This is a genomic window from Actinoallomurus oryzae (assembly GCF_039541955.1).
GTDB lineage: Bacteria > Actinomycetota > Actinomycetes > Streptosporangiales > Streptosporangiaceae > Actinoallomurus > Actinoallomurus oryzae.
Genome location: NZ_BAABHF010000057.1, coordinates 53,522 through 107,862 on the forward strand (window position 1 = coordinate 53,522; position 54,341 = coordinate 107,862).

The window sequence follows — 54,341 nt, forward strand, 5'->3', positions numbered from 1 at the left end:
CGGTCAAGCGTTGGCACCCGGTGGCGGGCGTCAGCGGGACGCGGTGCCGAGGGCGCGGCTGAGTGTCCATCGGGAGACGCGCAGCTTGGCGGCGACGGCGGTTCGGGCTTGTCCGGCGCCGCTCTCGTTTGCGGCCTGTGACACGGGCGTTAACGGCACCGGAACGCCGCGGCGGTCTCGGCCGGGGTCCGCTCGGCCGGCAGCCCGTACAGCCGGGCGTTCTCAGCCCGACGCACCTCGCTGACCAATCGGGTCAGCGTCTTGATCCCGGCCGAGCTACCGCCAAAACCCCTCGACCGGCCATCACTCCGAGGACGGCAGCCCCTGCCGCCGGGTGGATCGGCTCGTGAACCGGCACCACGGCGCTTCACCAACAGCAGGCCTCTGAGTTCGACGCAGTACGGCAGGGCGAACCCGCCGTACTGCGCGCTCGGCGACTAGCTCAGATGCCGGGTGAAGAACTGGGCCGCGGGGTCCCCCTCGAACTGCGGGACGCCGGTGTGCCCGCCCAGATTGGCGTGCAGCGTCTTCTCCTTGGTGCCGAAGGCGTCGAACAGGTCCAGGGCCGCCTGCCGGTCGTTCCCTTCGTCGTCCCACTGCAGCAGGACATGCAGCGGAATGGTGACCTGCCGGGCCTCCTCGAACGTGGCGCGGGGCACGAAACTCCCGGCGAACAGAACGGCGGCCGAGATGCGCGGCTCGACCACCGCCAGCCGGACGCCGATGGCGATCACTCCGCCCGAGTACCCGACCGGGCCGCCGATCTCGGGCAGCGAAAGGAGGGCGTCCAGAGCGGCCTGCCATTCCGGCACCGCCTTTTCGACCAGGGGGAGGATGAGCCGGTCGACGATCTCCTCGTCGACCGGCTCACCGGCCTCTACCGCCCGGCGCACGTCGGCGCGGGCCTGCTCGGCGACGGCAGAGCGAGGCCGGTCACCGCTCCCGGGGAGTTCGATGGTGGCCGAGGCGAAGCCGTGCTCCGCCGAGTGCCGGGCCCGGGCCACCAGCCGGGGGCGTATCTTGTGCAGTCCGCCGGGATGGCCGAGCAAGATCAGCGGCGCCGGTGCGGATGCGGATGCGGGTGTCCACAGGATGCCGGGGATCTCGCCGAGGGTGAATTCGCGTTCGAGAACGCCGCCGTCGAGGCGTTGCTCGGAGGTGAATCGCATGGTCGTGCCTTTCGGGAGTGCTCTGAACGGCGCTCCCGGACGACCTAACGCCCGACCGTGACCCCAGAGGGGAGCACCCATGTCGATACTGCGTTCACGGGTACCACCTCCTCGTTCTCCGGCACGGCCTCCGGAAAGGTAGCAGTGGTCACCATGGTCCGCCAACGGCTTTTGCGGAGGCTCCGTGGCCGGACGCCACGGAGCCACTCTGCCTGAAAGGCCGCACTGGGCGCCCCGCGGAGCCGTCAGCGCACGCGGCGTAGTGCCTCGCCTATGACCGCCACGGCTTCGCCGATGGCGGTCGGAGTGCTCGCGGCGTAGCCCAGCACGAGCCCGGGGCGGCCGGGGCACTGCCGGTGCCACGAGAGCGGCTGTACCTTCACCCCGCGTGCGAGCGACGCGGCGGCGAGGTCGATGTCGCAGAAGTCGGCGTTGAAGGTGATCGTCAGGTGCAGGCCCGCCGCGGCGCCGTGCACCGTCGCGTCCGGTAGTTGGGCTCCGATCGCATCGATCATGGCGTCTCGGCGACGGCGGTGGCGTCTGCGCAGCTGTCGCAGATGGCGTTCCATCTCTCCCGATTCCATCAGGCGGGCCAGTACCAGTTGCGGCAGCGCTGCGTTCCCGAGGTCGGCGAATCGCTTGGCGGCCACGACGGCGTCGCGGTACCGCGGCGGCGGGAGAAACCATCCGATCCTCAGCGCCGGAGCTAGTAGCTTGGACACGCTCCCGGCGTAGCAGACGCGCTCGCCGAGTGTCGACCGTAGCGCCGGAACCGGAGGCCGGTCGTAACGGTGCTCGGCGTCGTAGTCATCCTCGATGATCAGGCCGCCCTCATCGACCCACCGCATCAGCTCGCGGCGCCGGTCGCCGCCGAGCACCACGCCGGTCGGGAACTGATGTGCGGGGGTGAGCATGACAGCCGGTGCGCCTGTCGCGCGCAGCGCGTCGACATCGATCCCGTCGGCGTCGACCGGCACCGGCGGGGTGGCCAGCCCCCGGTTGTGCAGATGCTGGCGGGCACCCAGTGATCCGGGATCCTCTACCGCCACCTCGCGGATCCCGGTCTCGACGAGCACCTCCGCGAACAGTCCCAGCGTCTGAGCGGTGCCGGCGGTGATGATCACATCTGCCGGGTCGACGAGGATCCCGCGGTTGCGGGCCAGCCAGTTCCCCACGGCGGCGCGCAACGCCAGGGATCCTCGCGGATCCCCGTATCCGAGGGCGGAAGATGCCAGGCCGGCGAGCAGTGAGCGTTCGGCGCGCAGCCATGCGGCCCGCGGGAAGGCGGCCAGGTCGGGCACGCCAGGTGACAGGTCGATCCTTGCCGCGGCCGCCCGCAGCGAGTCGAAGGCCTCGACGCCGGGCGGCGCCGTGAACACCGCGTCCGTCGCCGTCGCACCCGCTGGAACGGGCCGCGGCCGCGCCGGGGGCGTTCGTCCCGGAGCGCCGACAACGATCGTTCCGCTCCGGCCGCGCCCCGCGACGTAGCCTTCCTCGTTCAGACGCTGGTACGCCTCGGTGACGACGCCGCGAGACACGCTCAGGTCCCGTGCGAGCACCCTGCTCGCAGGCAACCTGCTTCCCACGGTCAGGCGGCCGTCGTAGATCGCCGACCGGAATCGGTCGGCGAGCCATTCGGACAGCCCACCGGCGGGTGCGTCCTCGACGTTCAGCTGGAGGAAATCCGAGCCCGCTGTTATGGACCCCTCGAAGAGGTCTTCATTGGACCTGTCCATCGGGCCATTGTGGCGGCAGAGTTCCGGTCACGAGAACGGCCATCACCGCAACAGTCAGGAGAGCCGCCTTGAGCATCGCGTTCCTGGCCACCACGCTCGTCGTGGTCGCCACGCCCGGCACCGGGGCGATCTACACGCTGTCGGCGGGCTTGTCGCACGGCCGCCGTGCGAGCGTCGTCGCCGCGATCGGATGCACGCTGGGCACGGTTCCCCACATGGTGGCGGCGATCACCGGCATGGCGGCGCTGCTGCACACCAGCGCAACGGCGTTCCAGCTCGTCAGATACCTGGGGGTGGCCTACCTGCTGTACATGGCGTGGGCCACGCTGAAGGACACGGATCCGATCGTCGCCGAGAAGGAAACCGCGCCGCGCCCGGCCGGACGCGTGATCGCCTCCGGCGTCCTGATCAACCTGCTCAACCCGAAGCTGACGATCTTCTTCTTCGCCTTCCTGCCGCAGTTCGTCGACACCGGCGAACCGGGCCACGTGCTACGGATGCTGGAACTCAGCGCCGTCTTCATGCTGGTCACACTGGCGATCTTTGCCGCTTATGGCGTCTTCGCCGCCTCGGTGCGGGACCACGTGACCGCGCGGCCGCGGCTGATGGCCTGGCTGCGCAGGGGCTTCGCCGGGTCCTTCGTCGCCCTCGGCGCCAAGCTCGCGCTGGCCGCCCGATGACCGCGCGCGCCACGACGGACCCGAACATGTACTTCCAGCATTCGGACGAGATCTGGTCCGACCACCCCGAGCTCGTCGGCGGCGTGCTCGTCGCCACGGGGATCACCGCCGACGCGGTCGTCGAACCCCGGATCGAGGCGTTCACCACGCTCGCCAAGGCGCGGCTCGCAGCGGGCACGGAGGCCGACCTGCCCGAGATCCAGGCCTGGCGGCGCACCTTCTCAAAGATGGGGCTCAAGCCCACGCGGTACCGATGCGCTTCGGAGTCACTGCTGCGACGCTTCCGCAAAGAAGGCGCCCTGCCACGGATTCATCCGTTGGTCGACCTCTGCAACGCCATCTCGCTCGCCTTCGCGATCCCGGTGGCCGCGCTGGACGTCGACAGGATCTCCGGGCATCTCGAAGTCCGGCACGCGGCCGGCGACGAGAACTACCTGACACTGTCGGGCGAGCCGGAGAACCCGGAACCGGGAGAGGTCACCTTCGTCGACGCCGCCGGGCACGCGCACGCCCGGCGATGGACGAACCGGCAGAGCGGGCACTCTGCCGTCCGCGACACGACCGGCACAGTCCTGATCATCGCCGAGGGAGTGCATGCCTCGGCGGCCACCGACGTCCCACGTCTCATCGCCACGCTGTCGGAGGCGCTGAGCAGCGTCTGGCCGACCACGGTACGGACCGCGGCGTTGAGCCGTCCCGCGCCGCGCTTCGGCTTCGCCGTCCAGCCGAGCGGAGCCAGAGACGAAACGCACCGCTGAACTCCTCGTGCATCTCGAAGACGAGTTGCACGCCCGCATCCTCACCCGCATCTGCGCTGACGGCGTCCCATGGCGCGCGGCTCCCGCGCTACAGGTCGACCTTGTCGAGGGCGTGGTTGTTCCATGCGGTTCCGCCGCGCCAGTAGTGCATGACCATGAGCAGGCCCTTCCACCGGCCGTGGTCGGCGATGGCGCTGGGGGCGGCGCCGCCTTCGGCCGCGGCGGTGGCGAATCCGGCGCGCAGGCCGTGCCAGGAGTAGTCCTCAGGGTCGGCCAGTTCGGGGTCGGCGGTACGGGCCCGGCGTACGGCGGTGCGCAGCAGGTCGTTCAGGGCGGTGTTGGTCAACGGTGCCGGGCGGCCGTCGGGAGGCGTCCGGCCGGCGTAGTGGGGGGTCCCGGCCAGACGGCCGCGGGCGTCGACGCCGCGTAGCAGCGGTCCGCTGCTGATGCCGTGCGCGGCGAGGGTGTCGATCCACGCCTGGGTGAGCCGGACCGGGCAGGTCTCCAGGCGGCGGCCGTACTTGATGCGCACGGTGGCGCCGGCCGCGTCCTGATCGGTCTTGGAGGAGCGGACGGTGATGGTCAGGCCGCGGTCGGAGAACGCCAGGTCGGCGATGTTCAGGGCGGCGACCTCGGCGGAGCGGGCGGCCATCGCGAACCCCAGCACGAGAGCGAGCTGGTCGCGCTGGCCTTTGACCGGGTGGACCGTGCCCTGGGCGACCGCGGTGAGGATCGCGTGCACCAGTGAGCGAAGCTGCGCCACGGCGATCGGTGCCGACCGGCGCCGGCCACGCCGCCGGGGTGCGATGTCACCGTCGGAGGCGTTGGCGTCGCGGCGGTAGGCGCGTAGCGCGAGCCGGGCGAGCCGTACGTCGCAGACCTGCCCGGCGTGCTTGTGGGCGGCCTGCAGGCAGCCGAGCACGTGGTTGATGGTGGAGGCGCTGGGCGGCCCGCCGTACTGGGTGGTGGTGCGGGTCAGGTGGTGCACGTACTCGGCGAGGGTCGCGGCGGTCGCGGGCAGTGGCGTACGCCCGCGCAGGTGACACCAGCGCTCGAACGGTGCCCAGTGCCGTTCGTAGGCGGCCCGGGTGTTGGCCGCCAGGCCTCGTGCCACCAGCGCCGCCGCGTCCTCCGACAGCTGGTGGTCCGGGTCGGCGGGCACCAGTGCCGGCGCCGCGGAGCGGATCGGCGCCCGCTCACCGGCCGGCGCAGGCAGGACGGCCGGCACGGCCGAGGTCGCATCCTGCGGGTTCACGCCGTCACATCCAGGGCCCTGGGGGAGCGGGGGAGGTGTTCGCTGCCCGTCGGCGTGCCAAGGCATCGGCAGGGTTCACCCGGGACCGGTCCGCATCGACCGTCGCGGTCGCTCATACCCACCTTCGCTCCCGCCCTCGCCACATCGAACCGCCCCTCGCCCGGCCTCCCACGCGCGCTCGCAGCCGTGTGATGCCATCCGCATCGTAGCGTCGCAGAGGAGGCAGGCTTGGCTTAATTCCTCATTAAGCCAAGCTTCATGGACGAAGCAGTATCGCTTTCGCGGGTCGTGATACCAATAACGCGACACGCGAAAGCAAGTGTGAGACACTCTCGATCATGGACGAGGACGTGGTGACCGGCGCGGAACAGGACGAGGCCGCCGACGCGTGGCGGTGCGCGCTGAACGAATGGGAGACCTGCGACAACCCGGCACCGGCGCCGGCGGTGGACGCGCTGGGGCGGCGTAAGGGCGGTCAGCCGCCCAAGTTCTGCAGCAAGGCCCATGCCGACCGGGCCTCCCAGCTGCGCCGTCGTGCCGCCGTCACCCGTACGGACGGGGCGCTGCGCCGCTTCGAGGAGACCTACGAGCGCATCGCGCCCGGGATCGCCGAACTGCTGCGGCTGGCCGACGAGATCCGTGGCGACCTCACCGGCCGGGTCGAGGCGGCCGAACGCGAGCAGGCCGAGGCTCACACCGAGGCCGTCGCCGCGCAGGCCGCCGCCGCCGAGGCCGGACGCCGCGAGAACCAGGCCCGCGCGGCCGCGCGGGAGGCCGTCCAGGCACGGCAGGCCGCCGAGCTCGCCGCCCGCCGCGCGGCCGAGGACGCCGAACGCCGCGTGGCCGCGATCGCCGAACGCGCCACCGAGTCGATCGCCGAGCACGAGGCCGCCCGCGGCGCCGCCGAAACCGAACGCGACCACGCCCTGGCCGGGCAGAAGGAGGCCCGCGAGGAACGTGACGCCGCCCGGCGCGACCGCGACGAACTCGCCGTCAGGCTCCGCGACGCGGACCAGAGGATCGAGGCGCTACGCGCCGAACTCGACGAGCGCGATCGGCGGCTGCAGGCGGCCACCGCCGACCTGACGGCCGCCCACCGGCAGCACGCTCACGACACCGCCGCCATCGAGAATCTCTCCAGCCGCCTCGCGGGTGCCGAGCGGGAGATCGAGAGGACCGGACGCGACGTCCAAGCCGCGCAGCAGGCCGCCGAGCGCCTGACCGCCGAACGCGACCAGGCCCGCACCGACCTGGCCGCCGCCCAAGGCGGTCACCGGACTCAACTTCGGTTCCTCCAAGAGGAGCTCACCGCCGCCCGGGCCGATGCCGCCGCGCAGCGTGAACGCGCCGCCGTGGCCGAACAACGCGCCCGCACCGCCGAGACCGCCGCCCGCCAGGCCCGTGAGTTGCCGCCGCTGGAGGACATCGGCGGCCGGCCCGGCGTTCGCGTCGAAGACGGCACGGTCGTGACCGACGGTGAACACATCCTGCTCCGCGGCGTCGAGGATCGTCACACCCGAGAGCAGGCGCGCGCACTCGGCCGCGCACTGCTGGCCATCAGCGCCCGGCACTCCGGCACTCCTGCGCCCGGGGGAGAAGCGGTATGACGGTGACGAACCTGCCATGAGGCCACGAACACCGGCAGGAACGCCGGATCCGATGCCGGGTCAGCGGCGCCGCTTCGTACGCGGTGAAGGTCGCCGGCGCGTTTTCGCCCCCGCGTCCGGGCCATCGCACCGCGGCCCCTGCGCCGTCGCGCTCCGCGACTGAGACGCGTGCGCGAACCGTACGGTGATGGACAGGCCGCCTTCGGGGCGTGCGCCGGCGGTGAGGGTGGCGTGGTGAGCTCGGGTGACGGCGTCGACGATGGCGAGGCCGAGACCGTGGCCATCGTGGCGGCCGTTACGGTCGGGCGCCAGTCTCTGGAAGGGCTGGAAGAGCCGCTGGACCTGGTCGTCGGGGATGACCGGCCCGCTGTTGCCGACCGTCAAGGTCACCTGCGTGCCGGAGGTCCGGGTGGTGACCTCTACGTGCCCGCCCGGGTGGTTGTGGCGGACGGCGTTGTCGATGAGGTTGGCGATGAGGCTTTCGACCAGCCGCGGATCCCCGGCCGTCACCGCGGGCGTCAGGTGTTCGACGAGGTCGATGCCTGTCTCTGCTGCCCGGTCGCGGCGGGAGGCGAGCACCTCTGCGGTGAGCCGGGCGAGGTCGAGGGTGTGCCGGCGAGAGATCCCGCGTTCGCTGGTGGCGAGGGCGAGCAGTGCCTTGACGAGCCGTTCCTGGTGCCCGCCGAGAGCGAGGGCCTCCTGGCAGGCCGCGCGCAGAGTGGCGGCGTCGGCGTCGGGGTCGGCGAGGGCGACTTCGAGGAGGGTGCGCAGCCCGGCGAGGGGAGTGCGCAGCTCGTGGGAGGCGTTGGCGACGAAGTGGCGCTGGGCGTCGAAGGAGGCTTGGAGGCGGGCGAACAGGTCATCGAGGGTGTGGCCGAGCTCGGTGAGCTCGTCCGCGGGCTCGCCGAGGCCGAGGCGCCGGTGGAGGTCGCCGGCGGAGATGACCTTGGCGGTGGCGGTGATGGCGCGCAGCGGGTGCAGGAACCGGCCGGCCACGAACCAGCCGAGAGCCAGGGCGACGGGGATCAAGGCGATCAGGGCGACGGCGGATCCCATGAGGAGCTGCGGCAGGCCGACCCCGTCCTCCGTTCCGGTGATCGTGCCCGATGAGGGATGGCCTTTGGGCGTGGTCGACTGGACGCCGGCGAGCGGGACGTCGACGAATACGAGCACGAAGACCCCGGCGGCGTAGATGCCCGCCGCGTACGCCAGCGCGAGCCGCGTCTGCAGGGACCTTCGGGTGGGCGAGGGGGTCATGACGACCCGATGCGGTAGCCGCCTTCGCGGACCGTCTCGATCACGGGCGGGTCGCCGAGCTTGGCCCGCAACCGGTGCATGGTGTGCTTGACGGCGCTGCTGAACGGGTCGGCGGCCTCGTCCCAGACACGTTCGAGCAGTTCCTCGGCGGAGATGACCAGACCGGGCGCGGCGAGCAGGCACTCGAGCAGGGCGAACTCCTTGGGGCTCAGCCGAAGGCGCCGGCCGGCCCGGAACGCGATGCGGCGGGCCGGATCGAGGGTGATGTCCTCCCAGGCCAGGGTGGGCGGTAGCGGCGGGGTGGCGCGGCGGGCCAGAGCACGGACGCGGGCGACCAGTTCGGCGAACGCGAACGGCTTGGGCAGGTAGTCGTCGGCGCCGAGGCTGAGCCCGTCGACGCGGTCCTCGATCGTGTCGGAGGCGGTGAGCATCAGGACGCGGGTCTCGCAGCGGCCGTGGGCGAGCCGCCGGCAGATCTCGTCCCCGTGGACGCCGGGCAGGTCGCGGTCGAGGATGACCACCTCGTAGCGGGTGACGGACAGGCGGTCGAGCGCGGCGGTTCCGTCGAGGACGACGTCGACGGCCATGCCCTCGCGGCGCAGCCCGGTACCGATCGAGCGGGCGAGGATCTCGAAGTCCTCGACGACGAGGATCCTCACCGCCACTCACCGCCCGTCGTCGTACGGGCCGGGCGGCCGAACCGGCCGTCGGGTCGAGGTGCCATGCCCCGACGATGCCAGATCCCCGGTCGCAACCAGGTCGCAGCCGCTGCGACCGGGCTGGAACCGGGCACCGCGTACAACCGTCGGCATGAATCCGTTTCGAACCCTGAACCCGCCGCGGTGAGCGCCCCGGGAATCGTCGTCGCCGGACTGCGCAAGCGGTACGGGGCGACCCTGGCCCTCGACGGGATGTCCTTCACCGTCCGCCCGGGACGGGTGACCGGCTTCGTGGGGCCCAACGGGGCCGGGAAGTCCACCACGATGCGCGTGATCCTCGGCCTGGACGCGGTCGAGGAGGGCACCGCGCTGATCGAGGGCCGGCCGTACCACGGCCTTCGGCACCCGCTGAACCACGTCGGTTCACTGCTGGACGCCTCGGCGCTGCACCCCGGCCGCAGTGCTCGTCACCACCTGCTCTGGCTGGCGCATTCACAGGGCCTGCCCGCACGGCGGGTCGACCAGGTGATCGAGCAGGTCGGCCTGACCTCGGCGGCCCGGCGCAAGGCCGGCGGCTACTCGCTCGGCATGCGGCAGCGGCTCGGCATCGCCGCGGCCCTGCTGGGCGACCCGCCGGTCATCATGCTCGATGAGCCGTTCAACGGCATGGACCCCGACGGCATCATCTGGATGCGTGGCTTCCTGCGGTCGCTGGCCGCTGAGGGCCGCGCCGTGCTGGTCTCCAGCCACCTGATGAGCGAGGTGCAGGACACCGCCGACCATCTCGTCGTGGTCGGACGCGGCAGGGCCATCGCCGACGCCGGCGTCGCCGACCTGATCGCGGCGGCCTCCAGGGACCGGGTGGCCCTGCGGACCACGGCCGGGAGGCACGCGACGAGGGTGCTCACGCACGCCGGCGCGACCGTGGCGCCCACCGGCCGCGACACCATCGCCGTCTCCGGCCTGCCCGCGGACCGGATCGTGACGCTGCTCAGCGAGAGCGCGGTGCCGTTCTCGGAGGTGTCGGCACACCGCGCCACCCTTGAGGAGGTCTACCTGGAGCTCACCCGCGAGGCGGTCGAGTTCCACGCGGCGACGTCCGGGGAGGTCGTGCGGTGACCGCCGCCGTCACACGGTCCCGCTCCGGCCGGAACGGCCTTGCCCAGGTCGTGCGCGCGGAGTGGACCAAGTTCCGAACCGTCCGCGGGTGGGTCATCGGCACGGTGGCCGCGGCGCTGATGCTGGTGCTGTTCGCCGCGCTCACCGGGGCCGGCAGCGTTCAGCATGGCGCACCGCGTGTCCCGGTCGGGCCGGGCGGGGAACCGGTGACCGACAGCTTCTACTTCGTGCACCGGCCGCTGGCCGGAGACGGCAGCATCACGGTCTCCGTCTCCGCGCTCCGGAGCAGCATTCCCAGGGGTCTCGCGGACCTGCGGCCTGGCGTCGTGCCGTGGTCGAAGGCCGGGCTCATCATCAAGCAGAGCACGCGCCAGGGATCACCGTACGCGGCGATCATGGTGACCGGCGGCCACGGCGTACGGATGCAGGACGACTACGTCGGCGACACGGCCGGCCTCCCCGGTCCCGTCTCCGCCGCCTCGCCCCGCTGGCTGCGGCTGGATCGCTCGGGCGACGCGATCACCGGCCGTGCCTCGGCCGACGGCACGCACTGGACCACGGTGGGCACCGTGCACGTGAGCGGGCTCGGACCGACCGCGCAGGGCGGGCTGTTCGTCGCATCCCCGCCTTCCGTGCACGGCATGGGCACGAGCGGCAGCGTGTCCACGGCCGTCTTCGACGACCTTCGCGTCCAGGGGAGCTGGGCGGGTGGCGACTGGGCCGGTGACCAGGTGGGACCCGAATCCCCGAGCTTTTCCGGCTACCCGCCGAACACGTCGGGTTCGGTCACGGGATCTGCGGGCCGCTTCACGGTGACCGGCGCCGGCGACATCGCGCCCGCCGTTCGGGTGACCCTGCCGACCGGCGGCACCCTCGGAGAGATCCTCACCGGCACGTTCGCCGCGCTGATCGCCGTGATCGTCGTGGGGGCGCTGTTCATCACCACGGAGTACCGGAAGAAGCTGATCCACGTCACGCTGGCCGCCAGCCCGAAGCGGATCCGGGTGCTGGTGGCCAAGGCGACCGTGCTGGGAGCCGTCACCTTCGTCGCCGGGCTGGCCGGTGCGGCCGTCGCGGTTCGGCTCGGCGAGCGGCTCGCCCGGGCCAACGGCGTGTACATCTTCCCGGTGACGTCCTCGACCGAGCTACGGGTGGAGCTCGGGGTCGCGGCGCTGCTCGCGACCGCCTCGATCATCGCCCTGTCCGTCGGGGCCGTTCTCCGGCACAGCGCCGGCGCGGTCACCACCGTCATCGTGGCCATCGTGCTGCCCTACATCCTGGTCGCCATCCCGTTCATGCCCGCGAGCGTGGCGAACTGGCTGACGCGCGTGACACCGGCTGCGGCCTTCGCCGTCCAGCAGACGCTCGTGCGGTATCACCAGGTCAGCGGCGTCTACACGCCGTACGAGGGCTATTACCCGCTGGGGCCGTGGGCGGGGCTCGCCGTCCTGGCCGGGTACGCGGTGGTCAGCCTCGCCGTAGCCGCCGTCCTCCTCCGCAGGAGAGACGCATGAGGTCGGCCCTGCACGCGGAATGGACGAAGGTCCGGACCGTCGCCGGCCCGCTGTGGCTGCTGCTCGGCGCGATCGCGGCGACCGTGGCCCTGAGCGCCGGGGCGACCTCGGTGGTGACATGCACGTCCGCCGGCTGCGGCGGCGACCCGACCAGGCTCAGCCTCATCGGCGTCATCCTTGGCCAGGCGCCGGTCGCCGTCCTGGCCGTGCTGATCATCAGCGGTGAGTTCGGCTCAGGCATGATCCGCACCACGCTGACGGCGGCGCCGCGTCGGATCACGGTCCTCGCGGCCAAGGCCGTCACCCTCACCGGCCTCGTGTCCGCGGCCGGGACCGTCGCGGTCCTCGGGTCGTTGCTGACCGGATGGCTCATCCTGCCCGGCCACGGTGTCACGGCCGCGCGCGGCCACTCGGCCCTGTCCCTGGCCGACGGGCCCACTCTGCGCGCGGCCGTCGGGTCGGTCCTCTACCTGATCCTGATCGCCCTGCTCAGCCTCGGCGTCGCCACCGCCGTACGCGACTCCGCGGCCGGTATCGGAATCGTCCTGGGCCTGCTCTACCTGTTCCCCATCCTCTCCCAGACGATCGGCGGTCCGCACTGGCAGCGCCTGCTCCAGCAGATCGGGCCGATGAACGCCGGGCTCACCGTCCAGGCCACCACCGATCTGCACGACCTGCCCATCGGTCCTTGGGCCGGTCTCGGCGTGACCGCCGGATGGGCCGCCGCGGCGCTGCTCGCCGGCGGCCTGCTGCTGCGCACCGGCGACGCCTGAACGGGTCCGCGTTCTCGAGCCGGCCGTTGGCCCTGGCAGGCCGTGAGGAAGAAGGCCACAGCCGGGAAAGATCAATTGCCTCCGGCCAGGCGAGGGTCCCACGCGACAGCGCCGGACGCCGCGCTCTCGGTGTTCGCCGAGGCGTACGGCGAAGACCAGGCCCAGGACTCCTGAAGCCGCGGCCGAACTCGTGCTCGATCGGGCCGCGCGCCGACAGGGCATCGGTCACGGCCACGGACACCGGTCACTCGGGTCGGCAGCGTTGGCCCGTGCGCCAGTTCGCGGTGGCCGCGGCGATGACGGTGTCCAGCCGGTCTCGGGCGCTCACCATGTCGCCGATCTGCCGGTCGATGCGGTCCCGCTCGGCGGAGAGCCGGTCGAGCAGCTCCGGCGTGGCCTGACCGTCCACGACGCACGGCAGCAGATCCGCGATCGACCTGCTCGTCACCCCGGCGGCGTACAGCTGCTGGATCAGCCGGACGCGATCGACCGCGCCGTCCGGATAGTGCCGCTGGCCGCTGGGGCTGCGTTCTGCGGCGAGCAGGTTCTGCTCCTCGTAGTAGCGCAGCGCCCGAACGCTGACGCCTGCCCTGGTGGCGAGTTCGCCGATACGCACCATGCCCTCCGACGTGACTCGGACCACATTCCTTGCCTCTGACGTCAACGTCAGGTTTTAGCGTATCTCACGTGGGCCTCACGCCCTCGGTACCCCGCGGCTCGACAACACCACGCGAGCGCGACACCACACACCCACCGCGAAACAGCTGGAGGAAACGCTCCATGACCGCATCAGACATGGCGACGACGGAGGTGGCCCTCACCGCGCCCACCCCCGTCGTCTCGGTGAAGCCGGTGACGCTGGAGGCGCCGGGCCGCGGCGAGGACCTGCAGGTGAGGGTCTCCGCGCCGACGACCGGGAGCGAACTGCCGGTCATCGTCTTCTCCCACGGTTTCGGCTCGTCGCTGCACGGCTATGGCCCCCTGGCCGACTTCTGGGCCGCTCACGGCTTCGTGGTGATCCAGCCCACCCACCTCGACTCCAGGACCGTGGGCCTTGCCCAGGACGATCGCCGCAGACCGCGGCTGTGGCGGTTCCGCGTCGAGGACCTGAAACGCATCCTCGACCGGCTTGATCTGCTGGAAGCCGCCGTACCCGGTCTCAGTGGCCGCCTCGACCGGAGCCGCATCGCCGCGGCCGGACACTCCTTCGGCGGCCAGACGGCGGGCAATCTGCTGGGCCTGCGCGTCCTGGACCCGGAGACCAAGAGGGAAGAGGACCTGTCCGACCCGCGCGTCAAGGCCGGCGTGCTGTTCGCCACGGCCGGTGAGGGCGGGGCCAACCTGACACCGTTCGCGGCCGAGCACTTCCCGTTCATGAACCCGAACTTCGCGTACATGACCACGCCGGCGCTGGTGGTCGTGGGAGATCGGGACGACACTCCGCGCAAGCACCGGCTGACCGTCCGCGGACCGGACTGGATGGCCGACCCGTACCTGCTGAGCCCGGGGGAGAAGAGCCTGTTCACTCTGTTCGGGGCGGAACACTCGCTCGGCGGGATCGCGGGCTACGAGGTCCAGGAGACGACGGACGAAGATCCCGAGCGCGTCGCCCTGATCCAGCGGGTCACGTGGGCCTACCTTCGCCATGCGCTCGGCATCGAGGACGCCGCCTGGTCGGCGGCGCGCAAGGCTCTGTCCCAGAGCGCCACGCCACGGGGGCGGATCGAATCCAGGTCAGGCGGTCCCGGGGTACAGGGGGATGGTGATCAGCAGGCGGTTGCCCTCTGACTCGCGGGTGGTCCAGATCTTCCCGCCGAGCGCCTCGACGCGGTCGCCGAGGTTGATCGGGCCCGTTTCGCAGTCGACGTCGGCGTCGGTGGCGCTGGTCGCCATGGCGCCGTCATCGTGGATGAGGACGCGAACGGTGTGCTTGCCGACGAGCAGGTCGAGGCGGATGGCGCTCACATCGGTGTGGGCGAGGGCGGCGCTCAGCGCCTCACAGGTGATGTAGTAGACCGCCACCTTGAGGGGCTCGGCCAAGGGTCTGCCGACGTGCACATGAAGCTCGACCGGTATCGGGCAGCGGCGCACCAGTGATTTGAGGGCGGCCTTCAGCCCCCCACGGGACAGAATCGCCGGGTGCAGCCCTCGCGAGATGGACCACAGATCCTGCAGTACGTTCGTCAGCGCCTGAGCCGTACGGGCCAGTTGTCCCTTGAGGGCGTCCTGTTCGGGGGTGAGGGCGTCCTGCGCGGAGCGTAGTTCCAGGCTGAGGCAGATGAGGCGCTGTTGCAGCCTGTTGTGCAGGTCGCGTTCGATGCGGCTGCGGGCCGCGTCGGCGGCGTTGAGGACGCGGGCGCGGGAGGCACGCAGTTCCGCGTCGGTCTCGGCGTTGGTGATCGCGGCGCTGGTCAGCACCATGAACTGGAGCATGCGTGCCTCGGTGTTCGCCGGTTGCGGACCACAGCCGAGCGAGACCGTCGTGCCCCACACACGTCCTTTGACCATGATGGGGCAGGCGACCAGGGACGTGACCGGGCCGTCACGGAGCCGTACGCCGACCTCGCTCTCGGTGTCGACGTGCCCGTTGATCCGTCCCGGGCGTCCGCTCCGCGCCACCGCCGCCGCCACGGAGCCGTCGGCGATCCGCCGGCTCGGTACCGCGGGCGGTACGAAGTTGGGCCTGCCGGGTCGGGTCCAGTGGCCGACCACCGTGGTGGTGTGATCGGATTCGAAGCGGTTGATGATGACGCAGTCGGTGTCGAGCAGCCGGCCGATCTGCCCGACGACGGCGGCGAAGACCTGCGGCAGCGGCCCGCCACGCGCGACCAGCACCGCTATCCGGCGGAACGCCGCCTGCTCCCGCAAAGCCCTGTCGAACTCGGCACGGACCGCGTTCGCGGAGACCACTGATGCCACCGGCGTCTGCACCGTGCCGTCCTCACGGGGCGTGCCCGCTGTGGCTTCGCCGTCTCCGTGCCCGGAGAGTCCCCAGCGTTGCAGCACCCGCTCGCCGTAACGGATGCTCAGGCCGGTGTCGGGGGTCTTTTCCACGACCGCGGTCGTCTTGAACGCCTGGACCTGTTCGCCGAGGTCGATGAGCATCTGCGGGTCGACGCACATGGTCAGCAGCGGGAACACGTCCATCTCTTCGTGCATGATCTCCCCGTCCACCTCCCACAGCAGGTCGGTGACCAGCGCGTCGAAGGCGACGTCGGCCGTGTCGGTGGCGGCGAGGGTGGCCAGCAGCCGCTCGATCCGGGTGTGGGCCCCGGTCTCCTTGGCCATGTCGATGGCCCAGTCCGGCACGCTCGCGTGGATCGCCGGGTACAGGTACATGTCCTCGGCCACGGCGTGCCTGATCAGCTCACCGGTCACCTGGTCGACCACCCGCCGGCGCCCTGCCTCACGTGCCGCGGGCAGCCGCATGAGCAGACCCATGATGCGTTCATGATCACGGCTCAGCACGCAGATCAACGATCGATCATCGGAATCCGCCAGGCCAAGGCAGGTCATGTACTAGACCTACCCGGACGAACAGGGCCTATGAGCCTTCGGCGTGCACCCGGCTCCCGGTCGTTCGGGCCTCAGCGGCTCACGGCGGTCTCCCGCTCCACACGCGACAGCTTCTCCGGATTGCGTACGTGGTAGAGGCCGGTGACGGTGCCGTTCTCGACCCGCACCGCCAGCACGCCGTCGATCTCCCCGTTGACGCGGACGAGCAGTCCCGGGCCGCCGTTGACCTGCACCGGCTCGACCGACCTTTCGGCGTCGCGTTTCCACCAGCGGATCGCCAGCAGGCGGGCCACTTTGTCCGCGCCCACGATGGGCCGCAGCAGGGCATGTTTGACTCCGCCGCCGTCGGCCAGGGCGACGACGTCCGGGGCGAGGACGTCGAGCAGGCCCTGCAGGTCACCGGTTTCGACGGCTCGCTGGAAGGCCTGGAGCACGGCTCGGGTCTCGGCCGGGGAGGCGGTGCCGCGTGGCCGGCGTGCGGCGACGTGCGCCCGTGCCCGGTGGGCGATCTGGCGAACGGCGGCCGGGCTCCTGTCGACGGCTTCGGCGATCTCGTCGTAGTCCAGGTCGAACACCTCGCGCAGCACGAACACCGCCCGTTCGACCGGCCCGAGGGTCTCCAGCACCAGCAGCATCGCCATCGAGACGCTGTCGGCCAACTCGACGTCATCGGCCACGTCGGGCGCGGTCAGCAACGGCTCGGGCAACCACGGCCCGACATAGGCCTCCTTGCGCCGGCCGAGCGCACGCAGCCGGTCCAGCGCCTGCCGGGTGACGATCCGCACCAGGAAGGCCCGCTCCTCCCGCACGGTGTCGAGATCCACACGCACCCAGCGCAGCCAGGTCTCCTGCAGGACGTCCTCGGCGTCGGCGGCCGAACCGAGCATCTCGTAGGCGACGGTGAACAGCAGGTTGCGGTGGGCGACGAACGCCTCGGTGGCGGAGTCCACCGAATCCACGCGGCCGGCACCATCGATCGGTTCGGCCCTGCCCATGGTTCGCTCGCTCATGCCCGGCTCCCGCCCGTTCGCTCTCAGCCCTGCCACGCACAAGACGCCGGGCCCGGCCGTTCTGTGACACCCACGGCCGGTGGTCCACGTCACAAAAGCGCGCTGTCACAGGGATCGGGCCGCCGGCGTCTCGTGTTCGTCAGGACGCCGCGGCGAACGATCGCGGCACCCGGCGGCTGGGAAAAGGCAGGGGACCGCGAAGTGATGCCCTGTGCCTCGATCCGTTCAATGTGACAAGGAGATGACTGTGGCAGCACGCAGCGCACTCCCGGCGACCGGGCCGGGCCCCGAGGCGGCCGGGACGGCGGCCGGGGATCCGAGACGGTGGCTGATCCTCGCCGTCATCGCCGCCGCCCAGCTCATGGTCGTCCTCGACCTGACCGTGATGAACCTCGCGCTGCCGTCGGCGCAGCGGGCGCTGAATTTCACGGCCGCCGACAGGCAGTGGGTCGTGACCGCGTACGCGCTGTCGTTCGGGAGCCTGCTGCTGTTCTGCGGGCGGCTGGCCGACCTGATCGGCCGCAAGGTCACCTTCCTCACCGGGCTCGTCGGCTTCGCGGCGGCCTCCGCCGTCGGCGGTGCCTCGGTCGACTTCTCGATGCTGGTGACGGCGCGCGTCTGCCAGGGGGTCTTCGGCGCACTGCTCGCGCCGTCCGCCCTGTCGCTGCTGGCCACGACCTTCAAAGACCCGAAGGAGCGGGCCAAGGCGTTCGGCGTCTACGGCGCGGTCGCCGCCGCCGGCGGTGGCCTGGGGCTGCTGCTCGGCGGTGCGCTGACCTCCTACCTGTCCTGGCGATGGTGCATGTACGTCAACCTGGTCTTCGCGGCGACCGCGATCACCGGAGGGGCGCTGCTGCTGGGCCGGCAGCACAGGACGCCGGGCGGCCGGCTGGACGTCCCGGGCGTGGTGGCGGTGTCCGGCGGGATGCTCTGCCTGGTCTACGGCTTCTCCAACGCCGCGACCCACAGCTGGCACACGCCTTCGACCTGGAGCTTTCTTGTCGTCGGCGTCGCTCTGCTGATCGCATTCGCCGCATGGCAGTCGCGCACCGCGCACCCGCTGCTGCCGCCCCGCGTCGTGCTCGACCGCAACCGTGCCGGGGCCTACCTCACCGTCTTGATCAGCGGGGCCGGCACGTTCGGCGTCTTCCTGTTCCTGATCTACTACATGCAGGTGACCCTGGGGTACTCGGCGGTCGTCTCGGGCCTGGCCATGCTCCCGATGGTGGCGCTCAGCGGCACCGTGGCCAATCTGGGCAACATAAGGTTGATGCCGCGGATCGGCCCCAAGCCGATGGTCATCGCCGGCATGCTGCTCAACGCGGCCGGCATGGTCTGGCTGACTAGGATCGGCGTGCACTCGGGCTATGCGTCGGCGCTGCTCGGGCCGCTCATGGTGACCGGCGCCGGCATGGGCCTCATCTTCGGCATGATGGCCGCCACCGGCACCTTCGGCGTCGCGCCGTACGACGCGGGGGTGGCCTCGGCGAGCATCAACACCGGGCAGCAGCTCGGCGGCTCGATCGGCACCGCGCTGCTCAACACCGTCGCGGCCAGCGCCGCCGCCGGTTACCTGGCCGACCATTCGTACGGACGGCCGACGCCGCGGCTGGTCCAGCTCGCGGCGATCCACAGTTACACCACGGTGTTCTGGTGGTGTGCCGGCATCTTCGCCGCCGGCGCCGTCATCTGCGGCGCGCTGCTGCGACCCGGCCCGCTGACCCGCCCCGGAGACGCCACTGTCCGGGAGCCGTCCGAGCGGGCCACGGCCGCACGGTAGCGACGCCCCGCACTCCTGACCGCCCAAGGCTTGAAGCCATTCGGCCGAGGCGCCTCTCGAACCGACGGGCGGTCAGGGAGATCGCGGGCCGTTCGCTCCGGCCGTCACACGCTCGGACTCGGCGGCCGTGGCGACATCGCGGGGATAGGTACGACGCCCGCGAAAAAGGATCGCGGCGCTCGCGATCAGCGGCGCCAGCATGACCAGGAACGCGTACTCCAGGCCGCGTGCGCCTCCCTTGCCGCCATGGCCCAGCCGGTCGGCCGTGAAACCGAACGCCACCGGGGCGATCGCCTCTGCGCCCATGCGCAGGAACGTACGGACGCTCTCGGCACGTCCCCACAGCCGGAAGTGCACGACATCGAGCCGCGCCGCGTCCAGCGGTGAGTTCGCCGCGGACAGCGAAGCGGCGGCGGCCACGAACACCGGTGCCGCGACGGCCACCCCGGTGGTGAGCAGCCCGGGGATGAACAGTCCGGCGGTCAGCAGGTAGGCCACCGCGGGCACGAGCACGCGGGCGCTGATGTGCCCGCGGCGGATGAGCCAGTCGGCCACCCGCCCGCCGGTCAGCACGCCTGCCAGCGCCCCGGCACCGATGACCAGCGCCAAACCGCTGACGACCGCATGCGTGAGGCCGTAGTGCCGCATGACGAAGACGACACCGAACGTCCGCAGGCCCGAGAAGAAGAAATAGCCGAGCGCGGAGGCCACGATCAGCACGACGTTCGTGGGAATCCGCAGCACGTAGCGCGCCGCCGCCCACATCGACAACCGCGCAGGATCACGCCGCAGGACCAGGTCGGGGTCGGGTTCGACGCCGCGCGTCTCCAACCTCGACCGTGCCGGATCGTCCCGCCGCGAGGCCGTGCCCTGCTCGCCACCGGGAGGTTCTCCGTGGGCCTGTGCGTCCGGCTCCAGCTCGGTCTCGCCGGGTCGCAGCCGGCTCTGCCCGCCGCGCGCGGGTTCGGGAAGCCTCCGCGTGATCACGTACGCCAGGGCGAGCCCCAGCAGCGCGAGGAACCCGAACGCCGCCCGCCAGCTCAGCAGGTGCGCCAGATTGCCTCCGATGAGCAGCCCGAATCCCGCGCCGAGCAGTTCACCGCTGAGGATGAAGCCGTAGATGCGGCCTCGCTCCGCGGGCGGGAAGTAGTCGCCGACCAGCGAGGCGAGCGTCGGTCCGGCGGTCGCGCTGACCGCACCCAGCGCCAGCCTGGACAGCAGCAGCCACAGGAACGAGCCGGCGAGACCACCGGCCACCATGGCGGCGCACCAGACGACGATGCTCGCCGCCAGGAGCCTGACCCGGTTGATCCGGTCGGTCAGCACGCCGACGGGCAGAGCGGCGACCGCGCCGATCCCCGAGGAGACCGCGGTCAGCGATCCCAGCTGGGTGTCGGAGATGCCCAGGCCGGTGCTGAGCTCCGGTGCGACGGCGCCGATGGTGCCCTTGTCGGCGGCGTCGAGTGCGAGCACGCAGGCGAGGATCGCGATCACCTGGAAGCGCGCCGGGCCTCCCACGATGGCCAGCAGCCGCGCCTTCGCCCAGCCGACCGCGCCGCGCAGCAGGCCGGTGTACCGATGCTCCGCCGACGCCGCCATGGACCAGACCTTTCCGCGAGGTCTTCTCCCACACCGGCACGCAGGTCAAACGATCACCGCGATCAGGTCTCCGGGTCCGGCGCGTCGTTCGCGCGCTTGACCAGATACGGCGACCGGCCCAGGATCACGATGCCGCCCACCATCATGGCCAGACCGGTGATCTCCCCGGCCAGCGCGCCGGCGCTGAGCCGCAGACGTTCGCTGAAGACCACCACGCCCAGCGCGATGCCCGTCAGCGGCTCGGCAGCGGTCGCCGCGGGCAGGGAGACCCGCAGCGGCGCCGCGTCGAAGGCCGACTGGGCCAGCAGCAGACCGCAGATCGCGACGATCACCAGAGCGTACGGCTGCCAGCTCGCGGCGATCGCGCTCAGCCCGTGCTCCAGTCTCAGCAGCAGACCCCGGGTGAGCGCGTCCTGCACACCGAACAACATCCCGGCGGCCGATGCCAGCAGCATCGCCTTGACCTGGAGCGAGGACCCCCAGCCGGCCCGTACGAGCACGACCGCGACCAGCGCGACCGCCCCGGCCGCGAGCCACCGGGCGGAGGTCGGCTCCACCGGCAGCTCCCCGTGCGGCCGGCCCAGTACGAGGAACATCGCCACGCCGCCGGAGGCCAGGACTCCTCCCAGCCATTCGTTCCACGACAGGTACTCCTTGCAGACGATACGTCCGATGACCAGCGCGAACACCAGGTTCGTCGCCAGCAGCGGCTCCACCTTGGCCACATCGGCGCCGGACAGCGCCACCGCCCCCAGGATCTGACCGCACAGCATCGCCGCCAGACCCCCCAGCCACAGCGGCCGGCGGACCAGGTCGAGCAGCAGCGACGGATGCAGCATCCGCCCCAACGGCTCCCGATACGCCGCGTGCTGCTGAGCGACGAACCCCAGCCCCAGAAAGCCCGCCGCCGCAAGCGCGATAGCGAAGATCATCCAGCCCTCCGGGGGACCCGCTTCGGTCGGTCATCGCGCCGCCGGCAAGCGCCTCGGCCCGCTGCGCGTTCTTCTTCCCCGAAGGGCGAAGCCACCGCCCCCGCCGTCCTGCCTTCACACTTCCCGCCTGCGACAACGCCCAAGCACCCGGTACCGGCGGCCCCGGCGCGTACGAGCCGTCGCCACCGGCACGGGGGAGAGGCAGGAGATCTACTTGATCGTCCGCTGCCGTACCCATGAACCACGGGCTAACCAGTCGCGGGTAGGTCCGTCTCGACGGCGTCGTCACGTCGGCCCCGGCCCGGCGACACGGACTGGTCAGGCTCAGGGGCAGGATGCGGGGAACATCGATGACCGAGCCAGAACGCAGGCCGCCGGGTGATATGACGATCGCCGAGCTGCTGGAGCGGGTGACGAGTCAGACGTCGCGGCTCGTGCGCCAGGAGGTCACCCTCGTACGCGAAGAGCTGTTGACCAAGGCCGGCCGCGCGGGCATGGGCGCGATGCTGTTCGGCGGTGCCGGGGCGCTGGCGGTCTACGGCGCCGGCGCGGTCGTCGCCGGGGTGATCGCGGCCGTGGCGACCGAACTGCCGACCTGGGCGGCGGCGCTCATCGTCGGCGGTGCGATGCTGTCGGCGAGCGGCGTCCTGGCCCTGATGGGCCGGCGAAAGCTGCGCCGGGCGTTCCCGCTGGTGTCCAAGGACACCTCCGAGCGGGTCAAAGCCGACGCCAAGGCGATCACCGAGGGCGCAGGGAAGTAGCCGTCGACGCCGCCCTGGAGACTCTGCCGCCCAGGACTGCCCGGTCCTCGACGAGGATGTCGCCCGGCTTCACGCTTCGTCCGTCCCTTCAGCGGACCCTGGAGGGCCCACGCGTTCGAGCTTGGTCCAGCCGCTCCAGCCTCGCCTCTTCAGCAGCCCGATCAGCCGGCGGGCCGGCGGCACGGTGTCGAACGCCAGTGCGTCCATCAGCCTGACCATCGTCGGCTCGACGTCGACGTCGCCGACATAGTCCTCGCCCTTCTCCTCGGCCATCTGCGTCATGTAGGCGGCCAGTACGTCGGCCAGCTCGACCAGCCGTGGATCGTCGGTGGCCTGGTCGAGAACCTGGCCCAGGGTGCGGTAGAAGGCGATGAGCCGCGGGTCGGCGATCTGCTCCCGCTTGCGCGAGATCCACTCCGGGACACGCTCGGGAGAGTGCGCGGCCAGCAGGATCCAGCCGTCGCGCTCGACCTGGACGATCCGCTCGTCGAGCCCGAGCGCCCGCAGTCGGTCGAGATACTCGACCACCTCCGCCGGCAGCGCCAGGTTGTCCCCGGAGGCGAGCCGGGCGATCTGCTCCCGGTGACGTTGCCGCTGCCGGATCTCGGCCCGCAGCCGCCGGTCGATGTCCGCGACCGCCGCGGCGAACTCCTCCTCGCCGGCCTGCAGCAGCTCCCGCACCCGCGCCAGCGGGACCCCGGCCTCGGCGAGGGTCCGGATCTTGATCAGCTCGATCACGGCGTCGGCGTCGTACCTTCGATAGCCGGAGCGGTCCCGCTGCGGCTCCGGCAGCAATCCCTTGGCGTGGTAGTGCCGCACCGCGCGCACCGTCACTCCGGCGTACGACGCCAGCTCACCGATGGTCAGCATCGCACCAGTCTCCTATGGGGCGTTCAAGGAGTCGCCCGGCCGACCGCGCCCGCCGCGCTCCGGATGATCCGGACGATCTCCGGGGCGTGGGTGAAGACCAGCCGGTGGTCGGCATCGAGCCAGAACGTGGCGATGCGCGGCTGCTCGCGGACAAGCCGTTCGACGCCGGCACGCCAGTTCCGGTTGAGCCGCGGCGCGTGTCCCTCGTCGCCGTCGCCGGCCATCGAGGTCGACATGATCATGCTGATGGGCCGGTCGATCTTCCGGTACCGCTCGAGGATCCCGGACCGCACCGCATCGATCTCGACGTTCAGGTCGAGAATCTCCTGGGCGGTGAGCAGCACCTGACGCGCGGTGCCACGCTCCGCCTCCTGCCGCGTCGCCATGTCCTCCCACATGGCGCGGAACTCCGGCAGCACGTCCTCGGTGATGAACGGTTCGGGCACCGGGTTCGCCCCGTCGATGAGGATGAGTCCGGCGACGCCGCCCGGATGTTCGGAGGCGTGGTGCACGGCGAGGTCCGCGCCCAGCGAGTAGCCGACCAGCACGGGCGCCGCGTCCAGATCCAGTTTCGGCTCCGCCAGCACGGCGGCCAGATCGCCGGCGAACGCCTCGAAGGTGTACCGGTCGGCGGCCGAGGCGAGGCCGTGGCCGCGCAGGTCGAAGGTGACCACGTCGTGGTCGCGTCGCAACAGCTCGGTCAGTTCGCGCAGGTCGGCCTGGGTCGAGTTCAGCCCCGGGCACAGGACCACCGGTCGTCCCCGGCCGCCGCGGGTCACCGGGATCTCCACGCCGTCATGGTGGACCGTGAAGTGCCGCATCGTCCTGTCGCCTCTCCCGTTCTGCTTTCCGTCGCCGTACGACGTGCGCGCTCCGGGGAAGCCCGTCGCACCGGTCTTCCTGGTCATGCCGACCATGCTGGAACGTTGACCCTGCGTCAGGGTCAACCTCCACGGCGACGTGACGTTCACGACGGCGGCACGGCCAGGAGGTTGTTTTCGCGCATGCGTGGATGGAAAGACCTCCAGTGGCCGGTCCCCCGTTCGGCGTCCGCGGGGGAGGACGGTATGGATTCAGTCGAGGAGCAGCCGAGCCGGACGCCCACGGGGGAGGTTCTCGCCCGGCACTCGCTGGGCCGGCGGATCGGGAACGTGCTGGCGACGACCGACCACAAGATGGTCGGATACCTCTACCTGACCACGTCCTTCGCCTTCTTCCTCGCCGGTGGCCTGATGGCGATGCTCATCCGGGCCCAACTGGTACGGCCGGGCCTGCATCTCGTCAGCGCGTACACCTACAACCAGCTGTTCACCATCCACGGCACGGTGATGCTGCTGCTGTTCGCCACCCCGACGTTCGCCGGGTTCGCCAACGTGCTCGTGCCCCTGCAGATCGGCGCGCCCGACGTGGCCTTCCCCCGGATGAACACCCTGAGCTACTACCTGTTCGCGTTCGGCGGCCTCATCGTGCTGGCCGGCTTCATCGCTCCGGACGGGGCGGCGGCCTTCGGCTGGTTCGCCTACCAGCCGCTGGCCGGTTCGGTCCGCTCGCCGGGCGTCGGCGGTGATCTGTGGGCGATGGGGCTCATCCTGTCCGGTGCAGGCACGATCATGACGAGCGTCAACCTCATCACCACGATCATCGGCATGCGCGCACCGGGCATGACGATGTTCCGGATGCCGATCTTCACCTGGAACAGCCTGTTCACCGCCATCCTGGTGCTGATGGCGTTCCCGGTGCTCACCGCGGCGCTCTTCGTCGTCGAGGCCGACCGCAAGCTCGGCGCGCACGTGTACGACCCCTCCAGCGGTGGCCCGATGCTGTGGCAGCACCTGTTCTGGTGGTTCGGCCATCCGGAGGTCTACATCGTCGCGTTGCCGTTCTTCGGCATCATCACCGAGGTGATCCCGGTGTTCTCCCGCAAACCGGTGTTCGGATACATCGGCATGGTCGGTGCGACCATCGCGATCACCGGGCTGTCCATGGTGGTGTGGGCTCATCACATGTTCGCGACCGGCCAGGTGCTGCTGCCGTTCTTCTCGTTCATGTCGTTCCTCATCGCCATCCCGACGGGGATCAAGTTCTTCAACTGGACGGGGACGATGTGGCGGGGGCACCTGCGGATGGACACTCCGATGCTGTTCGCCGTCGGGTTCCTGGTCACGTTCCTGCTCGGCGGTCTGACCGGGGTGATCCTGGCGTCTCCGTCACTGGACTTCCACCTCACCGACTCCTACTTCGTCGTCGCGCACATGCACTACGTGCTGTTCGGCACCGTCGTGTTCGCGACGTTCGCGGGCTTCTACTACTGGTGGCCGAAGATGACCGGAAAGATGCTCGGTGAAAAGTGGGGGAAGGTTCACTTCTGGACGTTGTTCATCGGGTTCCAGATGACCTTCCTGATCCAGCACTGGCTCGGAGCGATCGGGATGCCCCGGCGTTATTTCGACTACCCGAAAAGCTTCGCCGTGTACCATATGATCTCTTCGATCGGAGCCTTCATCCTCGGCGCCTCCACGTTCGCGTTCTTGTGGAACGTCTGGCGTACCCACCGCAGGGCGCCCACCGTGGACGTGGACGACCCCTGGGGGTTCGGGGCGTCCCTGGAGTGGACCACGTCGTGCCCGCCGCCCAGGCACAACTTCCATTCCCTCGCCCGGATCCGCTCTGAGCGGCCGGCCATCGACCAGCGTTATCCGTATCTCCAGAGCGAAACCAGAGAATAGGCATCGGCGCGTTCGCCCCGCCGGCGAGGTCGCCGGACGGAGCCGCCGGGCCGTCCGGTCAGTCGGGACGTTTCTCCAGCTCCCGCCGCTCTTCGGGCGTGGGTGTCTCGGCGGCGTACTTGGTGTAGGCCTGGTTCAGGCGGGCCTGGATCTGCGCGATGATCCGGTTCGGCGTGGGCAGCGGGATGATGTGCCGGGGGAGCGGCCTGACGAGGTCGTCGGGATGCACGGCTTGGGCGATCATGGCCTGCTCGGGTCTCGGGCGATCGTGAACTTCGATGTACTGCCCGGTGGGCAGGCGTTTGATGATGCCGCTTTCGATGCCTTCCTCGACCGCCTGGGCGTCGGAGCGTTGCAGCGACAGGCAGATGCGCCGGGTGACGACGAAGGCGATCACCGGAAACGCGAAGAAGCCGATGCGGAAGAACCAGGTGGTGTACTCGAGCGGGATTTTGAAGACCGCGGCGATGACGTCGTTGCCGCCGGCCGCCCACAGGTTGCCGTACCAGGTGATGGCGGCCATGCCCAGGGCGGTGCGGGTCGGCGCGTTGCGGGGGCGGTCGCACAGGTGGTGCGGCCGGTCGTCCCCGGTCACCCACCGTTCGAAGAACGGGTAGAGCGCGATGAGGGTGAAGAAGGCCATGGGGAGAAGGACGGCGGGCACGAGGGCGTTCCAGGCGATCGTGTGCCCGGCGAAGCTCCAGGAGATCCGTGGCATGAGCCGCAGGGAGCCCTCCAGGAACCCGACGTACCAGTCCGGCTGCGAGCCCGAGGAGACCGCGTCGGGCCGGTAGGGCCCGTACAGCCAGATCGGGTTGATCTGCACCCACGCGGCGAGCAGGGTGATCAGCCCGGCGACGTACAGCTGGAACGCGATCGTGTGCGTGAGGAACTGCGGGAAGGTCGGGGAGCCGACGACGTTGTGGCCGGTCCTCTTCGGCCCCGGCCACTGGGTGTGCTTCTGGTGCCAAATGATCATCAAGTGAGCGGTGATCAGGGCGATGAGGATTCCGGGGATCAGCAGGATGTGGACGGTGAACAGGCGGGGAATGAACTGGTGCCCGGGGAACTCACCGCCGAAGACGAAAAAGCTCAGATATGTTCCCACAATCGGTATGGACAGCAGGATGCCCTGGAAGATGCGAAGGCCGGTGCCCGACAGCAGGTCGTCCGGCAGAGAGTAGCCGCCGAAGCCTTCCGCCACGGCCAGCGCGAACAGCGTGGTGCCGATCAGCCAGTTGATTTCGCGGGGTTTGCGAAAGGCGCCGGTGAAGAAGATCCGCATGAGGTGCACGCAGATGGCGGCGACGAACAGGACCGCCGCCCAGTGATGGATCTGCCGCACCAGCAGTCCGCCACGGACGTCGAAGGAGATATCGATGGTCGAGGCGTACGCCTCGCTCACCTTGGCTCCGCGCAGCAGTGCGTACGACCCGTCGTAGACGGTGTCCTCTTCCGATGGTTTGAAGAACAGCGACAGGAAGACCCCGGTGAGGACCAGCAGCATGAAGGAGTACAGGGCGATCTCGCCCAGCAGGAAGGACCACTGCTCGGGAAAGACCTTGCGGATGTTGCGTCGCAGGAAGGCCGCGCTGCCCAGCCGTTCGTCCAGAGCACGCTCGGAATCGGTCATCAGGGCGCGTTTGTTCACAGTCTCTCCGGCCCGTTGTGCCGTTCGTCGGCGGACGTGGCGGGGCGGGGCGGCCGCTGGTGGATGTAGAGGTCCCGCCGGTCGAAGGAGTCGAGGGGACGGCGGTCGGGCAGCGGGAGTTCGTATCGGACCGCCCGCAGGTGGTCCCCGTACTGGCGGTCGGCGTCGTAGACGGAGTGGAATTTCCAGATCGAGGTGGCGAAGTTGGTCTGCCCGCGCAGGAGCCGGCGGCCGATGAGGCCGAGCGTCTTGGCCGCGGCGGCCAGTCCGAGGTGCTTCCGGTTCATCACCGACTGGGTCTTGACCAGTTCACGGTAGAACTCATGGAGGGGGAGCGCGGTGGGCACCACGGCGTGCTGGATGTCGAAGAGCCGGTAGTCGCGCGAGGTGAGCTTGCGGGATTCGGTGTGCCAGATCTCGGTGCCGGGGTAGGGCGTCATCACGGTGAGGTTGACGATCTCCGGCACGGACAGCGCCCACTCGCGCACCAGGCGGAACTGCTTGGCGTCCCAGCGCGGATCCACGATCAGGTTGACCGCGACGGTCAGGCCCATCCCCCGCGCCAGCTCCAGGGCCTTGATGTTCTGGTCCGGGTTGGTGCGCTTGCGGTATAGGTCGAGCCCGTCCTCGTCGAGGGCCTCCATCCCCAGGAACATGTAGTTCAGGCCGAGCCGCCGCCAGCGCCGGAACACCTCGGGGTGGCGTAGCAGGACGTCGGCACGCGTCTCCAGGTAGTACTCCTTCCTGACCTTCCGCTTCTCCAGCTCGGCGGCGATCGCGTCGCCGTGCTCAGGCCGGATGAAGGCGACGTCGTCGACGATGAACAGCCCGGGCTCGCGGATCGAGGCGACCTCTTCCGCGGCCGCCTGCGGTGACACCTTCCGGTAGCTGCGCCCGTAGAACGTCCACGCGCTGCAGAACGAGCAGTCCCAGGGGCAGCCGCGGGTGAACTCGATCGACGCGGCGGGGTCGAGGACGCCGATGAAGTACTTGTCGCGGCGGCGGGTCAGATCGCGTGCCGGCCGCGGTTCGTCCAGGCTGTCCAGCAGCAGGGGCGGCTTGTGGCAGGTGCCCTCGGGGGTCACCACACCCGGTACGTCGGTGAGCCCGCCGTCGCGGGCGGCGGCCAGCAGCAGTGGCGTCGCGACCTCACCCTCACCGCGCAGCACCGCGTCCAGCGCACCGTCGGCCTGCTCGATCACATGCCCGGCGATGAAGGACACGCTGTGCCCGCCGGCGAACACGAAACAGCGCGGTGTCAGGCGTTTGATCTGCCTGGCCAGATCGAGCACTTCGGGGACGTTCGCCAGATAGTTGAGGCCGAACCCCACGGCCTCCGGCTCGAACTCGCGCAGCTGCCGGTACAGGGCTCGGTGGGAGAAGATCTGCAGGTCCAGCAGCCGTACCTCGTGGCCCGCGGCGCGGACCGCGGCCGCCACCCGTTCGAGGCCCAACGGCTCCAGCCGAAGGAAGATCTCCGAGTACATCAGGCCGCTCGGATGGACCAGTAGGGTGCGCATCAGATCCTCTGCTTGGGCCGAACCCCGATCGGCGATGCCGCCCGCATCGCACAGCAGCCTGCTACCCGAATCCCCGGCATTGAATCGAATTCGCCGAGGTCAGGGCCCGGCTTCCCGCAGCCGGGCCGGAGCGAGGAGCTCCTCCACGGCGGCGTTGAGCTCGGCCGGTTCGGTCACGCCCACCGTACGCACGATGCCGTGCTCGTCGACGAGGACGTTCGTGGGGATGCCGCGGATGCCGAGCCGGCCCGCGTACTGGCCGGTCTCGTCCAGCAGCACCGTGCCGTCGATCTGCCACACCTGCGTGAAGTGCAGTGCCTCACCGCGGGCGTCGACGCTCTCCCAGACGTTGATGCAGATGATCTCCAGCCCCGACCGGGCCGTACGGCGGCGCAGCTCCTCGATGACCGGCGCCTCCGCGTTACAGGGGCCTCACCAGCTGGCGAAGAAGTTGATCACGTACTTCTTCTCCGCCCACTCCCGTGTCGTGCGAATCCGCCCGGTGTGCAGGTCCGGCAGCGCGAAGTCGGGAAGGCGCCGCCCGACCGCCGGATGCGTGGCGGGCCGTTCCGGGCCGGCCAGCCAGGGCCGGTCCACGACGGTGAGCGTTCCGCTGCCGGCGTTCGAGACCAGCAGGCGGCCCGTCACCGGGTCCACGGCACAGTCGCCGGGGCCTCGCCCGACCGCGATCCGGTGCGTCTCGGAGCCGTCGCGGGCGTCCAGCACACTGATCGTGCCGGCTCCTCGATTGCACACGTACACGTGGCGGCCGTCGCCGGAGGTGGTCAGGCCCACCGGGGCGCGTTCCACCGGGATCCGGTCGCGGATCCGCCCGTCCGCGAGCGAGATCCGCATCACCATGTTCTCCAGGGAGTTCGCCACATACAGCTGGTCGGTGGCCGGGTCGGCGACGACCTTGCAGGGTCCGCGCCCCACACCGATGCGCCCCAGCGGCCGCAGCGCGGCCGCGTCGAAGACCGTCAGCGACGCGGCCATGAAGTTCGCGCAGTACCCCCGGCCACGCCGCAGGTCGATCGCGATACTGCCCGCACCGAGCTCGGCGGGGATCGTCCTGACCGGCATCAGCCGGTCGACGTCGACCACGCTGATCGTGGACGCGGCGGTGTCGCCGCAGAAGATCCGCCGCAGGCCGGGGTGGTATCCCAGGCCCGCGGGGTAGGCGCCGACAGGGATCTGGGTGAGCCGCTCGCCGGTACGGGCGTCGAGCACGGTGACGGTGTCGGACCGGGCGTCGGCGGTGAACAACCGCTCGGTCGGGGCGTCGAAGATGATCGGGATCGGCTCCCGTCCCACCGGCGCCTGCCAGATCGTCGTATGCCGCTCCAGATCGAGAGCGGTGACCGCGTCGCTGCGGGCGCACGCCACGAAGGCGCGGCGTCGCCGCGTGTCGATCGCGATCGCTTCCGGCCCCATGCCCACGGGCAGATGGGTCAGGACGCGATGGAGCAGACCCGGCCCGCCGAACGCATCCGCCATCGGCTCTCCCGGGTCCATAATCGTACGCTTTGCCTCTCGCCGAGCAGCGCAAACAAGGCGGCAGGCAAAGACCACGGCGATCGTCTCTCAGCGGCGGTCGCCCGGCGGCCCTGCCCGTACTTACCACGTATGCCCTGGTCACTCCACCGATCCGGGGTATGGGGTGAGGAGAGATGATGGCGAGGATGAGTCAGGGGGCTCATCTCCTTTTTGGAAGAAGGCGATCGGAATGGCTGGTTACTCGCGCCATTCTTCGGGGATGGCAGGGCATCCCGACGCAGCCGAGATGCGCGAACGCTACGCACGGCTGGTCGAGGGCCGCCGGATGGAGATGCTCGAGGGTCTGGTCCTGATGACCGGTCTGTACCTGGCCATCTCACCGTGGGTCATCCATTTTCACACCGGCAACATGAACACGGTGAACAACCTCATCATCGGCATCGCGCTCGCCGTGATCGGTCTGGGCCTGGCGTTGGTTCCGGAGCGAACGCGCGGGCTGGCGTGGTTGATCGTTCCGCTCGGGGTCTGGATGATCATTTCGCCCTGGGTGGTCTCCGCCGGGCACGGCGCCCGGGCGGGCATCGTCGCCAACAATGTCGCGGTCGGTTTCGTCACCGTCGCTCTGGGTCTGGCGGCCGTCGCGATGATGGCCAGGCACCGTCGCGGCCGAGCCCGTGCGGCCACCGCGATGCGGTAGCCGGGACCACCGGGCCTCACGGACACACCTTCGTGAGGCCCGACCGGGCCATGGCGCGGAAGAGTCGGAGAGAGGAGCCGGTGATGAGTGAGTCGGGATCCGAGCGGCCGGCCGACATGACGATCGCGGAGTTGCTCGAACGGCTGACCGAGCAGACGTCCCAGCTCGTGCGTCAGGAGGTCCGGCTCGTCCGGGACGAGGTCATGACCAAGGCGACCCGGGCCGGCGTGGGGACGATGCTGCTGGGAGGCTCGGGCGCGCTCGCGGCGTACGGTACGGGAGCCGTCGTGGCCGGGGTGATCGCCGCGGTCGCACGCGAGCTCCCGCCGTGGGCCGCGGCCCTGCTCGTCGGCGGCGGTTTGCTGTCGGCGAGCGGGGCGCTGGCTCTGCTCGGCCGGCGGCAACTGCGCCGCGCGTTTCCGCTGGTGCCGGCGGAGACCGCCGCACATGTGAGGGCCGATGCCCAGGCGGTCGCGGAGGGCGCCAAGGCGTAGCCGGTCGCCACCGCCCCGGGCGCGGGTGCGAGAGCGGGGACGCCGTGGTGACGTCCGCGCGCCGGCACCCCGTCCGGGGGCGTGTGGTTCCTGGTCAGGGCGCGCCCGTGGCTCGGGCGTGCAGCAGGTCCTTCACGTCGGTCAGGGCGAGCTGGATCCGGCCGTGGATCCGTGGGTTGAGCAGGATGGTTCCGTCGAAGTCGCCGGCGGAGGCGAAGATCGCCACGGGGACGGTCAACGCCTGGAAGAAGGCGAAGAGCGGACGCAGGGCATGCTCCAGGACGAGCGCGTGGTGCTCGCCCCCGCCCGTCGCGACGAGCAGGACGAGCTTGTTGGCGAGCGCGTACTGATCGACGAGATCGAAGAAGTGCTTGAACAGCCCGGGGTAGGAACCCCGGTACACCGGTATCGCGGCGATCAGGAGATCGGCGTTCTCGGCCAGCCGGAGAGTGGCCTCGACGCCGGGCGTGACGTCGTCACGCTCGACCGCCCCGGTGAACTCCTCGCCGAGCGCGTAGACGTCGATCCGGGACGTCTCGACGGGGAGCATCCCCGCCAGCGTCTCGAGGACGACGTCCACGAGGCCCATCGTCTTGGACGGGCGGCTCGGGCTGCCGTTGACGACCACGACTCGCAGTGCCGGTCCGGCCGCGGGTGCGGCCGGACCTGCGCCGATGACGGATGGGGCCGTGGTCATGCCGGCACCCCCGCGGTCACAGCGGTCTCGCGGCGTACGACGGGCGCGACCTCGGTGCCGAGCCGCTCGATCGCCTCGAGGTGCTCCTTCTGCGGCATCCCCCCGAAACCCATCTGGATGATGGCCCGGTTGATGCCGTACAGCTCGTGGTAGGTGAGCAGCTTGTCGATGACCTCCTGCGTGCTGCCCACCAGCAGGCCGGATCCCGGCGACGCCTGCGCGTCGAAGGCGGCCCGGGAGAGCTGGAAGCCCGCACCTCGCTGGTGGTTGTTCTCCATCATCCCCTTCGCGAAATAGGGGTACATGGTCTCCCGCGCCTCCTGGCTCGTGCGCCCCACGTACCCGTGCACGTTGATGCTGATCGGCAGCGCGGCCGGATCGTGCCCGGCCTTCTCGGCGGCCGCGCGGTACAGCTCGACGGTCGGCTGGTGGGAGGTCACCGGTCCCAGCAGGAGCGCCAGCGCCATCGGCAGTCCGAGCGTGCCGGTGCTGACGGCTGAGGCGGGCGAGCCGCCGACCCCCACCCAGATCGGGATGGTGTCGCCGTCGGCACGGGGTGCGATGTCGGCGTCGACCAGGGGAGCGCGGAAGCGCCCGGACCAGGTGAGCGGGTTCTGCTCGCGGATCTTCAGCAGCAGGTCGAGCTTCTCGCGGAAGAGATCCGCGTAGTCCTTCAGGTCGTAGCCGAACAGCGGGAAGGACTCGGTGTACGAGCCACGGCCAGCGATGATCTCGGCACGGCCGGCCGACAGCAGGTCGATCGTCGCGAACTGCTCCCAGACGCGTACGGGGTCCTCCGAGCCGAGCACGGTGACCGAACTCGTCAGCCGGATGCGCTCGGTCGCCTCGGCCGCGGCCGCCAGCAGGATCGTCGGCGCCGAGCCGACGAAGTCGGTGCGGTGATGCTCGCCGACGCCGAACACGTCGAGGCCCACCTCGTCGGCGACCCGTGCCTGCTCGATCGTCTCGCGCACGCGCCGGCGCGGCGACGGCCGCCGCCCTGTGATGGGATCCTCCGTCACTTCGCCAAAGGTCATGATCCCGATCTCGAACGTCATCTGTCGTTCCTCTCTGCCGGGCCGGGTCCCTCACCCGCGGCACATCGACATAAAGTTATCTGCACAGGCAGATATTCCCGGGCGTACCTGTCCGCGTGAGGAGGATCGCGCCGACGCTTTGGACGAACCGTGCCGTGAACGCCCGGGGGAGCGGCCCGTTCGAACTCGTCGTTCCGGAGTTGAACGACGAGCCGGGTGAACTACTGCGGTTCGATCGCCAGCCGGTCCCAGATGTCGGCAAGACGGCGGAGATCGTCATCGTCGAGCCGGTCGAGGAAGAGCCTGTGGAGGTCGCGGTACTGCCGGCTCCAGGCCTTGCGCAACAGGGCGCGCCCCTCCCGGGTCAGGGTCACCTCGAAACCGCGGCCGTCGACGGCCGACCGCCGCCGCTCGATGAGCCCACGTCGCTCCAGGCGGTCGGCGAGACGGGTGAACCCGCCGGTGGACATCAGGCGGCGCTCGGCCAGTTCGGACATCCGCATGGGCTTCGGGGCGGACTCACCGAGGAGGGCGAGCACGCTGTACTCGGCCATGCTCACGTTGAGCGGCGCGAGCCCTGCCTCGATCGAACGCCAGATCCTGTCGTGGGTGAGCAGGAATCCTCGCCACGCCTCGTCCTCCAGAGGCCGCAACCTCTCCGTCGCCATGCCCGCACTGTATCGGGGGATCGGGGAGCGCACCGGCCACCATGGTTGTCTGTATAGATAACCAACTCACCCACCGTCAGCCGCCAGGACAGTCGCAGCGTCCGCCGCTGAAGCAGGGGCAGTAGGACGCCGGCGGCGGTGGTGCGGGCCGGTGCACCTGGAGCTGCCGCATCTCGTGCAGAGCCGCGACGCCCGCCGTACCGGCGTAGGCGACCCCTGGCAGCACGCCCAGGACGACGAACAGGATGGCGGCGACCTTCCGGCCGAACGACCCGCAGATCACGGTCGCCAGCAACGGGAACCCGATCGCGCAGCCGACCGAGGCGAGAAGGAGCCAGTCGGAGCCGATCGCGTCGTGCGGATCGATCTCGCAGTCCTCCAGGCAGAATCGGATGCGGACGACGGCCGCCATGAACCCGATCGTCCCGCCCAGCCAGGCAAGAGTGAGCAGACCGACGATCAGGCCCATCGCGGGGTGCGTCGTTCCGCGTTTCCGCGCGCGTTCATCCGTCACAGGGAAATGGTGGAACGCCGACCGCGGCCCGACGAGAGTAGGAATACTCAGATCGGCCGAAACCGGCACCGGCGACGCCGGACGCCCACCGCGTCGCGGCCCTGAGCCGGTTGAGGATTGGCCGCGTGCGGTCGATGCCCGTAGGGTGCCGATCATGGCTTCTCGCATTTCCGAATTGGTGATCAAGTGCCGGGATCCGCAACGGCTGGCGGCGTTCTGGTGCGAGGCGCTGGGCTTCGTCGTGCTCGAGACCGACGACGACGGCGTGGTGGAGGTCGGACCGAAAGAAGGGTTCGGCGGATTGCAGCCGACTCTGATCTTCATTCCCGTCACCGAGCCCGAGGCGGTCGGGCTGCGGCTGCACTTCGACGTCAACGCCACCGACCGCGATCAGGACGCCGAGCTCGAACGCCTCCTGAAGCTCGGGGCGCGCCCGGCCGACATCGGCCAGACCGGTGAGGAGTCCTGGCACGTCCTGGCCGACCCCGAAGGCAACGTTTTCTGTCTCCTGCGAGGCCGCCTGAGCTGAGCATCGGCTCGGACCGGCGAACGCCGGAACCACATCCTCAGAGCACGCGCGGCGACGTGTCGTATCCCGGCAAGCGGCGTCCGCGAAGGATGTCAGGCGCTGTCCGGGCCGGACGCGGCGCGCCAGGCGGCGGGTGGCGTGCCGGCCTGGCGCCGGAAGAACGTCGTGAAGTTGCCGACGTCCCCGAAGCCGAGGCGCCGGGCGCAGCCGCCGACCGGCAGGTCGGTGTGGGCGAGCAGTCTTTTGGCCTCCAGCAGGATGCGCTGGTCGAGGAACGCCTTGGCGCCCGTGCCGGCGGCGGCACGCGTCGCCCGGGTGAGGGTGCGCACGTCATAGCCCAGTGCCTGCGCGTAGTCGGCCACGTGGTGCCAGTCGGTGAAGTGCTCCTCGACGGCGGCGCGGAAGGCGCGGAACACCTCGGTGTGACGGCTGCCGGAGCTCGTCGCGCCGGCCGGGGGCGGAGTGTCGGGGAGCGTGCGCAGGATCAGTGCCGCCAGCAGGTGGGAGAGCAGCGCGGGAGATGCCAGGCGTGGTGTCCGCACCGCTGCGCCGTGCTCGCGCTCGAGATGTTCGGCTGCGAGCAGGGCGAGGGACAGGCGCTGCCGGTCCAGGTGCCAGCACGCCGGCGCGGCGGCCTCTGACGCGGTGAGGCCGGGAAGGAAGCCGGGCCGGAAGAGGACCAGCGGGCCGTCGCAGGCGTCGACGTCGCTCCAGCGGTGCACCATGCCCGGCCGGATCCACACGACGCCGCCTTCCCCGAGCCGGTAGCCGCGGAAGTCCGCCTCGTGGGCGCCGGTGCCGGAGCGGACCAGCGCGAACACGTGGAAGTCGGGGCGTTGCGGCTGTACGCGGCGGCGGTGGACGTCCATCGAGCGCAGCGCCGCGAAACTGAGGACCTCCACCCCGTACGCCGAGCCGACGGCGGGGAGATAGCGCAGCTGCCGTACGGCGCTGTGTCCGTTTTTCACAACGAACGTGTTCCTTTCCGCCAAGGAGTGGGCCCCGCCCTCGCCTACTGTCACGGCTGAGCCTGGCAGGCAGGTTATCGATTCACGGCTGCGGCGCGACGACGGAGCCGCGTTCCGCAGCCGACGGGGAAGGACGCGATGATGACGGAAACGACAACGGCGGTTCCCGTGGCGGGCGGGGCTCTCGACGTGCGCGTCGGGGGCCGTACCGGACCGGCGCTGGTGTTCCTCCACTACTGGGGTGGCTCGGCCGACACCTGGAACGGTGTGCTCGGCCACCTGCCGCCGGGGCAGGCGACGGTCCGCTTCGACCAGCGCGGCTGGGGCACCTCGCGGGCGTTGCCCGGCCCCTACCACCTCGGCCGGCTCGCCGACGACCTCGCCCGTGTGGTCGAGACGTGCGTGCCGGGGCCGTTCGTCCTCGTCGGCCACTCGATGGGCGGCAAGGTGAGCCAGCTCTTCGCGGCCCGCCGGCCGCCCGGGCTGGTCGGCCTGGTGCTCGTCGCGCCCGCGCCGCCGCGGCCGCCCGCCACGGTGACCGAGGAGTACCGGCAGGGCCTGTCACACGCTTACGACTCGCCCGAGACGGTGCAGCACGCCCTCGACCACGTCCTGACCGCCACCCCGCTGGCCAGGACCGTCCGGGCCACCGCGGTGCGCGACAGCCTCGCCGCCGGCGCCGAGGCACGGCACGAGTGGCCGCTGCGCGGAATCGCGCAGGACATCACGCGTGCCGTACGGGACATCGAGGTCCCGGTGACGGTGCTGGCCGCGGAGAACGACGTGGTGGAGCCGCCGCGCGTCTTGCGCGACCACCTGCTGCCCCACATCTCGCACGCGACCCTGACCACGGTCCCCGACGTAGGCCACCTGCTGCCCGTGGAAGCCCCCGGTGCCGTCGCGACCGCCATCGGCGGCCTCCTCACGGCGGTTCGGGGCTCAGCGGCTGAGGGCCTGCGAGATGTCGGCGGCGACGCCGAGCGCGTGCTGGGCCCGTGCCGGGTCGGCGAGGCTGATCGCGACGTGGAGGATGTCGACGACCGCCAGGTGGGCCAGCCGGCTGCTCGACGCGGCCAGGTGCAGGCCGAGGTCGGGGCCGCCCGCGACGAGGAGCGCGGTGGCTCGGTCCGCGAGCGGTGAGGAGGCGAAACTGGTGATCGCCACGACGCTCGCACCGGCGCTCGACGCGGCGTCGGCGACGGTGAGCGTCTCGGCGCTGTGGCCGGAGTGGCTGATCACCACCAGCGCCGAGTCCGGCTTCAGCAGTCGTGCCTGCAGTTGCGCGGTGCGGGCGTCGCGCGGGGCGCTGACCCGGCATCCGATGGCGGTCCACCGATAGGCGGCGTCGGCGGCGGGTGCGGCCGACGTTCCCACGCCGAAGACGAGGATCGTCTCGGCGGCGGCCAGCAGCGCGGCGGCACGGCCGAGTTCCTCCGGGTCGACCGTCGCGCGCATCGCGCCGATGGTGTCGGCGTGACTGGCCAGCACCAGCTCGCAGATCTCGTCCACGGTGGACGTGCCGGTCAGCTCCTCGGGTGGCCTCGGGCCGGACCGCAGCAGCGCGAGGTCCTTCACCAGCGCGCGCTTGAGGTCGCCGAACCCCTCGAATCCGGCGGCACGGGCCGCCCGTACGACGGTGGCCGGGGAGACACCGGCCCGCTCGGCGACCTCCCCGGTGGTCGCCGACTGCACGAAGGCCGAGTCCTCCAGCACCAGGCGCATCACCTTCGCGTCGCTGGGCCGCAGCCCGGGCAGCAGGGCCGCGATCGTGGCGCGCAGGCCCCCGGCGACGTCCACGTGCCCGCCGGCACCGGCATTGGAAACCATGTTTCTCATGATAACTTCATCTGGAAACCGGATTTCCAGGAAGGCCGCCGCGTGCACGTCGTCTCGCTCGGGCTGCTGTTCAGCGCCTCCGCCCTGCACGCCGCCTGGAACTTCGCGGCCAAGCGGGTCGGCGCCGGCGGGGCGGTGTTCGTCTGGTGCTACTACACGATCTCCGCGGCGCTCTGCCTGCCCGTCGCGATCGGGAACCTGTTCGTTCAGAATGTGCGGCCGCAGTGGTGGTGGGTCGTGGCCGCGGCCGGCACGGCGGTGTTGCACGTCGGCTACGGCGTGATCCTGCAACGCGGCTACGCGGTCGGTGACATGTCGGTGGTGTACCCGCTGGCCAGAGGCACCGGGCCGCTGCTGTCGGTGGTCGTCGCCGTGCTGCTGCTCGGGGAGCATCCGGGGGTGGTCGGGCTGCTCGGGGTCGCCGCCGTCGTGCTCGGGGTGTGCGTGATCAGCCTCAATCCGGCCGGGGGCGGCGGCGGGCGGCGACTCGCCAGCGTGGTCTACGGCGTGCTGACCGGCGCGGCGATCGCCGGCTACACCCTGTGGGACGACCGCTCGGTCAGCGCCTCGGCGATACCGCCGATCCTGTACTTCACCGCCGGTTGCGTGGGGCAGAGCGCGATGCTCACGCCGTACGCGCTCGCCCGCAGGCGCGAGGTCGCCCGCCTGTGGCGTGCTCACTGGCGGGAGACGCTGGTCGTCGCGGTGCTGTCGCCGTTGGCCTACCTGCTGGTGCTGTTCGCGATGCGGACCACGCCGGTCAGCGTGGTCGCCCCGGTTCGTGAGCTGAGCATCGTCATCGGCAGTCTCGTGGCGTGGCGCGTGCTCGGCGAGCCCAATCCGGTGCGCCGGCTCGTGGGGGCCGCGATCGTGTTGTCCGGGATCGTGGGTATCGCCGTGGGCTGAGACACGCCTTCGGCCACGGGCGTACACCGCGTCTCACGGCGCAGGTCCGTACGCGGCAGGCCCCCTGCTCCTCCGCCCGAGTCGCTCAGGTGCTCGCGCTGACCCGCGAGACCACGCCGCCCACGGATAAGCGTTGAACGATTACGCGAGACCACCGGCACCGCCCCCGGTCACCTCGGCTGTTGTGCCTGCTGATTCCCGCGGCCGGACGAATGGTGTGATGGTGAGCAGGGAGACCACGATGCCGAGAAGAAACAGCCCGACGGCGATTTTGAAGCCTGCCGTGTAACCGTGGACCAGCGCGTCCGACAGCGCCGTGCCCTTCGCCGCGTGCCGGGTCGTCGTGACCGCGACGGTCGCCAGCCCCGCCAGGCCCAGCGCGCCGCCGATCTGTGAGCCGGCGGTGAGCAGCGCGGAGCCGATGCCGGCCTCGGAGCTGTCGATTCCGCGGACGCCGATCCCGGTGGAGACGACGACGGTGGCGCCCAGGCCCAGGCCGGTGACCAGCGACGCCGGCATCATCATCCCGTAGACGCTGGAGTGTGCCGTCAGGAAGCTGAACCAGGCGGTGCCCGCGGCGGCGAGCGCCAAGGCCAGCGACAGGGCCGCCTTCTCCGAGGTGCGGGCAAGCAGCTGCGGGCCCACGCCGCCGGCCGCGATGCCGAAGCCCACGGCGAGCGGCAGGTACATCAGGCCGGTGCGCAGCGCGGAGTAGCCCAGAACCTGCTGCATGTACAGGGTCAGGAAGAAGTACGTCGCGAAGCTGCCCGTCGCCATCAGCAGTGTGACGATGTTCGCTCCGACCCGGCCGCGGTCACTGACCACCTCGCGCGGGATCATCGGCGTGGGGCCGGTGCGCTGAATGACCACGAAGGCGACCAGCAGGACGGCCGAGGCGATCAGACAGCCGACGACCATGGCGTCGCTCCAGCCGTGCTCGCCGACCCGGTCCACCGCATAGACCAGCGAGCCGGCGCCAAGGGTCGCGGTGATCGCTCCGGGGATGTCGATCTTCGCCTGCTCGGCAGGCTCGCCCTCGTCCAGGGCGTTGACACCGAGCAGGACCCCGATGATGACCGGAACGTTCACCAGCAGCACCCAGCGCCAGCCGGCGTAGCTGGTCAGCACGCCGCCCAGGACCAGGCCCACGACCGAGGCAGCTCCGGCGGAGAGCCGTTACCGGTCGTCGCCGCTTGTCGCGACCCGGCCGACCTGGGGAAGTCGATTGTCGTCGGCCGAGGTGGGCACCAGCCGTGTGACGGCACCGGGCATGGGCCCGACGGTGAACACGCGGACGGACGAGCCGACAGTGACGGCGGCGAACGACGCTTCGGACGGCACCTGAGCCGGAAGTGGGATGATGTGCGGTCCCGCGTCGAGTCGGCCATCGAAAACGTGCATCGATGCGCTCTTGGGCTCCGGAGGTACGAACGATGTGTGCCACCAGGCCTCGACGGTGACGGTGGCGGAATCGTCGAGCGTGAGTCGCACCGAGCGCTGTGCGGCGTCGTAGACGACCCCGCCGCCTTCCGGGGCCTCGGCCGAGGTGACGGCTTGCACCTGGGCGGCGATGAGGCCGGCGATGCCGGCCAGGCCCTGGACGAAGCTCACGTGCGGGTTGCGTTCGGAGATGTTCGCGCGCAGTCGTCGTTTCGTGTCGGCGGGGACCATGCCGCCGAAGACCAGGACGTCGAGATCGGTGACGTCGTAGTCATCGAGAACCTGGTCGAACTGGTTCGTGGTGTCCGCGGAATAGCCCTTGCCGCGCAAGATGTCGACGGTGGCGAGGAGCACGCTGGGGCTGCGGCCGATGACGAGAACGCGTTCGGGCTCGTTCTTCGGCGAGGTGTTCACTGTCAGATCTCCTTGCGTCGGCAGATTTCGAGACCGGCCGCGGACCGGCGGGGTGGCCGGTCTCCGCTCGGCCCCGTGGGGTGGGTGACATCGGCGCGATGAGCACCACGCCAATGTTGGTGCGACCAACATAACGAGTGTTGGTATGGCCCACAACTGCTACGGTTGACGCGTGCCCACGCCCCATCACGACACCGGCCGCACTCCGGCCCGGCTCGAAGGACGCGCGACCTGGCTGATCAGCCGAGCGCACATGCACGTCTCGGGGCTGCTCGGCGCCGGTTTCGAGGCCCATGGCGGCGGACTGCGCAGCTACCACTACCGGCTCCTCGCCGCGCTGGAAGAGTGGGGGCCCGCGAGTCAGGCCGAGCTCGGCCGCAGGACCGGGATCGATCGCAGCGATGTGACCGCCGCCTTGACCAGGCTCGAGTCAGGCAACCTGGTCGAGCGCTCGGCCGATCCCGCCCACAAGCGCCGGAACATCGTCACGATCACACCGGCAGGCGTCGAACGGCTTCTCGAGCTCGACAAAGTCATCGACGGCATCCAGGAGGAGTTCCTCGCGCCTCTGACGGCCGCCCAGCGGCGTCAATTCATCACGCTGTTGTCGAAACTCGTCGACGCACAGCACTGATTCCGGGCGAGGGGACGGAGATGTCGCGTGTGAGGAGCAGCGCGGCGACGGCGAGGAGCCCGGCGACGGTTCCGCTCCAGGCGATGGTGGAGCCGATGGCCGGTGCGGTGGGCGCCGTAGGGGAGTGACCGATCAGGGTCTGGGCGCAGGCCAGGCCGAACGCGCCGCCGATCTGCTTGGCGAGGGCCGATCCCGCGGTGGCGGTGCCCATGTCGGCGTGGGGCACGCAGTTCTGTGTGGCGATGGTCAGGCCGCCCATCGCCGGACCGGTGCCGAGCCCGGCGGCCAGCAGGAACACGGACGTCAGTGCGAAGGGCGTCGCGGGCCCCAGGGCGAAGAAGGCGGCGGTGCCGGCGGTGAGCAGTGCCGCTCCGGTCAGGAGGACCGGTTTGACGTGTCCGCTGCGCAGGATGGCGGTGGCGGTGAGGCGGTTGCCCAGGGTCATGCCGACGAGTAGCGGGAGCAGCAGGAGGCCGGAGACCGTGGCGGAGTAGCCGCGGACGTGCTGGAAGTACAGCGGCAGGAAGATCCCCACGGGCAGCGCGGCGACCTGGAAGAAGAACCCGGCGGTCAGCAAGGCCGTGTAGGTGCGGCGCCCGAACAGGCGCAGGGGCAGGACGGGGACGGCCGCGCGTCGTTCGACCGGGATGAGCAGCGCCAGCAGGGCCAGGCCGGTGAGCAGGCAGCCCAGCACGGCCGGGTCGGCCCAGGACCGGCCGGTCGCCGTGTTGCCCTTGAGGCTGAGGCCGGTCAGGACCAGAGCGAGCCCGGCGGTGAGAAGAACGATGCCCGCCGCATCGAGGCGGCCGGAGGGCGGGGCGGCGGGACGGCGGTCGGGCAGGGCCAGGGTGAGGACCGCGGCGGCGGCCAGGCCGAGGGGCAGGTTGAGCCAGAACGCCCAGCGCCAGCCGGCGTGGTCGGCGAGCAGGCCTCCGAGGATCGGGCCGCCGATCATGCCCAGGACCATCATGGCGGCCAGGGCGGTCTGCATGCGGATCAGTCCCTGCGGGCGGGACGGTGGGTGCAGGTCGCGGATCAGGGCCATGCCGAGAGTGAGCAGGGCTCCGGCACCCACCCCCTGCACGGCGCGGGAGAGGATCAGCGCCGGCATGGAGGCGGACAGACCGCAGGCCGTCGAGCCGATCAGGAAGACGGCGAGCCCGCCGATCAGCAGCCGGCGGCGGCCGTGAAGGTCGGAGAAGCGGCCGTAGACCGGCACGCTGACCGAGGAGGTCAGCAGGTAGGCGGTGACGAGCCAGACGTACCAGGAGGCCCCGCCACCGACCTGCTCGACGATGCGGGGCAGGGCGGTGCCGACGACCGTTCCGTCCAGCATGGCCAGGAAGGCGCATCCGAGCAGGGCGACGGTGATCAGGGTTCGGCGGCGGGACGGCAGGTCGTCGTACATCTCGGGCGCGGTCATCCGGCCTCCCCGGGCGCGGCGAGCGCGCCGTGCAGGAAGAGGTCCACGAGCTCCTCGGTGGTCAGCGGGTCGGGAGCGCCCGGCCGGCCCGCGGACATCAGCAGCAGCTGGAAGGCGTCCGCGAGCCGCTCCGGAGCCAGCCGCAGCGCCTCCCGGTCGGGTTCGAACAGGGCGGCGAGGGCCGCGCGGGGTCTGGCGAGGCCGGCTTCCCGGTCGGGGAGACGGCCGCCCTGGCCGGGCTTGGGGGTGGTGACCCGCTCCAGTCGTCCGGCCGCCGCGAGGGCTCCGGCGACGGCGCCGATGCGGGCCATGTGGCCGCGCACCACGTCGGCCGCCTCGGTGAGCCGGTCGGCCAGCGGCTGGTCCAGCGCGATCGACTCCAGGTGAGCGACGATGTCGTCGGGACGCACGGCTTCGGCCATGCAGGCCGCGAGCAGGGTGTCCTTGTCGGGGAAGACGCGGAAGATCGTGCCTTCGCCGATGCCCGCGGCCCGGGCGATCTTCGCCGTCGTCACCGAGGCGCCGAACTCGATGACGAGGGGGAGGGCCGCGGCGACGATCATCGCGCGGCGCTGGTCGGGCTCCATCGCGGGCGCACGGCGCCGGGACGGCTCAGGGGAAGAGGTCTCTGTCATGCCGGTCAGCGTACGGAGTGAGTACTCACTCCGTCAACCGTGCAGAGCGCGGCCCGGTCCCGTACGGTCGCGGCATCGTCGCGGCGTCGAGCGTGACCCTGGAGGCGCCGTACGCGGAATCCCGGCGCCGGTAAAGGTTCCGGTGGGTCACCGAGAATCGCTACTCGGCTACCAATCGGGTCGGCCATTCACCGGAAACCGGCGGCCCGGGATCGGGAACGGGCGACCCGGAAGACACGAGTTGGCGGAAAGGTCGCCTGCGTCGCTTTGGTTCTCGTCGCGGCGGTACGGTTCCGGCCATGGCTACCCCCTCACGTGGAGACAGGGCCGAGGCGCTCGCCCGCGATATCCGCCAGCTGTTCAAACTCATCGGCATACCCGAGGGCAGTCATGCCGGCGGCTATCACATTTCCACGTACGGCGGCCATGTGAGTGTGAGCTGGTGCGCGGAAACGCGATTCGACGGTGAGACCGGTTCTCTGGGAATAGATCATCCTGATCACCCCATGGTCCGACTCGAACGCGCGGCGACCGGGGTCATGGAACGCGCGATGGCGAATGTGCTGTACGCCGCGGGTTTCACCGTGGCACTCGTACCGGGAGTGCCGAACCGTGTCGACGTCGGAAAGGAACGCGACCCTGAGGTCGTCGTCCTGAACGGGCCCGGCTTCAAGGCGTGGCAGAGCGGCTGAGGGGCGGCCCGCGGATTTTTGACGCGCAGTTCACCCACCCCGAATGATCCGGCGGACCGCCGCCTGGTCGGGGAGCCGAGCCGCCCGAACACCATCGGCTACGGCGGCCCCTTCGGACCTGCCGTGCGCCGCCCCGGCGGCGGCCGGTCACCTGGGCCTCGTCGCCTGACGGCCCGCCATCGGCGGCGCCGCCCCGGCGAGGCCCTCCACTCCCGTCCGGCCTTCACGTACTCGGAGTTTGCCTAATAGTATTAGGTACGTACATAATGTCTTTTGGCAGATGGGAGGATCGTTATGGTTCGCGCGGGACTGAGCACGGAACGCCTGATCCGGGCCGGGGCGGAGCTGGCCGACGAGGTCGGCTTCGACCAGGTGACCGTCTCGGCGCTCGCCCGGCGGTTCGACGTCAAGGTCGCGAGTCTGTACTCGCACCTGAAGAACTCCCAGGATCTGAAGACCAGGATCGCCCTGTTCGCCCTGGAGGAGCTCGCCGACCGGGTCTCCGCCGCGCTGGCCGGGCGTGCCGGCCGGGACGCGCTGGCCGCCTTCGCGGACGCCTACCGTGACTACGCCCGGGAGCATCCCGGCCGCTACGCCGCCGCGCAGCTCAGGCTCGACCCCGAGACGGCGGCCTCCAGCGCGGGCGTCAGGCACGCACAGATGACACGGGCGATCCTGCGCGGCTATGACCTGACCGAGCCGGACCAGACCCACGCGGTCCGGATGCTCGGCAGCGTCTTCCACGGCTACGTCAGCCTGGAGATGGGCGGAGGCTTCAGCCACACCGCCGTCGACCCGCAGGAATCCTGGTCCTGGATCGTGAACTCCCTCGACGCCCTGTTGCGGAACGGCACCGCGTCCTGACCACCAGGGGCGCGCCACGGCGCGCGTCTCGACCACCCGGAATACCTGATCGACAGGCTGAGACGATGAACACCGAGCACGACTGGGTCACCACACCCATCACCGAAGACCTCCTGCGCGGCGCCCTCGACGTGGAGCACACCGCGTACGGGCTGCTGCCGCACCGGCTGCCCGCGCGGGCGCGCCGGCAGATCCCCGACGAGCTGCTGGCCGTGGCCGAGGCCACGCCGTCCGGCGTACGCCTGGTGTTCCGTACCCGGGCCACCGCCGTCGAGCTGGACACGCTGCCCACCAAGCGGGCCTACCGGAATCTGCCGACGCCGGCGGACGGGGTGTACGACCTGCTGGTCGACGGCCGGCTCACCGCCCAGACCACGGTGACCGGCGGCCGGCTCCGTACGACCGACATGGTCACCGGATCCGTCGAGCTGCGCGAGGGGCCGTCGGGCACCGCCCGGTTCACCGATCTGCCCGCGCGTGACAAGCACGTCGAGATCTGGCTCCCGCACACGGAGATCACCGAGCTGATCGCCCTGCGCACCGACGCCCCGGTCGAACCGGCACCGGGCAGCGGGCGCAGGGTGTGGCTGCATCACGGCAGCTCCATCAGCCACGGCTCGAACGCCGCCGGCCCGACCACCATCTGGCCGGCCCTGGCCGCCGCCCGAGGCGGCGTGGAGCTGGTCAACCTCGGGTTCAGCGGCAGCGCGCTGCTCGACCCGTTCACCGCCCGCGCCATGCGGGACACCCCCGCGGACCTGATCAGCGTCAAGATCGGCATCAACGTCGTCAACGCCGACGTGATGCGCCTGCGCGCCTTCGTCCCCGCGGTCCACGGTTTCCTCGACACCATCCGCGAGGGGCATCCGGACACGCCGCTGCTGGTGGTCTCCGCCATCTTGTGCCCGGTCCACGAGGACACCCCCGGACCCCTCGTGCCCGACTTCGACGGCGGGACCGTGCGGTTCAAGGCCACGGGCGACCCGGCCGAACGCGCCGCCGGGCGCCTGACGCTCAACGTCATCCGCGACGAGCTCTCCCGGATCGTCGAACGGCGGGCGGCCGACGACCCGGGCCTGCACTACCTCGACGGCCGAGACCTGTACGGCGAGGCGGACCACGCCGAACTCCCGCTGCCCGACGAGGTCCACCCCGACGCCGCGGGACACCGCCGCATCGCCGAGAACTTCGCGCGGCTCGTGTTCGGCTCCGGCGGCGCGTTCGCCCTCCCGGTTCCCTGAGCTGCTCCCCGCGGCCCGGCACCGGCGCTTCTCATGTGCTCTTCGGTCACGAGTCGGCGACAGCGGTCAGCAGGGCTACTGAGACACGGAAGTGAAATCGGCTGAGCCTACCTGCCCTGGATGTGCCCTCAGGGGGTGACCGGTGATGCGTTGATCATGGTCACGGCTATACGGATCTAATCCAGGCAGAACTCGTTGCCCTCGGGGTCGGTCATCACGATGAAGCCGGCGCTCATCGGGGGAGCGGGTTCACAGCGCCGTACGCGCGTCGCCCCCAGCGCGACCAGTCGGTCGCACTCGGCCTCCAGGGCCGCCATCCGCTGCTCTGTCCGCAGTCCGGGGGCCACGCGAACGTCGAGGTGGACGCGGTTCTTGGCGGCCTTGTCCTCCGGCACCTGCTGGAAGAACAGCCGGGGGCCGTTCCCCTCCGGGTCCTCGATGGCCGATCTCGCGTTGCGCTGCTCCGCCGGCACGCCGATCCGCGCGAGGAACTCCTCCCACGCGGCGAGCGGGTCGGCGCCCTCGGGCAGGTCGACGCCGGGCGGGCCGGGGTGGACGTAGCCGAGCACCTCGCTCCAGAAGGACGACAGCGCCCGCGGATCGTGGGCGTCGAAGGTGACCTGAACATGGCGGCTCATCGGGTTGCTCCATTCGTGGCGGGTCTCATGTGCGGGCACGGATACACGCGGCGGCGGACCTCGCACAGCCGGTCGAGCGCGTCCGCGTCCCTGAACGCACCCTGGCACCGAGGGCGGACAGGATCGGTCCGCTATCTGGCAGGGTGGGTGCCATGGATACGGCCGGTGACGAGCGGGGGACGACCGAGCGGGTGCTCACCCTGCTCGGGCTGCTGCAGCAACGCGAGGGCTGGACCGGCCCCGAGCTCGCCGACCGGCTCGGGGTCACGCCGCGCACGGTACGGCGTGACGTCGAGCGGCTGCGCATGCTCGGCTACCGGATCCATGCCGGCCAGGGCGTCGGCGGCGGTTACCGGCTCGGCCCGGGGCAGGACCTGCCGCCGCTGCTTCTCGACGACGAGGAGGCCATCGCCACCGTGGTGTCGCTGCTCGCCGGTGCGGGTGGCGGCGTCGCCGGAGCCGGCGACGCGGCGCTTCGGGCGCTGACCAAGCTCGATCAGGTGCTGCCGGCCCGGTTGCGGCACGAGGTGCGTGCGCTCTCCGGCTCGGTGGAGTCCTTCGGGGGAGGCCGCACGCCGATCGACCCGGAGGTGCTCACGACACTGGCCAGAGCCTGCCGCGACGAGGTCGAGGCCGGCTTCGGCTACCCGTCAGGGAGCCAGGTGCGACGGCGGCGGGTCGAGCCCTACCGCCTGGTCGCCTCCGACCGGCGCTGGTATCTCCTCGCCTACGACCTCGACCGCGACGACTGGCGCAGCTTCCGCGTCGACCGGATGAGCGACGTGTCCGCGCGGACGTGGCGGTTCCGCCCGCGCGCGGCGCCCGACGCGGCGACGTACGTGCAGGAGAGCGTGGCGAGCCGGGTCTATCCGCACCAGGCGCGTTTCCTCGTGCAAGCCCCGGCCGACACGGTACGCGCGCAGATCCCGGCGTCGGCCGCCGTCGTACGACGGCGCGGCGACGAGCGGTGCGAGGTGCTCAGCGGCGCCGGCAGCCTCGACTTCGTGCTCATGCACGTGCTCCTGCTCGGACACGCCTTCGAGGTGGTCGAGCCTCCGGAGCTCAGGGGACGCTGTCGCGTGCTGGCGGAGCGACTGCTGTCGGCCGGTGCGGCGGTCTCACCGGTGCCGGACCTGGCAGAGTCGTGAGCCGCGACCACGCCGGCGCCGAGAACCGCTTCCGGCTCCGGCACGACGGGAGGACCTTCCAGCATGAGTGAGCCGTATCCGCCGATCGAGCCGTACGACCAGGGGATGCTCGAGGTGGGGGACGGCAACCTCGTGTACTGGGAGGCCTGCGGCAACCCGGCGGGCAAGCCCGCGCTCGTCGTGCACGGCGGACCCGGGTCCGGCTGTGGCACCTGGATGCGCCGGTACTTCGATCCGGACCGGTACCGCGTCGTCCTGTTCGACCAGCGTGGCTGCGGCCGCAGCACCCCGCACGCCAGTGATCCCGCGACTGACATGCGGCACAACACCACCGGGCACCTCATCGCCGACATGGAGCGGCTCCGGCGGCATCTCGGCATCGACCGGTGGCTGCTGTACGGCGGGTCGTGGGGTTCCACGCTCATCCTCGCCTACGCCGAGCGGCATCCCGGACGCGTGTCGGAGATCGTCATCTCCAGTGTCACCACCACCCGGCGCTCGGAGATCGACTGGCTGTACCGAGGCGTCGGCCGGTTCTTTCCCGAGCAGTGGGAGCGCTTCCTCGCGGGCGCTCCGGGCACACCCCGCGACGGGGACGTCGTCGCGGCCTACGCGCGGCTGATGGAGCACCCCGACGCCGCCGTACGCGAGCGGGCGACGGCCGACTGGTGCGCCTGGGAGGACACGGTCCTGTCCGGCGAGACGAAGGGCGCCTCCCGGCCGTACGGCGACCGGCCCTCCTCGGCGCGGCTCGCGCTGGTGCGCATCTGCTCCCACTACTTCTCCCACGGAGCGTGGCTGGAGGAGGGCGCCCTGCTGCGCGACGCGAACCGGCTGGCCGGGATCCCGGGCGTCCTGATCCACGGGCGGTTCGACCTGGGCGGCCCTCTCCAGACGGCCTGGGGACTGGCCCGCGCCTGGCCCGGCGCCGAGCTGATCGTCGTCGAGGACGCGGGCCATCTGGGCGGTGCCGCGACGCGCGGCCATGTCCTGGCGGCCCTCGACCGGTTCGCCGCGAACCCTCGGCATGGCGGACACGAGACCGAGGCCACGGTGGAGCCACCGGGAGGTCAGGCGGGCCGGTAGCGGGCCCTGACGTGGAAGCGTTCACCCTGGGGGCCGAGAATGCTCAGGAACTCCACCGGCCGCGCGTCGGCGTTGCCGAACCAGTGCGGCAGATGGGTGTCGAACTCGGCGACCTCACCGGCGGCGAGGACGAGGTCCTGGTCGCCGAGCACGAGGCGCAGCCGCCCGTTGAGGACGTACAGCCAGTGGTATCCCTCGTGCGAGCGGGGATCGGGTTCGCCGTCGGCCAGGCCGGCGGGCAGGATCTGTTTGAACGCCTGCAGCCCGCCGGGTTTGCGGGTCAGCGGGATGACGGTCATGCCGTTGTGGTTGAACGGCTGAGGGTGTACCCGCGGGTCGAGGGCGGCGGGCGCGCCGACGAGCTCGTCGAGCGGCATCCGGTAGGCCCTGGCCAGTGGCAGCAGCAGTTCCAGGCCCGGCCTGCGCTGCCCCGACTCCAGCCGGGACAGGGTGCTGATGGGGATCCCGGTGGTCTGCGACAGGGCGGTCAGGGTGACTCCACGGCGGCGTCGCAGCTCCCGCAGCCGTGGTCCGACCGCGGCCAGCACGGCGTCCAGCTCCTCGCTCATCCGTTCACTCTGCCCACGCTTTGCGCTTTTGGCAAAGAGCTTTGTCGCTCGATGCCCGAGGCGGATGTGGGGAACAGGCCCGTTTTGACCTTCAAGCAGGTTGAACCCCGACAATCTCGCTCATGGACGACTCCGAGGGGCTCGTGAGCATCGGTGCCTTCGCGCACCGGGTGGGGCTGGCGCCGAGTGCGCTGCGGTTCTACGACGACTGCGGCGTGTTGCGGCCGGCGTTCGTCGATGAGGCGACCGGCTACCGGTACTACCACCCCGGCCAGGAGCCCCGCGCCGTCCTCGTACGACGGCTGCGGAAGGCGGGCCTGCCGTTGACCGAGGCCACGACGGTGCTGGACGGCACCCGGTCGCAGGCCCGCGCCGTACTGCGGGAGCACCTGGAGCGGGCACAAGAAACGGCGGCGGCGACACGGTCGGCGATCGAGTCGATCCTGGCCGACCTGTCGCCGCGCGCCTCGGTGTCCCGGGCGCGGGTGGGCGGCGCGGAGCTGGCGAGCGCCGTGCGCCAGGTCGCGCCCGCGGTGGCCGAACCGGCGGTCGCCCGGGAGTTCCCGGTGCTCGGCGGGGTGCTGGTCGAGCTCGACCGGCAGGAGATCCACCTGGCCGCCACCGACCGTTACCGCCTGGCGGTGCGTACGCTGCGGCCGGAGCTCATCGAAGGCGGGCCGGGCCGGGTCGTCGTCGACGCGGCGGCGATGAAGGAGGCCGCCGCCTGGGCCGTACGCCACGCGGAGGTCGAGGTGGAGCTCGACGGCTCCGAGGCGGTGCGGGTCCGGGAGAGCGGCAGCGGGGTACGGACGCTGCCGGCGGTCGAGGGGACGTTCCCCGACTACCGGGTGCTCCTGGAGGACCGGCCCGCCGTACGGCACCGGCTGATCGCCGGGCGGGCGGCGCTGCGTGACCGGCTCGCCGAGACCGGCGGGCCCGTCACCCTGCACGCCGAGGACGACCGCATCCGCGTGGTGGGCGAGGATCCGCCCGCGGCCACCGTGCCCGCCATCCGCACCGGGCCGCCGCTGTCCATCAGCTTCGACCCGGTCGTCCTGGTCGCGGCCCTGGACGCCGGTGTGGGACCCGACGTCCTGCTGGAGATCCGCGACCCGGTCTCGCCCGTGGTCGTCCGCTCCGCCGACCAGGGCAGCTTCACCACCTTGGTCATGCCGGTTCTCCGCCGGTCCGGTCACCACCGCGAGACGTGAGGAGAGACACATGGATCCGCAGAACCCCGTCGTCCGGCTGTGCGCCGAGGGCATGCGCGCCGAGACCGAGGGCCGCGACGCCGACGCACGCGAGCTGTTCGAGCAGGCGTGGCGCACCGCCGCCGACGACTACGAGGCGTGCGTCGCCGCGCACTACCTGGCCCGGCACCAGCCGACACCGCGGGAGACGCTCCGCTGGAACCAGGAGTGCCTGGACCGGGCGAACCGGGTCGGCGACGAGCGCGTCACGGGCTTCTACGCCTCCCTGCACCTGAACCTGGCCAAGGCCCACCGAGACCTGGGCGCCCCGGAGGAGGCGCGGCGGCACTTCACCCTCGCGGCCGAGCACCTGGACGACGCGCCCCCGGGCCCGTACGCCGACGGGCTCCGCTTCACGATCGCCGACGGGTTGCGCGAGGCCGGGCGGCCGGCCGACGGCGGGCTGTACGACCTGCTGATCCGGCTGTGCGCGCGGGAGGACCTGCGGGCGCTCGGGCTGGTCCTGCCCGCCTATCTGGGCGATCTGGGGACCGAGGAGGACCGGGCCCGGCTGGCCGCCGCCCTGCACACGCTGCACGCGACGCGGTGGCTGCCCGAGCAGGAGCAGGAGGCCCTCGGCCGGGTCATCGGCTCGCTCGGCGCCGCGGCCTGACTGATGTTCAGGTCGCCTGGCGTGCGGTGGCGGCCAGGGAGCCGAGGAGCGCGAGGGCCTGGCTGCTCTCGGAGGCCGGTTCGGCGTGGTAGACGACGAGCTCCTGCCCAGGGCTGGAACGGACGTCGAAGGTCTGCATCGTCAGCGTCAGCGCTCCGACGTCGTGGTGGTCGAAGCGTTTGCGTTCGAGCGCCTTGCCGCGGGCGTCGTGATGGGCCCACAGTTCGGCGAACTCGGGGCTCTGGTCGAGCAGCTCGGCCAGCACCCGCCGGATCCGCGGGTCGTGCGGCGCCTTGCCGTAGCCGAGCCGGAAGCCGGCCACCGAGTTGCGCGCGACCTCGTGCCAGTCGCGGTAGAAGGTGCGCGCGGCCGGGTCGGTGAACACGACGTGCATGAGGTTGCGTGAGTGCGCCCAGTCGTGGAAGAGCGCGTCGGCGATCGCGTTGGAGGCGAGCACGTCGTAGGCGCGGTTGTAGACGATGGCCGGATTGTCCGGCCAGGCGGCCATGAGCTGCAGCAGGCTCGGGTCGACGCGGTCCGGTACGGCGGCGACCCGCGCGCGCGGGCTGAGCCCGGCCAGGCGGAACAGGTGCTCGCGGCCGTCGTCGTCGAGGCGCAGGGCGGCGGTCAGAGCGTCGATCACCTGCGCCGACGGCGTGCGTTCCCGGCCCTGCTCGAGCCGGACGTAGTAGTCGACGCTGACGCCGGCCAGCAGGGCCACTTCCTCACGTCGCAGGCCGGGGACCCGCCGGTGGCCGACGCTGGGCAGACCGGCCTCGGCCGGTGTGACCCGGGCCCGCCGGGCGCGCAGGTAGGCGCCGAGGTCGGAGCGTGTCATGACGCCATCGTACGGAGGAGGGCCGGGCGCTTCGTGGGTGCGTTACACCCAGGGAAGAACGCGCCCTGTCGCAGCCGTCCGGCCTGGGCCAGTGTCGAGGGCATGCCGACGAATCAGAAAGCGATGACGCCGGGCGGCCGCAAGGTCGTCCTCGTCACCGGAGCCAGCAGCGGCATCGGCGCGGCCGTCGCCGCCCGGCTCGCACAGGAGGGACACCACGTGATCGCCGGCGCGCGGCGGACCGACCGCCTGCGGGCGCTGGCCGAACGCACCGCGCATGCGAGCGCCCGCTCCGGCGGCACCTTGGAACCGGTGCGGCTCGACGTGACGGACCGCCGCGACGTCGGCGCGTTCGCCGAGGCCGCCCGGGATCGCCACGGGCGGATCGACGTCTTCGTCAACAACGCCGGGGTCATGCCCCTGTCGCGGCTCGACTCCCTGCTGGTCGATGAGTGGGACCGGATGGTCGACGTGAACATCCGCGGGCTGCTGCACGGGATCGCCGCGGTCCTGCCCCACTTCACCGCTCAGGGTTCGGGCCACTTCGTCACGGTCGCGAGCATCGGTTCGCACCAGGTCGTGCCCACCAGTGCCGTCTACTCCGGTACCAAGTACGCCGCCTGGGCGATCACCGAGGGACTGCGCCAGGAGAGCGACCCCGCCATCCGCGTCACGACCATCTCTCCCGGCGTGGTCACCTCCGAACTCGCCGACTCCATCACCGAGGACGGAGCCGCGCAGGCCATGCGCGTCTACCGGGCCCACGCCATCGAACCGGACGCCATCGCCGGGGCCGTCTCCTACGCCCTCGCACAGCCGGCCGACGTGGACGTCAACGAGATCGTCCTGCGGCCCGCCCGGCAACGCTGACCGCCTCCCTTTCCACAACAAACGGAGAAATTCATGACCACCACCCCTGACCGCCCCGCCGTCCCGGCCTCCTGGGACCTCACCGGAAGGGTCGCCGTCGTCACGGGGGCCGCGCGGGGCATCGGGCACGCCACGGCCACCCTGCTGCGTGACCGCGGCGCCCGCCTGGTCGTCACCGATCGGTCCCCGGCCGTCGAGGAGTTCGCCGCGAGCGATCCGGGCCTGGCCGCGCTCGTCGGCGACGTCGCCGACGAGGACTTCGCGCGATCGACCATGCGGACGGCCACCGACCGGTTCGGCCGGCTCGACATCCTCGTCAACAACGCCGGCCGCACCCTGAACAAACCGATCACCGAGACCAGCGTCGAGGACTTCGAGGGCATCCTGCGGGTCAACGCCCGCGGCAACTTCGTCCAGGCGCGCGAGGCCTTCCGGGTGATGGAGGCCGGTGGCGGCGGCGCGATCGTCTCGATCGCCTCCGTCTCCTCGGTCGTCGCCTTCGCCACGCAGACGGCCTACGCCGCCTCCAAGGGCGCCCTGGCCCAGATCACTCGTGTGCTCGCCGTCGAGGGCGGCCCCAAGGGCATCCGCTCCAACGCCGTGCTCCCCGGGGTCATCGACACCGACATCATGGAGGGCGTCGTCGACAACGGCCGGGAGATGCTCGCCTCGTTCGGCGACGCTCACCCGATCGGCAGGATCGGACGGCCCGAAGAGGTCGCCGAGGCCGTCGCCTTCCTCGTGTCCGACGCCGCGAGCTTCGTCACCGGCGCACTCGTGGCCGTCGACGGCGGATGGACGGCCCAGTGAGCCCGCGAACCGGCCGGCACGGCGGCGGGCCCGTCTTCGTCGTCGGCGCGGGCCCGGGGATCGGCGCCTCGGTGGCCCGCCGCTTCGCCCGGGAGGGCCACCCGGCCGGGCTCATCGCGCGCGACCCGGGCCGTCTCCAGTCCATCGCCGACGACCTGCGGAAAGACGGGCACACCGCCGCCGCCGTCACCGGCGACATCACCGATCCCGGCGACATCGCCCGGGCGCTCGGCGAGCTGACCTCCACCCTGGGGGTGCCCGACGTCGTCTGCTTCAGCCCGCTGCCCGCCATCCGCCTCATCCGGCCCGTCGTCGACACCACGGCCGAAGACGTCGAAGGCGCCCTGGCGCTCACGGTCGTGGGCGCCACCGCCGTCGTCCAGGCCGTCCTGCCGGGCATGCTGGACCGCGGCTCGGGCACGCTGCTGTTCACCACCGGCG

At 71.1% G+C, this 54,341-nt stretch carries 53 protein-coding genes and 3 pseudogenes (1 of these 56 cut by a window edge); 26 read left to right on the top strand and 30 right to left on the bottom strand.

What is annotated here, in order from left to right; genetic code table 11:
* Positions 1-437: 437 nt before the first annotated feature.
* Complete coding sequence (locus tag ABEA10_RS44215; RefSeq protein WP_345474606.1) at positions 438-1,169, bottom strand: dienelactone hydrolase family protein; 732 nt, start codon at positions 1,167-1,169, stop codon at positions 438-440.
* Positions 1,170-1,414: 245 nt separating this feature from the next.
* Positions 1,415-2,905, bottom strand: a complete 1,491-nt coding sequence (gene pdxR / locus ABEA10_RS44220; protein WP_345474608.1) for a MocR-like pyridoxine biosynthesis transcription factor PdxR — start codon at positions 2,903-2,905, stop codon at positions 1,415-1,417.
* 68 nt (positions 2,906-2,973) lie between these two features.
* Here pdxR and ABEA10_RS44225 point away from each other — a divergent pair, with 68 nt between their 5' ends.
* Together ABEA10_RS44225 and ABEA10_RS44230 are read left to right on the top strand one after the other, a co-directional pair.
* Entirely contained in the window at positions 2,974-3,585 is a 612-nt protein-coding gene (locus ABEA10_RS44225) for a LysE family translocator (RefSeq protein ID WP_345474610.1), read from the top strand.
* Between the two features lie 26 nt (positions 3,586-3,611).
* On the top strand, positions 3,612-4,343 hold the full coding sequence (locus ABEA10_RS44230; RefSeq protein ID WP_345474612.1) for a B3/B4 domain-containing protein: 732 nt from the start codon (positions 3,612-3,614) through the stop codon (positions 4,341-4,343).
* Between the two features lie 88 nt (positions 4,344-4,431).
* Here ABEA10_RS44230 and ABEA10_RS44235 read toward each other — a convergent pair whose 3' ends face one another.
* Positions 4,432-5,598, bottom strand: a complete 1,167-nt coding sequence (locus ABEA10_RS44235) for a site-specific integrase (RefSeq protein ID WP_345474614.1) — start codon at positions 5,596-5,598, stop codon at positions 4,432-4,434.
* A gap of 338 nt (positions 5,599-5,936) precedes the next feature.
* On the opposite strand from ABEA10_RS44235, the gene ABEA10_RS44240 reads away from it, so the two are divergent.
* Positions 5,937-7,205 (top strand): coiled-coil domain-containing protein, encoded by a 1,269-nt coding sequence (locus ABEA10_RS44240; protein ID WP_345474616.1) that lies wholly within the window; start codon positions 5,937-5,939, stop codon positions 7,203-7,205.
* A gap of 60 nt (positions 7,206-7,265) precedes the next feature.
* Here the strand turns inward: ABEA10_RS44240 and ABEA10_RS44245 are convergent, their stop codons facing one another.
* Together ABEA10_RS44245 and ABEA10_RS44250 are read right to left on the bottom strand one after the other, a co-directional pair.
* Positions 7,266-8,462 (bottom strand): sensor histidine kinase, encoded by a 1,197-nt coding sequence (locus ABEA10_RS44245; RefSeq protein ID WP_345474618.1) that lies wholly within the window; start codon positions 8,460-8,462, stop codon positions 7,266-7,268.
* Positions 8,459-9,121, bottom strand: a complete 663-nt coding sequence (locus tag ABEA10_RS44250) for a response regulator transcription factor (protein WP_345474620.1) — start codon at positions 9,119-9,121, stop codon at positions 8,459-8,461. Before ABEA10_RS44250 ends, ABEA10_RS44245 begins: the two co-directional genes overlap by 4 nt.
* A gap of 252 nt (positions 9,122-9,373) precedes the next feature.
* Here ABEA10_RS44250 and ABEA10_RS44255 point away from each other — a divergent pair, with 252 nt between their 5' ends.
* The 3 genes from ABEA10_RS44255 to ABEA10_RS44265 are packed head-to-tail and all read left to right on the top strand — an operon-like array spanning position 9,374 to position 12,527.
* The gene (locus ABEA10_RS44255; protein ID WP_345474737.1) at positions 9,374-10,240 is read left to right on the top strand and encodes an ATP-binding cassette domain-containing protein; all 867 of its coding nucleotides are present in this window, start codon (positions 9,374-9,376) and stop codon (positions 10,238-10,240) included.
* On the top strand, positions 10,237-11,754 hold the full coding sequence (locus tag ABEA10_RS44260; RefSeq protein WP_345474622.1) for a DUF1349 domain-containing protein: 1,518 nt from the start codon (positions 10,237-10,239) through the stop codon (positions 11,752-11,754). The genes ABEA10_RS44255 and ABEA10_RS44260 overlap by 4 nt, the downstream gene beginning before the upstream one ends.
* A complete protein-coding gene (locus tag ABEA10_RS44265; RefSeq protein WP_345474623.1) occupies positions 11,751-12,527 on the top strand; it encodes an ABC-2 transporter permease in 777 nt (258 codons plus the stop codon). Before ABEA10_RS44260 ends, ABEA10_RS44265 begins: the two co-directional genes overlap by 4 nt.
* A 244-nt stretch (positions 12,528-12,771) precedes the next feature.
* Here the strand turns inward: ABEA10_RS44265 and ABEA10_RS44270 are convergent, their stop codons facing one another.
* Positions 12,772-13,143, bottom strand: a complete 372-nt coding sequence (locus tag ABEA10_RS44270) for a MerR family transcriptional regulator (protein ID WP_345474739.1) — start codon at positions 13,141-13,143, stop codon at positions 12,772-12,774.
* Between the two features lie 164 nt (positions 13,144-13,307).
* Here ABEA10_RS44270 and ABEA10_RS44275 point away from each other — a divergent pair, with 164 nt between their 5' ends.
* Positions 13,308-14,315 (top strand): alpha/beta hydrolase family protein, encoded by a 1,008-nt coding sequence (locus ABEA10_RS44275; RefSeq protein WP_345474625.1) that lies wholly within the window; start codon positions 13,308-13,310, stop codon positions 14,313-14,315.
* Here the strand turns inward: ABEA10_RS44275 and ABEA10_RS44280 are convergent.
* Positions 14,262-16,043: a hemerythrin domain-containing protein gene (locus tag ABEA10_RS44280; RefSeq protein ID WP_345474627.1), complete on the bottom strand. Its 1,782-nt coding sequence runs from the start codon at positions 16,041-16,043 to the stop codon at positions 14,262-14,264. The genes ABEA10_RS44275 and ABEA10_RS44280 overlap by 54 nt on opposite strands.
* Positions 16,044-16,114: 71 nt before the next feature.
* A complete protein-coding gene (locus tag ABEA10_RS44285) occupies positions 16,115-17,053 on the bottom strand; it encodes an RNA polymerase sigma-70 factor (protein ID WP_345474629.1) in 939 nt (312 codons plus the stop codon).
* Between the two features lie 247 nt (positions 17,054-17,300).
* On the opposite strand from ABEA10_RS44285, the gene ABEA10_RS44290 reads away from it, so the two are divergent.
* Entirely contained in the window at positions 17,301-18,833 is a 1,533-nt protein-coding gene (locus tag ABEA10_RS44290) for an MFS transporter (RefSeq protein WP_345474631.1), read from the top strand.
* Positions 18,834-18,905: 72 nt separating this feature from the next.
* Here ABEA10_RS44290 and ABEA10_RS44295 read toward each other — a convergent pair whose 3' ends face one another.
* Together ABEA10_RS44295 and ABEA10_RS44300 are read right to left on the bottom strand one after the other, a co-directional pair.
* Positions 18,906-20,432: an MFS transporter gene (locus tag ABEA10_RS44295; RefSeq protein WP_345474633.1), complete on the bottom strand. Its 1,527-nt coding sequence runs from the start codon at positions 20,430-20,432 to the stop codon at positions 18,906-18,908.
* 62 nt (positions 20,433-20,494) lie between these two features.
* The gene (locus ABEA10_RS44300; RefSeq protein WP_345474635.1) at positions 20,495-21,364 is read right to left on the bottom strand and encodes a DMT family transporter; all 870 of its coding nucleotides are present in this window, start codon (positions 21,362-21,364) and stop codon (positions 20,495-20,497) included.
* Positions 21,365-21,714: 350 nt separating this feature from the next.
* On the opposite strand from ABEA10_RS44300, the gene ABEA10_RS44305 reads away from it, so the two are divergent.
* A complete protein-coding gene (locus ABEA10_RS44305) occupies positions 21,715-22,125 on the top strand; it encodes a phage holin family protein (RefSeq protein ID WP_329235279.1) in 411 nt (136 codons plus the stop codon).
* A 69-nt stretch (positions 22,126-22,194) separates the two neighbouring features.
* On the opposite strand, the gene ABEA10_RS44310 is transcribed toward ABEA10_RS44305, so the two are convergent.
* Positions 22,195-22,995 (bottom strand): MerR family transcriptional regulator, encoded by an 801-nt coding sequence (locus ABEA10_RS44310; RefSeq protein ID WP_345474638.1) that lies wholly within the window; start codon positions 22,993-22,995, stop codon positions 22,195-22,197.
* A 23-nt stretch (positions 22,996-23,018) separates the two neighbouring features.
* A complete protein-coding gene (locus tag ABEA10_RS44315) occupies positions 23,019-23,903 on the bottom strand; it encodes an alpha/beta fold hydrolase (protein ID WP_345474640.1) in 885 nt (294 codons plus the stop codon).
* 159 nt (positions 23,904-24,062) lie between these two features.
* Here ABEA10_RS44315 and ctaD point away from each other — a divergent pair, with 159 nt between their 5' ends.
* Complete coding sequence (ctaD, locus tag ABEA10_RS44320) at positions 24,063-25,721, top strand: aa3-type cytochrome oxidase subunit I (protein ID WP_345474642.1); 1,659 nt, start codon at positions 24,063-24,065, stop codon at positions 25,719-25,721.
* Between the two features lie 58 nt (positions 25,722-25,779).
* Here ctaD and qcrB read toward each other — a convergent pair whose 3' ends face one another.
* The 4 genes and pseudogenes from qcrB to ABEA10_RS44340 form a co-directional block, all read right to left on the bottom strand.
* Positions 25,780-27,354 carry a cytochrome bc1 complex cytochrome b subunit gene (qcrB, locus tag ABEA10_RS44325; protein WP_345474644.1) on the bottom strand — a complete coding sequence of 525 codons (1,575 nt, stop codon included), beginning with the start codon at positions 27,352-27,354 and terminating at the stop codon, positions 25,780-25,782.
* Positions 27,355-27,368: 14 nt separating this feature from the next.
* Positions 27,369-28,892, bottom strand: a complete 1,524-nt coding sequence (gene hpnR, locus ABEA10_RS44330) for a hopanoid C-3 methylase HpnR (RefSeq protein WP_345474646.1) — start codon at positions 28,890-28,892, stop codon at positions 27,369-27,371.
* A gap of 99 nt (positions 28,893-28,991) precedes the next feature.
* Positions 28,992-29,312, bottom strand: a pseudogene (locus ABEA10_RS44335) (TlpA family protein disulfide reductase); the annotation flags it as partial.
* Between the two features lie 12 nt (positions 29,313-29,324).
* Positions 29,325-30,389, bottom strand: coding sequence for a YVTN family beta-propeller repeat protein (locus tag ABEA10_RS44340; RefSeq protein WP_345474647.1), 1,065 nt, complete (start codon positions 30,387-30,389; stop codon positions 29,325-29,327).
* Positions 30,390-30,648: 259 nt separating this feature from the next.
* Here ABEA10_RS44340 and ABEA10_RS44345 point away from each other — a divergent pair, with 259 nt between their 5' ends.
* On the top strand, positions 30,649-31,086 hold the full coding sequence (locus ABEA10_RS44345; protein ID WP_345474649.1) for an SPW repeat protein: 438 nt from the start codon (positions 30,649-30,651) through the stop codon (positions 31,084-31,086).
* Between the two features lie 83 nt (positions 31,087-31,169).
* Positions 31,170-31,580, top strand: coding sequence for a phage holin family protein (locus ABEA10_RS44350; protein ID WP_345474651.1), 411 nt, complete (start codon positions 31,170-31,172; stop codon positions 31,578-31,580).
* A gap of 94 nt (positions 31,581-31,674) precedes the next feature.
* Here ABEA10_RS44350 and ABEA10_RS44355 read toward each other — a convergent pair whose 3' ends face one another.
* From ABEA10_RS44355 to ABEA10_RS44370, 4 genes are all read right to left on the bottom strand, one after another.
* Positions 31,675-32,277, bottom strand: a complete 603-nt coding sequence (locus ABEA10_RS44355) for an NAD(P)H-dependent oxidoreductase (protein ID WP_345474652.1) — start codon at positions 32,275-32,277, stop codon at positions 31,675-31,677.
* Entirely contained in the window at positions 32,274-33,335 is a 1,062-nt protein-coding gene (locus ABEA10_RS44360; RefSeq protein ID WP_345474653.1) for an LLM class flavin-dependent oxidoreductase, read from the bottom strand. Before ABEA10_RS44360 ends, ABEA10_RS44355 begins: the two co-directional genes overlap by 4 nt.
* 200 nt (positions 33,336-33,535) lie before the next feature.
* The gene (locus ABEA10_RS44365) at positions 33,536-33,982 is read right to left on the bottom strand and encodes a MarR family winged helix-turn-helix transcriptional regulator (RefSeq protein ID WP_345474654.1); all 447 of its coding nucleotides are present in this window, start codon (positions 33,980-33,982) and stop codon (positions 33,536-33,538) included.
* Between the two features lie 76 nt (positions 33,983-34,058).
* Positions 34,059-34,496, bottom strand: coding sequence for a hypothetical protein (locus ABEA10_RS44370; RefSeq protein ID WP_345474655.1), 438 nt, complete (start codon positions 34,494-34,496; stop codon positions 34,059-34,061).
* Positions 34,497-34,650: 154 nt separating this feature from the next.
* Here ABEA10_RS44370 and ABEA10_RS44375 point away from each other — a divergent pair, with 154 nt between their 5' ends.
* Positions 34,651-35,025: a VOC family protein gene (locus tag ABEA10_RS44375; protein WP_345474656.1), complete on the top strand. Its 375-nt coding sequence runs from the start codon at positions 34,651-34,653 to the stop codon at positions 35,023-35,025.
* A 92-nt stretch (positions 35,026-35,117) separates the two neighbouring features.
* Here ABEA10_RS44375 and ABEA10_RS44380 read toward each other — a convergent pair whose 3' ends face one another.
* Positions 35,118-35,993, bottom strand: coding sequence for a helix-turn-helix domain-containing protein (locus ABEA10_RS44380; protein ID WP_345474658.1), 876 nt, complete (start codon positions 35,991-35,993; stop codon positions 35,118-35,120).
* Between the two features lie 141 nt (positions 35,994-36,134).
* On the opposite strand from ABEA10_RS44380, the pseudogene ABEA10_RS44385 reads away from it, so the two are divergent.
* Positions 36,135-36,887 (top strand): annotated as a pseudogene (locus ABEA10_RS44385) (alpha/beta fold hydrolase); the annotation flags it as partial.
* A 45-nt stretch (positions 36,888-36,932) separates the two neighbouring features.
* Here ABEA10_RS44385 and ABEA10_RS44390 read toward each other — a convergent pair.
* Positions 36,933-37,820, bottom strand: coding sequence for a MurR/RpiR family transcriptional regulator (locus tag ABEA10_RS44390; protein ID WP_345474660.1), 888 nt, complete (start codon positions 37,818-37,820; stop codon positions 36,933-36,935).
* 51 nt (positions 37,821-37,871) lie between these two features.
* Here ABEA10_RS44390 and ABEA10_RS44395 point away from each other — a divergent pair, with 51 nt between their 5' ends.
* On the top strand, positions 37,872-38,735 hold the full coding sequence (locus ABEA10_RS44395; RefSeq protein ID WP_345474662.1) for an EamA family transporter: 864 nt from the start codon (positions 37,872-37,874) through the stop codon (positions 38,733-38,735).
* Between the two features lie 141 nt (positions 38,736-38,876).
* Here the strand turns inward: ABEA10_RS44395 and ABEA10_RS44400 are convergent.
* Both ABEA10_RS44400 and ABEA10_RS44405 read right to left on the bottom strand, forming a co-directional pair.
* Positions 38,877-39,893: pseudogene (locus tag ABEA10_RS44400) on the bottom strand (MFS transporter); the annotation flags it as partial.
* A gap of 18 nt (positions 39,894-39,911) precedes the next feature.
* Positions 39,912-40,589 carry a hypothetical protein gene (locus tag ABEA10_RS44405; RefSeq protein ID WP_345474664.1) on the bottom strand — a complete coding sequence of 226 codons (678 nt, stop codon included), beginning with the start codon at positions 40,587-40,589 and terminating at the stop codon, positions 39,912-39,914.
* A gap of 172 nt (positions 40,590-40,761) precedes the next feature.
* On the opposite strand from ABEA10_RS44405, the gene ABEA10_RS44410 reads away from it, so the two are divergent.
* A complete protein-coding gene (locus ABEA10_RS44410; protein ID WP_345474666.1) occupies positions 40,762-41,223 on the top strand; it encodes a MarR family winged helix-turn-helix transcriptional regulator in 462 nt (153 codons plus the stop codon).
* Here ABEA10_RS44410 and ABEA10_RS44415 read toward each other — a convergent pair.
* From ABEA10_RS44415 to ABEA10_RS44425, 3 genes are all read right to left on the bottom strand, one after another.
* A complete protein-coding gene (locus tag ABEA10_RS44415; RefSeq protein ID WP_345474668.1) occupies positions 41,186-42,646 on the bottom strand; it encodes an MFS transporter in 1,461 nt (486 codons plus the stop codon). The two genes, ABEA10_RS44410 and ABEA10_RS44415, sit on opposite strands and share 38 nt — an antisense overlap.
* On the bottom strand, positions 42,643-43,281 hold the full coding sequence (locus tag ABEA10_RS44420) for a TetR/AcrR family transcriptional regulator (RefSeq protein ID WP_345474670.1): 639 nt from the start codon (positions 43,279-43,281) through the stop codon (positions 42,643-42,645). Before ABEA10_RS44420 ends, ABEA10_RS44415 begins: the two co-directional genes overlap by 4 nt.
* Positions 43,282-43,592: 311 nt before the next feature.
* Positions 43,593-43,775 (bottom strand): hypothetical protein, encoded by a 183-nt coding sequence (locus tag ABEA10_RS44425; protein ID WP_345474672.1) that lies wholly within the window; start codon positions 43,773-43,775, stop codon positions 43,593-43,595.
* A 12-nt stretch (positions 43,776-43,787) separates the two neighbouring features.
* Here ABEA10_RS44425 and ABEA10_RS44430 point away from each other — a divergent pair, with 12 nt between their 5' ends.
* The 3 genes from ABEA10_RS44430 (at position 43,788) to ABEA10_RS44440 (ending at position 46,078) form a co-directional block, all read left to right on the top strand.
* Entirely contained in the window at positions 43,788-43,973 is a 186-nt protein-coding gene (locus ABEA10_RS44430) for a hypothetical protein (RefSeq protein WP_329235212.1), read from the top strand.
* Positions 43,974-44,267: 294 nt separating this feature from the next.
* Entirely contained in the window at positions 44,268-44,837 is a 570-nt protein-coding gene (locus tag ABEA10_RS44435) for a TetR/AcrR family transcriptional regulator (protein WP_345474673.1), read from the top strand.
* 65 nt (positions 44,838-44,902) lie between these two features.
* Positions 44,903-46,078 (top strand): GDSL-type esterase/lipase family protein, encoded by a 1,176-nt coding sequence (locus ABEA10_RS44440; RefSeq protein WP_345474675.1) that lies wholly within the window; start codon positions 44,903-44,905, stop codon positions 46,076-46,078.
* A gap of 176 nt (positions 46,079-46,254) precedes the next feature.
* On the opposite strand, the gene ABEA10_RS44445 is transcribed toward ABEA10_RS44440, so the two are convergent.
* Positions 46,255-46,716: a VOC family protein gene (locus ABEA10_RS44445; protein ID WP_345474677.1), complete on the bottom strand. Its 462-nt coding sequence runs from the start codon at positions 46,714-46,716 to the stop codon at positions 46,255-46,257.
* A 152-nt stretch (positions 46,717-46,868) separates the two neighbouring features.
* Here ABEA10_RS44445 and ABEA10_RS44450 point away from each other — a divergent pair, with 152 nt between their 5' ends.
* Positions 46,869-47,864, top strand: coding sequence for a helix-turn-helix transcriptional regulator (locus ABEA10_RS44450; protein WP_345474679.1), 996 nt, complete (start codon positions 46,869-46,871; stop codon positions 47,862-47,864).
* 63 nt (positions 47,865-47,927) lie between these two features.
* On the top strand, positions 47,928-48,950 hold the full coding sequence (pip, locus tag ABEA10_RS44455; RefSeq protein WP_345474681.1) for a prolyl aminopeptidase: 1,023 nt from the start codon (positions 47,928-47,930) through the stop codon (positions 48,948-48,950).
* Here the strand turns inward: pip and ABEA10_RS44460 are convergent.
* Positions 48,935-49,519 (bottom strand): helix-turn-helix domain-containing protein, encoded by a 585-nt coding sequence (locus ABEA10_RS44460; RefSeq protein WP_329235193.1) that lies wholly within the window; start codon positions 49,517-49,519, stop codon positions 48,935-48,937. The genes pip and ABEA10_RS44460 overlap by 16 nt on opposite strands.
* A 122-nt stretch (positions 49,520-49,641) precedes the next feature.
* On the opposite strand from ABEA10_RS44460, the gene ABEA10_RS44465 reads away from it, so the two are divergent.
* A complete protein-coding gene (locus ABEA10_RS44465) occupies positions 49,642-50,730 on the top strand; it encodes a DNA polymerase III subunit beta family protein (RefSeq protein ID WP_345474685.1) in 1,089 nt (362 codons plus the stop codon).
* A 10-nt stretch (positions 50,731-50,740) separates the two neighbouring features.
* Positions 50,741-51,382: a hypothetical protein gene (locus ABEA10_RS44470; protein WP_345474687.1), complete on the top strand. Its 642-nt coding sequence runs from the start codon at positions 50,741-50,743 to the stop codon at positions 51,380-51,382.
* Positions 51,383-51,389: 7 nt separating this feature from the next.
* On the opposite strand, the gene ABEA10_RS44475 is transcribed toward ABEA10_RS44470, so the two are convergent.
* Entirely contained in the window at positions 51,390-52,220 is an 831-nt protein-coding gene (locus ABEA10_RS44475) for a helix-turn-helix transcriptional regulator (protein ID WP_329235186.1), read from the bottom strand.
* 102 nt (positions 52,221-52,322) lie between these two features.
* Here ABEA10_RS44475 and ABEA10_RS44480 point away from each other — a divergent pair, with 102 nt between their 5' ends.
* The 3 genes in view from ABEA10_RS44480 to ABEA10_RS44490 are tightly spaced (at most 33 nt apart) and all read left to right on the top strand, a layout consistent with a single transcriptional unit that may run on beyond the window.
* On the top strand, positions 52,323-53,090 hold the full coding sequence (locus tag ABEA10_RS44480; protein WP_345474688.1) for an SDR family oxidoreductase: 768 nt from the start codon (positions 52,323-52,325) through the stop codon (positions 53,088-53,090).
* Between the two features lie 33 nt (positions 53,091-53,123).
* Positions 53,124-53,900: an SDR family NAD(P)-dependent oxidoreductase gene (locus ABEA10_RS44485; RefSeq protein WP_345474689.1), complete on the top strand. Its 777-nt coding sequence runs from the start codon at positions 53,124-53,126 to the stop codon at positions 53,898-53,900.
* Positions 53,897-54,341, top strand: partial view of an SDR family NAD(P)-dependent oxidoreductase gene (locus ABEA10_RS44490; protein WP_345474690.1) — the 5' portion only. Its footprint extends 233 nt past the window's final position; the window shows 445 of its 678 coding nt (coding positions 1-445); its start codon is at positions 53,897-53,899; its stop codon lies off the right edge, out of view. Before ABEA10_RS44485 ends, ABEA10_RS44490 begins: the two co-directional genes overlap by 4 nt.

What these genes read in the sequence shown, in the direction of transcription:
- ABEA10_RS44215 (WP_345474606.1), bottom strand. Translation starts at nt 1,169, where the DNA reads ATGCGATTCACCTCCGAGCAACGCCTCGACGGCGGCGTTCTCGAACGC.
- pdxR (WP_345474608.1), bottom strand. Translation starts at nt 2,905, where the DNA reads ATGGACAGGTCCAATGAAGACCTCTTCGAGGGGTCCATAACAGCGGGC.
- ABEA10_RS44230 (WP_345474612.1), top strand. Translation starts at nt 3,612, where the DNA reads ATGTACTTCCAGCATTCGGACGAGATCTGGTCCGACCACCCCGAGCTC.
- ABEA10_RS44240 (WP_345474616.1), top strand. Translation starts at nt 5,937, where the DNA reads ATGGACGAGGACGTGGTGACCGGCGCGGAACAGGACGAGGCCGCCGAC.
- ABEA10_RS44245 (WP_345474618.1), bottom strand. Translation starts at nt 8,462, where the DNA reads ATGACCCCCTCGCCCACCCGAAGGTCCCTGCAGACGCGGCTCGCGCTG.
- ABEA10_RS44255 (WP_345474737.1), top strand. Translation starts at nt 9,374, where the DNA reads ATGTCCTTCACCGTCCGCCCGGGACGGGTGACCGGCTTCGTGGGGCCC.
- ABEA10_RS44265 (WP_345474623.1), top strand. Translation starts at nt 11,751, where the DNA reads ATGAGGTCGGCCCTGCACGCGGAATGGACGAAGGTCCGGACCGTCGCC.
- ABEA10_RS44275 (WP_345474625.1), top strand. Translation starts at nt 13,308, where the DNA reads ATGACCGCATCAGACATGGCGACGACGGAGGTGGCCCTCACCGCGCCC.
- ABEA10_RS44280 (WP_345474627.1), bottom strand. Translation starts at nt 16,043, where the DNA reads ATGACCTGCCTTGGCCTGGCGGATTCCGATGATCGATCGTTGATCTGC.
- ABEA10_RS44285 (WP_345474629.1), bottom strand. Translation starts at nt 17,053, where the DNA reads ATGAGCGAGCGAACCATGGGCAGGGCCGAACCGATCGATGGTGCCGGC.
- ABEA10_RS44295 (WP_345474633.1), bottom strand. Translation starts at nt 20,432, where the DNA reads ATGGCGGCGTCGGCGGAGCATCGGTACACCGGCCTGCTGCGCGGCGCG.
- ABEA10_RS44300 (WP_345474635.1), bottom strand. Translation starts at nt 21,364, where the DNA reads ATGATCTTCGCTATCGCGCTTGCGGCGGCGGGCTTTCTGGGGCTGGGG.
- ABEA10_RS44305 (WP_329235279.1), top strand. Translation starts at nt 21,715, where the DNA reads ATGACCGAGCCAGAACGCAGGCCGCCGGGTGATATGACGATCGCCGAG.
- ABEA10_RS44310 (WP_345474638.1), bottom strand. Translation starts at nt 22,995, where the DNA reads ATGCTGACCATCGGTGAGCTGGCGTCGTACGCCGGAGTGACGGTGCGC.
- ABEA10_RS44315 (WP_345474640.1), bottom strand. Translation starts at nt 23,903, where the DNA reads ATGACCAGGAAGACCGGTGCGACGGGCTTCCCCGGAGCGCGCACGTCG.
- ctaD (WP_345474642.1), top strand. Translation starts at nt 24,063, where the DNA reads ATGGATTCAGTCGAGGAGCAGCCGAGCCGGACGCCCACGGGGGAGGTT.
- qcrB (WP_345474644.1), bottom strand. Translation starts at nt 27,354, where the DNA reads ATGACCGATTCCGAGCGTGCTCTGGACGAACGGCTGGGCAGCGCGGCC.
- hpnR (WP_345474646.1), bottom strand. Translation starts at nt 28,892, where the DNA reads ATGCGCACCCTACTGGTCCATCCGAGCGGCCTGATGTACTCGGAGATC.
- ABEA10_RS44340 (WP_345474647.1), bottom strand. Translation starts at nt 30,389, where the DNA reads ATGGCGGATGCGTTCGGCGGGCCGGGTCTGCTCCATCGCGTCCTGACC.
- ABEA10_RS44345 (WP_345474649.1), top strand. Translation starts at nt 30,649, where the DNA reads ATGGCAGGGCATCCCGACGCAGCCGAGATGCGCGAACGCTACGCACGG.
- ABEA10_RS44350 (WP_345474651.1), top strand. Translation starts at nt 31,170, where the DNA reads ATGAGTGAGTCGGGATCCGAGCGGCCGGCCGACATGACGATCGCGGAG.
- ABEA10_RS44355 (WP_345474652.1), bottom strand. Translation starts at nt 32,277, where the DNA reads ATGACCACGGCCCCATCCGTCATCGGCGCAGGTCCGGCCGCACCCGCG.
- ABEA10_RS44360 (WP_345474653.1), bottom strand. Translation starts at nt 33,335, where the DNA reads ATGACGTTCGAGATCGGGATCATGACCTTTGGCGAAGTGACGGAGGAT.
- ABEA10_RS44365 (WP_345474654.1), bottom strand. Translation starts at nt 33,982, where the DNA reads ATGGCGACGGAGAGGTTGCGGCCTCTGGAGGACGAGGCGTGGCGAGGA.
- ABEA10_RS44375 (WP_345474656.1), top strand. Translation starts at nt 34,651, where the DNA reads ATGGCTTCTCGCATTTCCGAATTGGTGATCAAGTGCCGGGATCCGCAA.
- ABEA10_RS44390 (WP_345474660.1), bottom strand. Translation starts at nt 37,820, where the DNA reads ATGGTTTCCAATGCCGGTGCCGGCGGGCACGTGGACGTCGCCGGGGGC.
- ABEA10_RS44415 (WP_345474668.1), bottom strand. Translation starts at nt 42,646, where the DNA reads ATGACCGCGCCCGAGATGTACGACGACCTGCCGTCCCGCCGCCGAACC.
- ABEA10_RS44420 (WP_345474670.1), bottom strand. Translation starts at nt 43,281, where the DNA reads ATGACAGAGACCTCTTCCCCTGAGCCGTCCCGGCGCCGTGCGCCCGCG.
- ABEA10_RS44425 (WP_345474672.1), bottom strand. Translation starts at nt 43,775, where the DNA reads ATGATCTATTCCCAGAGAACCGGTCTCACCGTCGAATCGCGTTTCCGC.
- ABEA10_RS44430 (WP_329235212.1), top strand. Translation starts at nt 43,788, where the DNA reads ATGGTCCGACTCGAACGCGCGGCGACCGGGGTCATGGAACGCGCGATG.
- ABEA10_RS44435 (WP_345474673.1), top strand. Translation starts at nt 44,268, where the DNA reads ATGGTTCGCGCGGGACTGAGCACGGAACGCCTGATCCGGGCCGGGGCG.
- ABEA10_RS44440 (WP_345474675.1), top strand. Translation starts at nt 44,903, where the DNA reads ATGAACACCGAGCACGACTGGGTCACCACACCCATCACCGAAGACCTC.
- ABEA10_RS44445 (WP_345474677.1), bottom strand. Translation starts at nt 46,716, where the DNA reads ATGAGCCGCCATGTTCAGGTCACCTTCGACGCCCACGATCCGCGGGCG.
- ABEA10_RS44450 (WP_345474679.1), top strand. Translation starts at nt 46,869, where the DNA reads ATGGATACGGCCGGTGACGAGCGGGGGACGACCGAGCGGGTGCTCACC.
- pip (WP_345474681.1), top strand. Translation starts at nt 47,928, where the DNA reads ATGAGTGAGCCGTATCCGCCGATCGAGCCGTACGACCAGGGGATGCTC.
- ABEA10_RS44460 (WP_329235193.1), bottom strand. Translation starts at nt 49,519, where the DNA reads ATGAGCGAGGAGCTGGACGCCGTGCTGGCCGCGGTCGGACCACGGCTG.
- ABEA10_RS44465 (WP_345474685.1), top strand. Translation starts at nt 49,642, where the DNA reads ATGGACGACTCCGAGGGGCTCGTGAGCATCGGTGCCTTCGCGCACCGG.
- ABEA10_RS44470 (WP_345474687.1), top strand. Translation starts at nt 50,741, where the DNA reads ATGGATCCGCAGAACCCCGTCGTCCGGCTGTGCGCCGAGGGCATGCGC.
- ABEA10_RS44475 (WP_329235186.1), bottom strand. Translation starts at nt 52,220, where the DNA reads ATGACACGCTCCGACCTCGGCGCCTACCTGCGCGCCCGGCGGGCCCGG.
- ABEA10_RS44480 (WP_345474688.1), top strand. Translation starts at nt 52,323, where the DNA reads ATGCCGACGAATCAGAAAGCGATGACGCCGGGCGGCCGCAAGGTCGTC.
- ABEA10_RS44485 (WP_345474689.1), top strand. Translation starts at nt 53,124, where the DNA reads ATGACCACCACCCCTGACCGCCCCGCCGTCCCGGCCTCCTGGGACCTC.